This window comes from Streptomyces sp. NPDC001450, from assembly GCF_053597295.1.
In genome coordinates this window covers 112,853-169,942 of record NZ_JBSFHY010000007.1, presented here as the reverse complement: position 1 = coordinate 169,942, position 57,090 = coordinate 112,853, and the positions used below count along the sequence as shown (strand labels likewise).

Here is a 57,090-nt window from a genome sequence, read left to right as displayed (position 1 = left end):
CCGCTCGGTGCGCGGGTAGGACTCCAGCAGCCGCCAGAAGTCCGGCCCGTGACCGGGCACCAGCAGATGCGCCAGCTCATGGCACAACACGTAGTCGACGACGTACTCCGGCATCCCCTGCAGCCGGTGCGAGAGCCGGATGCTGCCCTCGGCCGGGGTGCACGAACCCCACCGGGTGTTCTGGTTGGTGACCCAGCGCACGGACGCGGGGCGCGCCCGGCCGCCGAAGTACTGGTCCGACAGCCGCTCGGCGCGCTCGGTCAGCTCTGCGTCGCCCAGCACCCGTTTGCTCTCCTGGGCGGCCAGTTTGTCGAGCATGACGGTCACCCAGCGCTGCTCCTCCGCCTCGGACATCCGGGCGGGGATCAGCACGACGGTGCGATCGCCCTCGCGGTACGCGGAGACCGTGCGGCGGCGCCGGGTACTCCTGCGGACCTCGATCGCGCTCGCCCCCGAGCCGCTCGGCGGCTGGCTCGTCGTGCTGCGCTGTGACTTTCCGGCGCGGTGCAGGGGGTCGGCGGGCACGCCCCGACGTTACCCGCTGGACAGCACCGAAGTCCCGGCTCCGGAACGGTTCGATGCCGATGCCCCACCATGCGTTTGATTTGTACGACCGATATGCCCGACTGGTACGACCCATTCGTACGACGATCATCCCCTGCCTGTGGACAACGCCCGCCACCCGTCAGCCCGACCCGGCATGCTGGCAGGCGTCGACGGAGCGTGACCGGCTTCACCGACAACACGGATGTCCATGAATGTCATGGACACTCACGGACTCAAGGAACATTTCAGGGCAACACACGGGATTCGGGGGACCTGTCATGCATCCGATGGTGAAACCCGCGCTGCGGCGCGGCTGGCGCGACCTCAACACCGTGCAGTTCGGCATGACTCCGGCGCACGCGATGACACTGGGACCGATGGACACGGCCACGGGCAGCTTCCTGGAACTCCTCAACGGCACCCGCGCCCTCCCCCTGCTGCGCGAGGAGGGCCGCCGCATGGACCTGCAGGACGACCACGTCGACGCACTCCTCGACCGGCTGACCCGGGCCGGCCTGCTCGACGACACACGCGGCGGCGGACCCGCCGCGGACACCCTGCGCGAGAAGACGGACGTCCTGGAGCGGCTGCGCCCCGACCTCGCCTCGCTCTCCCTGACCACCCCCGAACCCGGCGGCGCCCTCGGCCGGCTCGCCGCCCGTCGCTCACTTCGGGTGCAGGTACGAGGCGCCGGGCGGGTCGGCGCCGCACTGGCCTCGGTGCTGTCCGGGGCAGGCGTCGGCGACGTCGACGTGCGCGACGTCGGGCGCGTGGAACCATGGGACGTGGCGCCGGGCGGGCTGCCCGCCGACTCCCTCCGCGAGCGCCGGGACGAAGCGGCACGGGCAGCCGTCCGCCGCGCCGCACCCGACCGCCCACCACGCCGCACCCGCACCACCCCCCGCGGCGCGGAGGATCCCGGACTCTCCCTGGTGATCCTCGCCCCCAGGGACGACGTCGCCGTGCACACACCGGACCCGTTCGCCGCCGAACCCCTCATGGCCTCGGGCACACCCCACCTGTACGCAGGCGTCGTGGAAGGCACCGGGGTCGTCGGACCGCTCGTCCTGCCCGGCGAGACGAGCTGCGCCGGCTGTCTGCACCAGGACCGCACGGACCGGGACCCCGCCTGGCCCCGCCTCGTCGCCCAATGGCGCTCCGGAAAGGCCCGCCGCGTGGGCGCCTGCGACCTGGCGCTCGCCACCACGGTCGCGGGGCTGGCCGCCGCACACGCCCTCGCCTTCCTCGACGGGGCGCAGCCGTCCAGCGCGGGCTCCCGCTGGGAGACGTCCCTACCTGCTCTGAACTGGCGCTCCCGACCGGTGTGGCCACACCCGGCATGCGGATGCGGCGTCGCGGAGAGAGGAAAGAGGGAACACTCCTCAACCAACGGGGTGCCGCGCGAGACAATGGCGGTGCAACGGCCGTCGGCGGAGCGACGACGCGAGGCAGGCGCGGCGCGGCCGACTGGGACTTGGAGGGCGCATGTCTGATCTTCCCCGGAAGGCGGTCACCCGTACCGCCAAGCTCGCCGCGCTCCCGCTCGGCTTCGCAGGCCGGGCGACCTGGGGGCTGGGCAAGCGGATCGTGGGCGAGTCCGCGGAGATCGTCGGCCGGGAGCTGCAACAGCGCACCGCGGAGCAGCTGTTCAAAGTCCTCGGTGAGCTGAAAGGCGGGGCCATGAAGTTCGGGCAGGCCCTGTCCGTCTTCGAGTCCGCCCTGCCGGAGGAAGTCGCCGGTCCCTACCGCGCGGCACTGACCAAGCTCCAGGACGCGGCGCCGCCGATGCCGACCCGCACGGTGCACGCGGTGCTCGAGGAGCGGCTGGGAGCGGACTGGCGGGACCTGTTCCTGGAGTTCGAGGACAAACCGGCGGCCGCGGCCTCCATCGGGCAGGTGCACCGGGCGGTGTGGCACGACGGCCGTGAGGTGGCGGTCAAGGTGCAGTACCCGGGCGCGGGCGAGGCCCTGCTGTCCGACCTGAGCCAACTCAGCCGTTTCGCCCGGCTGTTGGGGCCGCTCATTCCCGGCATGGACATCAAGCCGCTGATCGCGGAGATGCGGGACCGCGTCTCCGAGGAGCTGGACTACGCGCTGGAGGCCCAGGCCCAGGACGCCCACGCGCAGGAGTTCGCGGACGACCCGGACGTGGTGGTCCCGGCCGTGGTGCACCAGTGCGAGCAGATCCTGGTATCGGAGTGGATCGACGGGATCCCGCTGTCGGAGATCATCACGGACGGCACCGAGGAGCAGCGCAACCGTGCCGGCCAGCTCCTGGCCCGCTTCCTCTTCTCCGGACCGGCCCGTACCGGCCTGCTGCACGCCGATCCGCATCCCGGCAACTTCCGTCTGCTGCCCGGCGGCCCGGACGGCGACGACGACTGGCGCCTGGGCGTCCTGGACTTCGGCACGGTCGACCGGCTCCCGGGCGGCCTGCCGACGCCGATCGGCATCTCGCTGCGGATGACCCTGGACGGCGAGGCGGAGACCGTCTACGAGCTGCTGTGCGTTGAGGGATTCGTCAAGGAGTCCATAGAGCTGGACCCCGACGCGGTCCTCGACTACCTGCTGCCGATCATCGAGCCGGCCCGGGTCGAGGCGTTCACCTTCACCCGCTCATGGATGCGCAGCCAGGCCGCCCGCATCGCCGACCCCCGCTCCCCCGCCTACCAGCTGGGCAAGCAGCTCAACCTGCCGCCGGCCTATCTGCTGATACACCGGGTGACGCTGAGCACCATCGGCGTGTTGTGCCAGTTGGGGGCCACGGTACGGCTGCGGGACGAACTGGAGGAGTGGCTGCCCGGGTTCGTACTCGAGGACGAAGCGATCGAGGAGGAACCGGCGGCCGAGGCGTGAGCGGGGCTGCCGGACAGGCATGACCGGGGCTGCCGGGCTGCCGGGCTGCCACGATGTTGGTGAGGGGCGGGGCGGGGTGGGGGGAGGGGGAGGGCCCCCGGAGAAGCGTTCTCACCACCACGACGAGTCCAGCCGCCCCTCGATCGCCCGCAGGTTCTCCCGGGAGCAGACGTCGCAGAAGTACTGGCGGATGCCGTTCTCCACGGAGCAGGTCCAGGTGACCGGCCGGGAGCCGCCGGCGGGGGTGCCGCAGCGGGCACACACGAGGGGGCGGGGCTCCGTGGTGGAGCCGCCCTGATCACTTCCTCCGGGAGGACTCGTCACCTGCCGACGATAACTCTCCAGCCGGTGGATCGCCGCGCACAACGCACCGCGGGGGCCGGTCCGTTCGGTCGGACCGGCCCCCGCGGGGAAGGCTTCACCTCCCTGGGCAGGGAGGCCACCGCTTCGAGTGGGCGGGGTTACTGCATGACGGCCAGTGCGAGCGCACGGCGGGCGCGCAGCGAGGCGCGCTCCGCCCGGCGCTGCATCCGTCGGGCGGTCGCCAGGCGCATGGCCTGGCGTTCCCGCTCGGCGTCGTGCAAGCGCTCGCGCATATGCGCACGGGCCAGGGCTTCTGGGATGAGTTGCATCTCTCGGGTCCTGTTCTGACGCGAGCCGGTCGCGCCGTTCATCGTGAAGTCTGGGGTCGCGGAGCCGGTGGGCTCGCTGGTGGACGGCTTCATCGGGGCCTGCTTCTTGGGGTCGTGCGTGAGAGGGCGGTCGATCGTTCCTGCGGTGTTCATGCCGTGACCGGGTTCTTGCGCGGGCGGCCACGGGGCCGCTTGCGGGCGACGACGACACCCTGGACGAACAGCTCGCCGCCCCAGACGCCCCAGGGCTCACGCCGCTCCTTGGCGCCGGCGAGGCAGGCCTCGATCAACGGGCAGGTGCGGCAGAGGGACTTGGCGTACTCGACGTCCGCCGGCGACTCGGCGAAGAAGACCTCCGGGTCGTAGGAGCGGCAGGGGACGGGTACGCCGAGGTTCTCGATGGCGTCGTCGAGCGCGGTGAGCGCGGTGAGGGGGGTCAAGGTGGAGTCCTCCGTGAGGCCGGGCGGGGGGATCGTTTGTGAAGGCGGTACGGACGGGGCGTGCGCTTCGAGTTGCACGGTTGGTCTTCCTCGTCTGGTCGTTCCGGCCGGTTGACCGGGTGTCGGCTTGGTACCGGGTTCTTTCCTTGTCCCGAGGCCCCTTCGCTCTGTCGTCCCCGTTCGGGGCAAACAGAAGGGCCGCGGATCCCGGATGGGGTTCCGCGGCCCTGAAGGCGCCGGCCTGATCGGCGATCAGGCTGGATCACTCCAGGGTTCTGGCCCACGGAAGGCCCACATCAGGTGGTGCTGCGTCGTCTGCTTCCGGAATCCGGCACCGGCTGCCGCAAAGGCATAGGCATGTGCCCGTGCCACTACCGCTTCCAGTGCCTTGGTCGGTCGCTCATTGCCCTCACGGACGGGAAGACCCGCGAGAGACAGGGAGGACGCCGGACGGTCGGCACGAATGCCGGACAGACCGGTGCCCTGGTTCGAGGCGCCGAGCATGCACGTGGAGACGGTCGAGCGATCGGTCAGTTTGGCCGTGCTGATGGAGCTGGTGTTGATGCTGATCACTGGACTCGCCTCCTCTCGGCGTCTTGGGGACTGGGGTGAGCCAGTCCGTTCGGATATGCAAGTACAACACGGAATCAGGGCCTTCGAGAAGGCCGCTGTTTCCGTGCCTAGAACCTATGGGGATCGCTGGGGCATGCGCAAACTATTTTTTCGACGAGTTCGTATCAGTCGTCCTCGTCGCCTTCTCCGCCATCTTGACCTGCGCAGATAGCCAGAACTTCGGTCCCGTAGCGCTGCAGCTTGCGGTTGAGGACGCCGGGGATGCGGGACAGCTCGGCCGGGCTGTCGGGCCGTGCCTCGGCGATGGCCATCAGAGTCCGGTCCGTGAAGACGCAGAAGTCGGGCTGGCCGCTGTGCCGGGCCTGGACCGCGCGCCATGCGCGCAGCCGCTCGTAGAGGCCTTCGTCCATGTCGGAGGGGCAGCCCTCGCAGCGCATCAGTTTCATCTCACCGGCGTCGGTGAGGGTGCGGCCGCAGACGCGGCAGCGGGCCGGGGTGCGCTGGGTGCGGCGGGGGATGGCCGCGATCGCTGTGAGGGTGCCGCGTTCGATGCCTCCGGTGGCTCCCGTGCCGGTGCGGCCGACGGTGGCGGTGGAGCCGGGGCGCAGGCCGTCGAGGAAGTGGCTGGGCCTGCGGTTGGGGCGGCCGCCGGGTGAGCGGGACAGGGACCAGGAGAGGTGGAGCCGTTCTCTGGCGCGGGTCACGCCGACGTAGAGGAGGCGGCGTTCTTCTTCGATCTGTTCGTCCGTCTTGGCGTAGGTGATGGGCACCATGCCCTCGGCGATGCCGACCAGGAAGACGGCGTCCCATTCCAGGCCCTTGGCCGCGTGCAGGGAGGCCAGGGTGACGCCCTGGACGGTGGGGGCGTGCTGGGCGTTCGCCCGTTCGTCGAGTTCCGCCACGAAGTCGCCGAGGGTGGCCCTGGGGCGGGCGGCGGCGAAGTCGTGGGCGAGGTTGACGAGGGCGGCGAGTGATTCCCAGCGTTCTCTGGCGGCGCCGGAGCCGGCGGGGGGTTCGCTGGTCCAGCCCTCTCCGGAGAGAACGGCGCGCACTTGAGAGGGCAGGTCCACGGCGTCGTCGAGCAGGGAGTCGTTGCCGCCGAAGCGGGCTGCGCCGCGCAGGGCGACGCCTGCCTTGCGTACCTCGGGGCGGTCGAAGAAGCGTTCGGCGCCGCGGAGCTGGTAGGGGACTCCGGCGTCGGCGAGGGCCTGTTCGTAGGTTTCGGACTGGGAGTTGGTGCGGAACAGGACGGCGATCTCGGCGGCGGGGACGCCGGCGTCGATGAGTTCGCGGATGCGGCGAGCGGCGCCTTCGGCCTCGGCGGGCTCGTCGGTGTATTCGGTGTAGACGGGGTCGGGGCCGGAGGGGCGCTGGGAGACGAGTTCCAGCCGGTGGTCTGCGGCGCGGCCGCTGGCCTGGGCGAGCAGTCCGTTGGCGAGGTGGACGACCTGGGGGGTGGAGCGGTAGTCGCGGACGAGCTTGACGACGGTGGCGCCGGGGTGGCGGGCGCGAAAGTCGAGGAGGTGGTCGGGTGTTGCTCCCGTGAACGAGTAGATCGTCTGGCTGGCGTCGCCGACGACGCACAGGCTGTCGCGGTTGCCGAGCCAGAGTTCCAGGAGTCGCTGCTGGAGGGGGCTGACGTCCTGGTACTCGTCGACGACGAAGTGCTGGTACTGGGCGCGGATCTGTTCGGCGATGTCGTGTCGGTCCTGGAGGATGGCGACGGTGAGCAGCAGGACGTCTTCGAAGTCGATGACCGCGCGGTCGCGTTTGAGGTCTTCGTAGGCCGCGTAGAGGTGGGAGATCTCGGCGGGGTCGCGTGGGGTCTCGCGGCCGGCCTTTGCTGCGGCGTACGGGTAGTCGGCGGGGACGGTCTGGGTGACCTTGGACCATTCGATCTCTGCGGTGGCGTCCCGCAGCTCGCCGCGGTCGAGGCGGAGCTTGCAGGCGGCGGCCGCGTCGGCGACGAGTTGGATCTTGCGGTCGACGAGCCGGGGCATGGAGCCACCGATCGCTTTCGGCCAGAAGTACTGGAGCTGGCGCAGCGCGGCGGAGTGGAAGGTGCGGGCCTGGACGCCGTGGGCGCCGAGCTGGCGGAGGCGGCCGCGCATCTCGCCCGCGGCGCGGTTGGTGAAGGTGACGGCGAGCACGCTGGACGGCTGGAGGATCCCGGCGCGGACCCCGTAGGCGATACGGTGGGTGATCGCCCGGGTCTTGCCCGTGCCCGCTCCGGCCAGGACGCACACCGGGCCGTGCAGGGCGGTGGCCACCTCGCGCTGCTCGGGGTCGAGCCCTTCGAGCACCGCGTCGGCCGTGTCCGGTGTCTGCGGGAAGAGGGTGGAGTGCGTTGCTGCTGTCACACGGCCATGCTGCCAGGTCGTCCGGGACTGCCGCGCCGGTTGTCCACAGGCGGGCCCTGGCGGTCGTACTAATGCGGCAGGTGTCACAGTCGGGGCCGGATACCCCGGGCGGGAATGCGGTACCGGTCGCTTACGTTGTCCCTGGACGACCTTCCCCGAGCTGCCTGAGGAGCGCGAGAGACATGCAGGGCACTGTGACGATGTACAGCACGACTTGGTGTGGTTACTGCCAGCGGCTGAAGAAGCAGCTGGAGCGCGAGGGCATCGCCTACACCGAGATCAACATCGAGCAGGACCCGGAGTCCGCCTCTTTCGTGGAGAAGGCGAATGGCGGAAACCAGACGGTGCCGACCGTGCTCTTCGCTGACGGCTCCACGCTGACGAACCCGTCGCTGGCGCAGGTGAAGCAGAAGCTCGCCGCGTAACAGGCCGGTCCGGGCTTGACGAAAAGGCGGCTCCCGAGGCTGTTGGTGCCTCGGGAGCCGCCTTCTTGTGTCCTGTCCCGCACGGGAGTGCCCGTGGCCTCAGATGAGGCTCCTGGTCGGCAGCGGCTTGCCGTACCACATCTCGATCAGGCGGGCGGCGATGGAGATGCCGTACGGGGGCAGCACCTCGCCCGACTCGAAGGCCGCGTGCAGTTCCTCGCGGGAGAACCAGCGGGCCTCGTGGATCTCGTCGCCGTCGACGTCGATGTCGGTGGAGGTGGCGCGGGCCATGAAGCCGAGCATGAGGCTGGACGGGAAGGGCCAGGGCTGGCTGGCCACGTACTCGACCTGGCCGACGGTGACCCCGACCTCTTCGAGGACCTCGCGGCGTACCGAGTGCTCGATGGACTCACCGGGCTCGACGAAGCCGGCGAGCGTGGAGAAGCGGCCCTCGGGCCAGTGGACCTGGCGGCCGAGCAGGATCCGGTCCTCCTCGTCGGTGACGGCCATGATCACGGCGGGGTCGGTGCGCGGGTAGTGCTCGGCGCCGCAGGCCTGGCAGCGGCGGATGTGGCCGGCCGCGGCGATGACCGTGCGCTCGCCGCAGCGGGAGCAGAAGCGGTGGGTGCGCTGCCAGTTCTCCAGGCCGACCGCGTGCACCATGAGGCCGGCGTCCCGCGGTGACAGCAGCAGTCCGGCCTCGCGCAGCCCTGCCGGGCGGGCGGACTGGTCGATGCGACCGGGCAGTGCGTCCTTCTGGAGGGCGAAGTAGCTGACGCCTTCCTCGTCGATGCCGAGGAAGTAGCGGTGGGCCTCGGTGAGGGGTGCCTCGAAGGAGGGGGTCATGACGAGTTCGGTCCGGCCGTCGGGTGTCTCGTCGATGAGTACCTGGCCGCCGGAGACCACGAAGCAGCGGGTGGTGGGGTGGCTCCATGCCGCTGCGAGCCAGGCCTCGTCGAGCCGGTGGTGGGCAGCGCGGTCGATGCCGCTCGGGGCGGTCAGCGAGATGGGTCGGTCGGCGGTGTGGTCGGTCCAGGTGGTCACGGGTGCTTCCAACTCCCCCAGTGGAAAGGTTCGTTTCGGCGGGCGGTTCGGGCGGGCGTGGGCCGGGAGGGCACCGGGGCGGGCTCGGGCGGGGCGTGGGGCGGTCCCTCCAGTGTGCCCCGTGCACGCCGCGGTCCCGTACGGCGCCTGTCGGTCAGGGTGCGTGACGCCAGTTCTCGGCGAGGTCGCCCCACAGATAGGCGCTGGTTTCGACGCCCTTGAGGAGGAGATCGAGTTCGACCTTCTCGTTGGGGGCGTGCCAGCCGTCGGAGGGGACGGAGATACCCAGGAAGAGGACGGGGGCGCGGAGTACCTCCTGGAGGTCGGCGGCGGGTCCGGAGCCGCCCTCGCGGGTGTAGCGGACCGGGCTCTGGAAGGCGCGGCCCATGGCGCGGACCACGGACTGCAGCGCGGGGTGGTCGAGCGGGGTCAGGCAGGGGCGCGTGGCGGGGCCGAAGCTGATCTCGAGCCTGATCCCGGCGGGTACCTGCTCGGGTGCCCAGGCGCGGACGGCCTTCTCGATGTGGTCGGGGTCCTGGCCGGCGACCAGGCGGAAGGACAGCTTCACCATGGCCGAGGAGGGGATGATCGTCTTGCTGCCGGGGCCCTGGTAGCCGCCGCCGATGCCGTTGACCTCGACGGTCGGGCGGGCCCAGATGCGCTCCAGGGTGGTGTGCCCGGCCTCGCCGTGGGTGGCGTACGACTTGGCGGTGCGCAGCCACTGCTCCTCGTCGAACGGCAGCTCTGCGAACAGCTCGCGTTCGCGGTCGGTCAGCTCGGCTATGCCGTCGTAGAAGCCGGGGACGGCCACGCGCGCGTGCTCGTCGTGCAGGGCGGCCACCAGGCGGGCGGCGGCGGTGGCCGGGTTGGGGACGGCGCCGCCGAAGGAACCGGAGTGGATGTCCTGGTCGGGGCCGTACAGCCGGATCTCGCACTCGGCGAGGCCGCGCATGCCGGTGCAGACGGTCGGGGTGTCCTCGGACCACATGCCGGTGTCGGAGACGATCACCGCGTCGGCGCCGAGCCGGTCGGCGTGCTCCTCGACGAGGGCCCGGAAGTGCTCGGAGCCGGACTCCTCCTCGCCCTCGATCAGCAGCTTCAGGTTGACCGCGGGGGCGGTGCGACCGGTGGCGGCGAGGTGGGCGCGGACGCCGAGTGTGTGGAAGAACACCTGGCCCTTGTCGTCGGCCGCCCCGCGCGCGTAGAGGCGGTTGTCCCTGATGACGGGCTCGAAGGGCTCGCTGTCCCAGCCGTCCTCGCGGGCGGCGGGCTGGACGTCGTGGTGGCCGTAGACGAGGACGGTGGGCGCCTGGGGGTCGCCCGAGGGCCACTCGGCGAAGACTGCCGGGGCGCCGGGGGTCGGCCAGACCTCCGCGGTCGGGAAGCCGGTCTCCTTGAGCTTGGCGGCGAGCCAGTCGGCGCTGTCCCGTACGTCGGGCGCGTGGTCGGGCTGGGCCGACACGGAGGGGATGCGCAGCCATGCGGCGAGGTCGTCGAGGAAGGCGGCGCGCTGCTGCTCGATGTACGTACGGACGGCGCTGTCCGGGGTCTGGCTCATGGTCACGAGCCTATCGGCCCGCACCGGCATCCTCGGCGGGCTGTTCGTCACACTCGGGATCCCTTACATGCCTCTTGCGTCACTCGGGGGGATCACCTGTGAGCAGCCGTTCCAGGGCGGCCCGGTCGGGCAGGTCCTCGGGACGTACGACCTCGCCGCTGCGCACGTAGAGGAAGGCGGCCGTGACCGACTCGGGCGGCACGCCCTGCTGCTCGGCCCAGGCCAGCCGGTAGACGGCGAGCTGGAGCGGGTCGGCGCTGCGGGTGCGGCTGGTCTTCCAGTCGACGATCTCGTAGGTCGTCGCGTCGCCGTCGCCGGTGCGGTAGACGGCGTCGATGCGGCCGCGTACGACGCGGCCGGCGAGGGTGAGCTGGAAGGGGGCCTCGATCCGGTACGGGGTGCGGTGGGCGTACTCGGTGCGTTCGAAGGCGTCCTTGAGGGCTTCGAGGTCGCGTTCGTCGGCGATCTCGGCCTCGCTGCCGGGCAGCTCGTCGGGCTCCAGCATGGGCAGCGTCAGTTCCTCGAAGCGTGCTTCGACCCAGGCGTGGAAGCGGGTGCCCCGGCGCGCGGCGGGTTGTGGGGGGCGCGGCATGGGGCGCGCGAGTTCCTGTGCCAGCCCGTCCGGGTCCTCGGCGAGAAGCAGCAGCTGGGATGCGGTCAGTGTGGCCGGCAGGGGGACGTCCGTGATGGTGTGCCGGGCGCGCAGCAGCTCGCCGGTGAGCGCGTCGAGGTCGCGGTCCCAGGAGGCGGTGGTGCGGGCTTCCTCGGGTGTGAGGGGCGCGGGGTGCCCGGGCTCGGTGGGGTGGGTGCGTTCGGTGGCGCGTTCGCCGGCCCGGGTGGGTTCGGCCGGGGCGGGCGCCTGGTGGGGGACGGTCGGCCGCTCGCCGGTCCAGGAGTCCCAGTCGGCGGGCTCCTCCGAGGACGCCGCACCCTCGTCGTACGGCGCCTCCCCGGCGAAGGGGTCCTCGTCGTACGGGAACGCTTCGCCGTACGGGTCCTCGTCGTCCGTCGGGGCGGGCCAGTCGGGGGCTTCCTCGTCCGGCGGTGCGGGCCAGTCCGGGTCGTCGAAGACGGCGGGGTCGTGGGTGGCGGGCCGGTGTCCGTCCTGCCGGGCGGCCAGGGCGTCCAGGTGGGTGAGGACGGTTTCGGCGGCCGCGCGGCGGCGGGCCAGGGCCGCGTCGTCCAGGGGCAGGGGCCACACCTGGTCGGCGGTGGCCGTGTGCAGGGCCGGGTTCTCCTCGTCCTCGGCGGGCTCGTCGGCCCATGCCTCGATCTCGCCGTGCCCGGCGGCGCAGTGGTCGTGGAGGGCCTGGAGGAAGTCGGAGGGTCCCCGTGGCTTCTTCTGGCTGGGCCCCCACCAGTGGCCGGAGCCGAGGAGGAGGGAGCGGGGGCGAGTGAAGGTGACGTAGCCGAGGCGGAGTTCCTCGGTGTGCTGGTGCTCCTTCATGGCCTCGTGGAAGGCCTTCATACCCCGGGAGTCCCAGGAGTCGACGTCGGGCAGGGTGTCGGTGTCGCCGCGCAGAGCGTGTGGCAGCACCTTGGGCTGCGCGGTCCACTTCTCACGGCCCTGGGCGCTGGGGAAGGTGCCGTTGACCAGTCCGGGGACGGCGACGACGTCCCACTCCAGTCCCTTGGACTTGTGCGCGGTGAGCACCTTGACGGTGTTCTCGCCGCCGGGCAGGGCGTTGTCGAGGCCCTTCTCGTACTGGGCGGCGGTGCGCAGGAAGCCGAGGAAGGCGAGCAGCGTGGCCTCGCCGTCGCCGGACGCGAAGGAGGCCGCGATGTCCAGGAAGTTGGACAGGGTCTCGCGGCGGCGGGCGGCGAGCGCGTGCGGGGACGCCGACAGCTCCACCTCCAGGCCGGTGACGGCGAGGACGCGGTGCAGTACGTCCATCAGCGGGTCGGACAGGGAGCGGCGCAGGTCGCGCAGCTCGGCGGCGAGGCGGGCGAAGCGCACGCGCGCGTCCGGGGAGAACGGCAGCCCGTCGTCGTCCCCTTCGCGCTCGTCGAGGGGCGCCTCCAGGAAGGTGTCCAGGGCGTCCGCGAGTGATATCACCTCGGACGGGTCGACGCCTTCGACGGCCTCGGCGAGCCTGCGGTCGGGGTCGTCGGTGTCGTCCACGCGCGCGTGGGCGACCAGCAGGCGGGCGCGGCGGCCGAGGAGGGCGAGGTCGCGGGGGCCGATGCGCCAGCGCGGGCCGCTCAGCAGGCGGACCAGGGAGGCGTTGGCTCCGGGGTCCTGGAGGACTTCGCAGACGGCGACGAGGTCGGCGATCTCGGGCAGGTGCAGCAGGCCGGAGAGGCCGACGACCTCCACGGGGATGTCGCGGGCGACGAGGGCGCCCTGGATCTCGGCGAAGTCGGTGGCCGTGCGGCACAGTACGGCGATCTCGCCGGGGGCCTTGTCGGTGCGTACGAGGTGGGCGATGGAGTCGGCGATCCAGTCGATCTCCTGCGCGTGTGTGGGCAGCAGGGCGCAGCGGACCGTGCCGTCGTGTTCGGCGCCGGGGGCCGGGCGGAGGGCCTCCACGCCCGCGTGCATGGCGCGCAGCGGTTCGGCGAGGCCGTTGGCGAGGTCGAGGAGGCGGCCGCCGCTGCGGCGGTTCTCGCTGAGCGCCTGGCGGGTGGCGGGGCTGCCGTCGGCGTCGGCGAAGTGCTCGGGGAAGTCGTCCAGGTTGGCCACGGAGGCGCCACGCCAGCCGTAGATGGCCTGGCAGGGGTCGCCGACGGCGGTCACCGGGTGGCCCGTGCCGCCGCCGAACAGGCCCGACAGCAGGACGCGCTGGGCCACGGAGGTGTCCTGGTACTCGTCCAGGAGCACCACGCGGAACTCCTCGCGCAGCAGCCGGCCCACCTCGGGGATGCCGGCGAGGCGGGCGGACAGGGCGATCTGGTCGCCGAAGTCGAGCAGGTCGCGTTCGCGCTTGGCGGCCCGGTAGCGCACGACGAGGTCGGCGAGTTCGCGGCGGGCGGCCGCCGTGTCGGGGACCTTGCGCAGGTCGGCGTTGGTGAGCTTGGCGCCCTGAAGGGTGCGCAGCAGGCCGGCGTCCCAGGCGCGCAGTTCGTCGGGGGCCACGAGGTGTTCGGCCAGCTCGGAGTCGAGGGTGAGCAGGTCGCTGACGAGGTCGGCGAAGGAGCGGGTCAGCGCCGGGTAGGGTCCGGGTGCCTCGCGCAGCACGCGCGCGGCGAGCTGGTAGCGGGTGGCGTCGGCCAGCAGCCGGGAGGTCGGCTCGAGGCCGATGCGCAGGCCGTGGTCGGTCAGCAGACGGCCGGCGAAGGCGTGGTACGTCGAGATGACCGGCTCACCGGGCGGATTGTCCGGGTCCGACCAGAAGGGGCCGGCGCGAAGCGCTGTCGTTGAGGGGTGGTGGTCGGGTGACGGGAGGGCGTCGGGGTCGTTGACGCCGGCCTTGATCAGTGCCTTGCGGACGCGCTCGGCGAGCTCGCCCGCCGCCTTGTTGGTGAAGGTCAGGCCGAGGACCTGCTCGGGGGCGACCTGGCCGGTGCCGACCAGCCAGACCACACGGGCCGCCATCACGGTCGTCTTGCCCGACCCGGCTCCGGCCACGATGACCTGCGGTGCGGGCGGCGCGGTGATGCAGGCCGTCTGCTCCGGGGTGAACGGGATGCCGAGGAGCTCCTTGAGCTGCTCGGGGTCGGTGATACGGGCGGGCATGTCGTCAGAGGCTAGCGGCGGGCACTGACATCCGAGGACGGATCTGCCGGCCGGAGAGGAAGAGACGCAGGTCAGCGCCTGTCGTGCCGTGCGTCACCCTCGCCCCTGGCACAGGTCACTCGACCACGTGCCGCCCCTCGGGCCGGGCGCTGCAGGAGGCGCGGAACGCGCAGTGCGTGCAGTGCTGGCCGGCGGTCGGGGTGAACCGCTCGTCGAGGACCTTGCCGGCCGCGGTGGCCAGCAGTTCGCCGACCCACTCCCCCGCCAGCGGCTCCTGGGCCTGCACCTTGGGCAGGCTCTCGCCGCCGTCCCGCTTGGCCGCGCCCTGCCTGAGGTGTACCAGTTCCGCACCGCCGGGCTCTGGGCGCACGCCGTCGAAGGCGGTGTCGACGGCTCCCTCACGGACGGCGAGCTGGTAGACGGCGAGCTGCGGATGGCGGGCCACCTCGGCGGCGCTGGGTGCCTGCTTGCCTGTCTTGAAGTCCACGACGTAGGCGCGGCCCTCGCCGTCCGCCTCGACGCGGTCCATCTGGCCACGGATGCGGACCTGGTAGTCGCCCGCCTCGAGGGTGACGTCGAAGTCCTGCTCGCTCGTCACCGGGGTACGGCCGGTGCGGTCCAGTACGTGCCAGTTCAGGAAGCGTTCGAGCGCCGCGCGCGCGTTGTCCTTCTCCTGCGCCGACTTCCAGGGCGCGTCGAAGGCGAGCCCGTTCCACACCGACTCCAGGCGTTCCATGAGCACGTCGAGGTCGGCGGGGGTGCGGCCGGAGGCGACCTCGTCGGCGAGGACGTGGACGACGTTGCCGAAGCCCTGGGCGGTGGTGGCGGGCGCGTCGGCCTTCACCTCGCGGCCCAGGAACCACTGCAGGGCGCACGTGTGGGCGAGCTGGTCGAGGGCGCTGCCGGAGAGCACGACGGGCTGGTCGTGGTGGCGCAGCGGCACCTTGCTCTCGGTCGGCTCGAACATGCCCCACCAGCGGTAGGGATGCGCGGACGGCACCAAGGGGCGGCCGTCCTCGTCGGCGAGCGCGGCGAGCCTCGCCAGACGGCGGGCGGCGGCCTCCCGCAGGGCGGCCGAGGCGCGCGGGTCGACGGTGGTGGCGCGCAGTTCGGCGACGAGCGCGGCCACGGACAGCGGGCGGCGCGGGCGGCCGGTGACGTCCTGGGGTTCGACGCCCAGTTCGGTCAGGAAACGGGAGGGCTGGTCGCCGTCGTCGGCCGGTGCCTTCACGGCGGTGACGACGAGACGCTCACGCGCGCGCGTGGCGGCCACGTAGAACAGGCGGCGCTCCTCGGCGAGCAGCGCGCCCGGAGTGAGCGGTTCGGCGAGTCCGTCGCGGCCGATGCGGTCGGCCTCCAGGAGGGAGCCGCGGCGGCGCAGATCGGGCCACAGCCCCTCCTGGACGCCGGCGACGACCACCAGCCGCCATTCCAGGCCCTTGGCGCGGTGGGCGGTCATCAGGCGTACGGCGTCGGGGCGCACGGCTCGGCGGGTGAGGGTGTCGGCGGCGATGTCCTCGGCGTCGATCTCCTCCAGGAAGTTCAGGGCGCCGCGGCCTCCGATGCGCTCCTCCGCGCGCGCGGCCGTGGCGAACAGCGCGCACACGGCGTCCAGGTCGCGGTCCGCGTTACGGCCCGCCGCGCCGCCGCGCCGGGCGGCCCGCTCCAGCCGCGTGGGCCAGGGCGTGCCCTCCCACAGGTCCCACAGCGCCTCCTCGGCCGTACCGCCGCCCGCGAGGCGCTCGCGGGCCCTGCGCAGCAGCGCGCCCAGGCGCTGCGCCCCCCGCGCGTACGCCGGGTCGTGCGCCACCAGGCGCTCGGGTTCGGCGAGCGCCCGCGCGAGCAGCTCGTCCGAGGGCGGCGGCAGCGCGTTCCCGGCGGCCCGCTCCTCCTCGCGCAGGGCGCGCCCGAGTCGCCGCAGATCGGCGGTGTCCATACCGGCGAGCGGGGAGGCGAGCAGGGTGAGGGCGGTCTCGGCGTCGAGCCAGTGCGTGTCGGCGGCCGGCTCGGGGGCGGGCGCACGGGAGTCGGCGTCGGCGGTGCCGTCCGTGTCGGCCTCGGCAAGCGCATCGGCGTAGGCGTAGGCGTCGGCAGAGCCGTCCGTGTCGGCCTCGGCAAGCGCATCCGCGTAGGCGTAGGCGGTGCCGTCCATATCGGCCTCGGCAAGCCCATCAGTGCCGGCTTGGGCAGAGCCCTCCGTGTCAGCCTCGGGTGACCCCAGCGTGTCGACTTCGGCGGACCCCACTGTGTCGGCCTCGGCGGGCGCCGACGCTTCGGCATCGGCAGAGCCCTCCATGTCGGCCTCGCCGGACGCCCGAGTCACGGCTTCGGCGGTCGACGCCCCCTCCGCTTCGCCGCGCGCCTCCTCACCGGGACGCCGCGCGGCCTCCGCCATGGCCACCGCTCTGAGTGCCGTCAGCAGGGGGGCGACCGCCGGTTCGTGGCGCAGGGGCAGGTCGTCGCCGTCGATGTCCAGGGGGACGCCGGCCGCGGTGAGGGCGCGGCGGAGTGTCGGGATGGTGCGGGAGCCGGCGCGTACGAGGACGGCCATGTCGCCCCAGGGGACGCCGTCCTCCAGGTGCGCGCGGCGCAGGATGTCGGCGATGTTGTCCAGTTCCGTACCTGCCGTCGGGTACGTGTAGACCTCGGCGCGGCCGCCGTCCCGTACGGCCGCCGGCTCGCGGTGGGCGCGTACCTTCTCGGCGGGCAGCCGGGGCAGCGGCATGCGCTGGGTGATCAGGCGGGTCGCGGCCAGCAGGTCGGCGCCGGAGCGGCGGGAGGTGCGCAGCACCTCGACGGGGGCCGGGCGGCCGTCCGGGCGCGGGAAAGCCGCCGGGAAGTCCAGGATGCCGTTCACGTCGGCGCCCCGGAACGTGTAGATCGACTGGTCGGGGTCGCCGAAGGCGACCAGGGAGCGTCCGCCGCCGGCGAGGGCCTGCAGGAGCCGTACCTGGGCGGGGTCGGTGTCCTGGTACTCGTCGACGTACACGGCGTCGTACCGGGCGGCGAGCTGTGCCGCGACCTGGGGACGGTGGGCGAGCAGCACCGCGCGGTGGACCAGTTCGGCGTAGTCGATGACGCCCTGCAGGTCGAGGACGTCGAGGTACTCGGCGAGGAAGGCGGCGGCCGCGCGCCAGTCGGGACGGCCGATGCGGCGGGCGAAGGCGTCCAGCGCGCCGGGGCCGAGGCCCAGCTCGCGGCTGCGGGCGAGGACGGCGCGGACCTCGTCGGCGAAGCCGCGCGTGGTCAGGCAGGCGCGCAGTTCGTCCGGCCAGCGCACGTGGTCGAGGCCGAGCCGCTGCAGCTCGGGCTGCCCGGCCAGCAGCCCGCGGACGGTGACGTCCTGCTCGGGGCCGGAGAGCAGACGCAGGGGCTCCACGAACAGGCCGCTGTCCTGGTGGGCGCGGACCAGGGCATAGCAGTACGAGTGGAAGGTGGTTGCCCGGGGTGCGCGGGCCGCGCCGATCCGCAGGGCCATGCGGTCGCGCAGTTCGACGGCTGCCTTGCGGCTGAACGTCAGCACCAGGATCCGCTCCGGGTCCCCGCCACGGGCGATTCGCGCGGCCACGGACTCCACCAGGGTGGTGGTCTTTCCGGTGCCCGGACCTGCGAGAACGAGGAGTGGTCCGGTCCGGTGGTCAACCACGGCGCGCTGTGCCGCGTCCAGACGAGGGGGATCCACTGCGGCAGGCGGGGTACGGACCAGCCGGTAAGCGCCACGGCTCCCCTGCCGCACCGGGGGGTGCGGCAGGCGCCTGGTGGAGGAAGAGGAGCTCACGTGGTTCGCCGGTCCTGGTGGTTGTGCTGGTGGGCAGGCGGTCACGCGTGCGAGGCGGTGGCCGCGGGGTGAGGGGGGCACGTGCAGTCGACGCTACGCCGCCGCCCCGGACGGAAGCAGGGCTTCCGATTCTTCCCTCGCGGCCCTCGTGGCCCTCGCGTCACGTGGGTCCCTCACCACACGAACGTACGTCATGCCACGGACGTCCCCCGTGTCCCTCGTACGGGCCACAGGTTCCCCTCGACGGCATCCGATGGCGGAAGCTGTCAGGTGTGACCCTCCGCAACCGTGCCGCCGTCCCATCGCGCCCGTCTCATGTCGAGCCGCGGCAGATGGCCCTCGGTGCTCCTGCCCGCCTCCTTCAGCGGCGTGCCCTCCGCGCGGTAGTGGTCGAGGGCACGCAGCTCGTGGCCGGGCAGCAGCACCCCGTCGGCGCGCACCACGCGCCACCAGGGGACGGCTCCCCCGTAGAGGGCCATCACCCGGCCGACCTGGCGCGGGCCGCCCTCCTCGAGCCACTCGGCGACATCGCCGTACGTCATGACCTGGCCCGGCGGAATCCGCTCGGCGACCTCCAGGACCCGCTCGGCGTACTGCGGCAAGGTGTCCGCGTACCCCTCTCGGGTGTCCTCGGCAGGGCTCTGCTCGCTCATTCGCCCCATCCTGCCGCACCCCACCGACAACGCGGCACGGAAGTCCGGGCCCGGGCCCCTCGCCCTCGGGCGGCGCTTCCGGCAGACTGTCCGACCGCCCATCCGCACCCGATGCCCGCGTGTGCCGGTGGGGCATGCCACCATCGTGCGGGCGGTGACTGGTGATACGAGACCAAGAAGAGACCATGATGCAGCAGGGCGTGCACCCCGAAGGCGCGGAGGGCACCCCTGACGCTTCCGCGCGTCCCGAGACCGCCCGCTCCGGCCAGGCCGGCACCGGTGCGAAGGGCCAGGCCGGCACCGGTGCGAAGGGCCCGGACGACACCCGTGCGAAAGGCCCGGACGACACCCGTGCCCCGCGCGAGGACGCGCGCGCGGGCGACGGTGCGCACGAGGACGGCACGCGTGCGCGTGGCGTCGTCACCGGCGCCGCCGAGGGGTCGCACGTCTCCGGGAACCCGCGCCCCGACGAGGGCCCGGGCACCGGTGACGAAGATCCTCATCCGGAGGAGGTCGAGGGCGACGAGCCGCTGCTCCCCGCGCGCGTGCACCGCCCCCCCGACCTCATGCGGTTCCTGGTGGGCGTGCTCGCCATCGTCGTGCTGCTCGCGATCGCCGCGTTCGCGCACGGCACCACCTCAGGCCTCGAACAGGACATCAACAAGGGCACCGGGCAGGCCCCGGACCTGCTGATCAAGATCGCGGGACTCGCGTCCAGCATCGCGATCCTCCTGGTGCCGGTCGCCTTCGCGATCGAACGGCTGATCAAACGGGACGGGCTGCGGATCGCCGACGGCGTCCTGGCGGCCGTCCTCGCACACGGAGTGACCCTCGCCACCGACCTGTGGGTCGCCCGAGCCGCCCCGGACTCCATCCAGGAAGCGCTCACCCAGCCCTCACCGGGCGACATCCACGCCCTGACCGACCCGGTGCACGGCTATCTCGCGCCCGTCATCGCCTATATGACGGCCGTCGGCATGTCCCGCAGACCCAGGTGGCGCGCGGTGCTGTGGATCGTGCTGCTGCTCGACGCGTTCTCGATGCTGGTCACCGGCTACACGACCCCGTTCTCGATCATCCTTACGGTGCTGATCGGCTGGACCGTCGCCTACGGCACGCTGTACGCGGTCGGCTCGCCCAATGTCCGCCCCACCGGCCGGACCCTGATGGCGGGCCTCAGGCACGTCGGCTTCCACCCCGTCAGCGCGGCCCGCGAGGAGTCCGTGGAGACGGAGAACGGCGACCGCGGACGGCGTTACTTCGTCACCCTGGAGGACGGCCCGCCGCTGGACGTCACGGTCGTCGACCGGGAGCAGCAGGCCCAGGGCTTCTTCTACCGCGCCTGGCGCAACCTGACCCTGCGCGGCTTCGCCACCCGTTCCAGCCTCCAGTCGCTGCGCCAGGCACTGGAGCAGGAGGCACTGCTCGCGTACGCGGCGATCGCGGCGGGCGCCAACGCGCCCAAGCTGATCGCCACCTCCGAACTCGGCCCGGACGCGGTGATGCTCGTCTACGAGCACACCGGCGGGCGCACGCTGGACTCGCTGCCGGACGAGGAGATCACCGACGAACTGCTGCGCCACACCTGGCACCAGGTGCAGGCGCTGCAGTCCCGGCGCATCGCGCACCGCAGGCTGGCCGGTGACGCGATACTGGTGGATCGTTCCGGCAAGGTGATCCTCGCCGAGCTGCGCGGCGGTGAGATCGCGGCCGGCGATCTGCTGCTGCGCATGGACGTCGCGCAACTGGTCACCACGCTCGGTCTGCGGGTGGGCGCCGAGCGGGCCGTGGCCTCGGCCGTCGGGGTGCTCGGCCCGGACGCGGTCGCCGACTGCCTGCCGATGCTGCAGCCCATCGCGCTGACACGCTCCACGCGCGCGACGCTGCGCAAGCTGGGCCGGGAGCGGGCCCAGCGCGAACGCGAGGCGGTGCTGGAGGCGTCCCGGCAGGCCAAGCAGGCTCGGTTGGCGGAGGCCTCCGAAACAGCCGGACCCGTGCTCGAAAAGCGCGACAAGAAGACGGTCCGGGCCGAGCAGCGGGCCGAGAAGCGGGCCCTGGACGAAGCACTCGACGAGGCCCGCGAGGAGGATCTGCTCACCCAGATCCGCCACGAAGTGCTGCGGATCAGGCCGCAGGCTCCCGTGGAGCCTGCCCGTCTGGAGCGGGTGCGGCCGCGCACACTGATCAGCTTCATCGCCGGTGCCATCGGTGCGTACTTCCTGCTGACCCAGCTCACCCACATCGAGTTCGGTCCGCTGATCGCCAACGCCCAGTGGGGCTGGGTGGCCGCCGCGGTGCTGTTCTCCGCGCTCAGTTACGTGGCCGCCGCGATGGCGCTGCTGGGGTTCGTGCCGGAGCGGGTGCCGTTCCTGCGGACGGTGGCGGCCCAGGTAGCCGGGTCCTTCGTGAAGATCGTCGCGCCGGCGGCGGTCGGCGGTGTCGCCCTCAACACTCGCTTCCTGCAGCGCCAGGGCGTGCGCCCGGGGCTCGCGGTGGCGAGCGTCGGTGCGTCGCAGCTGTTCGGGCTCGGCTGCCACATCCTGATGCTGCTGTCCTTCGGCTACCTGACCGGCACCGAGAAGACGCCGTCGCTGTCGCCGTCCCGGACGGTCATCGCGGGGCTGCTGACCGTGGCGGTACTGGTGCTCGTGGTGACTTCGGTGCCGTTCCTGCGGAAATTCGTCGCCACGCGGGTGAGGTCGCTGTTCGCCGGTGTCGTACCCCGCATGCTCGACGTGCTCCAGCGGCCGCAGAAGCTGGTCACCGGCATCGGCGGCATGCTGCTGCTGACCTTCTGCTTCGTGATGTGCCTGGACGCCTCCATCCGGGCCTTCGGCGACAACTCGGCCTCGCTGAGCATCGCCAGTGTCGCCGTGGTCTTCCTCGCCGGAAACGCGCTCGGCTCCGCGGCACCCACCCCGGGGGGCGTCGGCGCGGTCGAGGCGAGCCTGACGCTCGGCCTGATCGCCGTCGGCCTCCCCAAGGAGGTCGCCGCACCGGCCGTCCTGCTGTTCCGGCTGCTGACGCTGTGGCTGCCGGTGCTGCCCGGCTGGCTCGCGTTCAACCAGCTCACACGCAAGGGCGCCCTGTAGGAACGCCGTCGCGGAACAGGCCTGCACAGCAGGCCAGGGGGCGTACCTCGTACGGCTCGCGTCCCGCGCGCCCCGGCGTGCGCGCGCGCAGGATGGATGCATGGCGAACCCCATCCGGCTGCGTGCCGCCGCTCTGACCACCAGCGCCGTGGTGCTGGCCGCTCTGCTGGCCGGATGCAGCGAGGGCGCCAAGGACGGGGACCTGCCGGCACAGAAGCTGGACTGGAAGGACTGCCCGGTGCCGTCCGAGGCGGAGGGCGGCGGCGCCTCTCCGTCCCCGCTGCCCAGCGGCGCCAAGTGGCAGTGCGCCACCATGAAGGCGCCCCGGGACTGGAGCGACCCCAAGGGCGACACCATCGACATCGCCCTGATCCGCGCCAAGGCCACCGGCGACCCGAGCCGGCGGATCGGCTCGCTCGTGTTCAACTTCGGCGGCCCCGGCGGGAGCGGCGTCACCACGCTACCCGCCTTCGGCGCGGACTACGCCGCCCTGAACACCCGCTACGACCTGGTGAGCTTCGACCCGCGCGGGGTCGGCCGCAGCGCGCCCGTGAAGTGCGAGAGCGACGCCCAGCTCGACGATTTCTTCCAGCAGGACGCGACCCCCGACGACAGCGCCGAGCGCGCCCAGCTGCTGGACCGCACCAAACAGTTCAACTCGGCCTGCGAGAAGAACTCCAAGGAGATCCTGCCGCATGTGCGCACCACCGACGCGGCCCGCGACATGGACCTGATGCGCCAGGTCCTCGGCGACGACAAGCTGCACTACTTCGGCATCTCCTACGGCACCGAACTCGGCGGCGTCTACGCCCACCTGTTCCCCAAGAACGTCGGCCGGGCGGTCTTCGACGCGGTCGTCGACCCCACCCTGAACCCCGAACAGAGCGCGCTCGGACAGGCCAAGGGCTTCCAGCTCGCGCTCGACAACTTCGCCGAGGACTGCACCTCGAAGACGACCGAGTGTCCCATCGGCGACACCCCGCAGGAGGTCAAGGACCGCATCGCCAAACTGCTGGCGGACCTGGAGAAGAAGCCGATCCCCGGCATCTTCCCGCGGCAGCTGACCCAGACCGCGGCGACCAACGGCATCGCGCAGTCCCTGTACTCCAAGGACTTCTGGGAGTACCTCACCGAGGGGCTCGAGCGGGCGTACGAGGGCGACGGCAAGATCCTGATGCTGCTGTCCGACTCGATGAACGGGCGCAGCGAGAACGGCGAGTACAGCAACATCACCGCGGCCAACATCGCCATCAACTGCTCCGACGAGAAACCGCGGTACGCCGCGGACCACGTCCAGCAGGCGGTGCCCGAGTTCCGTGCCGCCTCCCCGGTGTTCGGGGACTACCTGGCCTGGGGCATGGTCAGCTGCACCGACTGGGCCGTGCCCGGGGCCGCCGACCACCCCGACGTCAGCGCGCCGGGGTCGGCGCCCATCCTCGTCGTCGGCAACACCGGCGACCCCGCCACGCCGTACGCGGGCGCGAAGAAGATGGTGGAGGCGCTCGGCAAGGGCGTCGCCGTCGAGCTGACGTACAAGGGCCAGGGGCACGGGGCGTACGACAGCAAGAACAAGTGCGTGCAGAGCGCGGTGAACGACTATCTGCTGGACGGGAAGGTGCCGAAGGACGGCACGGTCTGCTCCTAGAATCCGGGAATCCCCGAACAAAACCCGAGAACCTCTGAAAAGTGGCAGGTCAGAGGGTTATCCACAGGCTGCCGCAGGCGGATCCCGCTCCGCCTACCATGGCTTGAACGCCCGCCGCGGCACGACGCGGAGGGCCTGCGAGGGGGGTGCGCATGTCTCGATTCCTGCGGTGGACGGCTGCCGCGGCCGCGGTGCTGCTGGCGGCCGGATGCAGCGGTTCGTCGGACGGGAGCCATGACGAGGGCAAGGGGACCGGCTCGGCCAGGGAGACCGGCCAGGCTGCGGCATCGGCGCCGCCGGCCACGGCGGCCCTCCCCTCCTCGCTCACCTCGCAGAGGCTCGACTGGCACCGCTGCAAGGCCACCGGGGACTCCGGCGCGCCGAGCGACGACTGGCGGTGCGCCACGCTCAAGGTGCCGCTCGACTGGTCGAAGCCGGGCGGCAGGACGATCGACCTCGCCCTCATCCGCGCGCGAGCGACCGGAAGCGGCCGGATCGGCTCGCTGCTGTTCAACTTCGGCGGCCCCGGCGGCTCGGGTGTGTCGGTCATGCCCTACTACGGGGCCACCGTCTCCAAACTGCGCGAGCACTACGACCTGGTGAGCTGGGACCCGCGCGGGGTCGGCGCCAGCGAGGGCCTCCGCTGCCGCAGCGACCGGGACATCGAGGCCGCCGAGGGAGTGGACATCACCCCGGACTCCCCGGCCGAGGAGAAGGCGTACCTGCAGGACGCCACGGACTTCGGCAAGGGGTGCCAGAAGGCCGCCGGCCCGCTGATGGCGCACGTCTCGACGACCGACACCGCACGCGACATGGACCTGATGCGACAGGTGCTCGGCGACCGGACGATGCACTACTTCGGCATCTCCTACGGCACCGAACTGGGCGGCGTGTATGCCCACTTGTTCCCGAAGCGGGTCGGCAGACTGATCCTCGACGCGGTGGTCGACCCGACCGCGGACGCCGTGGGCCACGCCGAGAACCAGGCCCGCGGCTTCCAACGGGCCCTGGACGACTACCTGAAGTCCACCGGCCAGGACCCGAAGCAGGGTTCCCGGAAGATCGTGGACCTGCTCCGGCGGCTCGACGCGAAGCCGCTGCCCACGTCGTCCGGACGGAAGCTGAACCAGACACTCGCGGTCACCGGCATCATCGTTCCGCTGTACAGCGAGGCCGGGTGGCCTCGGCTGACCAGCGCGCTCAAGTCGGCCGAGCAGGGCGATGGTTCACAGCTGCTGGCCCTCGCGGACGACTACAACGAGCGGGACACCTCGGGGCACTACGGCACGAGGGGCCACGCCCAACGGGTCATATCGTGCCTGGACGACAGGCAGCGGCCCACGCCCGCACAGACGAAGAAGCTGCTCCCGGAGTTCGAGCGGATCTCACCCGTCTTCGGGGACTTCCTGGGCTGGGACACGGCCGGCTGGTGCCACGACTGGCCGGTGCCGGGCCAGTACGACACCCCCGAGGTCAGCGCACCGGGTGCGGCACCGATCCTGCTGGTCGGCAACACCGGGGACCCGGCGACGCCGTACGAGGGTGCCCGCAGGATGGCCGACGAGCTGGGCAAGGGAGTCGGCGTGGAGCTCACCTGGAAGGGCGAGGGACACGGGGCGTACGGCAACGGGAGCGACTGCGTCGACTCGGCCGTGAACGCCTACCTGCTGCGGGGGACGGTACCGAAGGACGGCACGGTCTGCTCGTGACGACGGCTGGCGAGCACCGGCGCCGAAACGCACCCCCTCGATCTCAAGTAGGTTCGGCCTCCGACACGCGGTTGCCGGCCGACAACGACAGAAGCCCACGGCGTCTGAACCGGTCAGCGCCGTTGGCCTGTTCTGACCCGCTGCTCAACGGGCCGGCGATCAGGAGACATCTATCAGGTGGAGTTAGCGTTTCCCGTTCGGCTGATTTGACCACCTGTTAGCGTGCGCGGATGGAAGATCTGGGACCCGTGGCTTGGCCGCCTGAGCCGATCAGGACCGAAAGGCTCGTGCTCCGTGAGCCCGAGACCCGGGACCGTGCGGCGTTCATCGAGCTGCTCGCCTCGCCAGACGTGCACACCTACCTCGGCGGCCCCCGGCCGCGTGACGAGCTTGAGCGCGAGATGTCCGGGGCGCCCGAGCGGTGGCCCGGGAGCTTCGTCGTTGATCTCGACGGGTCGATGATCGGCCAGATCCTGCTCCGGAGAGCAACGGGACACCGTCGCCCGGCTGCCGCGGGGAAGGCCGATCTCGGCTACCTGTTCCTGCCGCGGGCGTGGGGATTCGGGTACGCCGCCGAGGCGTGCGCGGCGGCGCTCGGCTGGCTCGCCGGCGCGCTTCCCGGCGAGCCGGTGGTGCTCACCACCCAGACCGCCAACGTCGGCTCGATGCGTCTCGCGGCGAAGCTGGGGTTCACTGAGGTAGAGCGGTTCGAGGCCTGGGGCGCCGAGCAGTGGCTCGGCATGAGGTCCCCGGTCACGCCGTCCAGTTGAGTTTGCGACGGAACCGCCGGGGAGTACCCGCCCATCCACGCGCGAGCGGCCTGCAACCGCGACTTGCCCGCGCGCGTGCCGGGCGTCGCCTCTAGTACTCCAGCAGCACTTTGACGTTTTCCCTGTTCAGGGGCGGTTTGGGTGAGTGTAGTGGGCTGGTGGCCTGCCCGTGTTCTCTTTCCCAGCGCGAACGGTCCACGGCTGCGGGGAACCACGGGGAACTGCGGAGACACGCCAGCATTGACCCAGGGCCCCTACGCCACTCCATCGCAGGTCAGTGCAGGAGCCGCCGCGTGAAGACCCAAGATTCCCAAGCTGATGGCCCCGGGCTGACGTAATCGCTGCACAGTCGCAAGGAGGGACGGTTCTAATCTGCTGTCCCATTCCCTTGGGCCCAGACAGACTCCACGCCGTGCCAGGCTGATGGTCCGCCCAAGGCCTGGACAAGGTGTTCCTGAGTCGGATCGAGCGAGCGACGGGCCGCGTTGACGAACCTCACGTGCGCCTCGTACAGCCCGCCATGAATTGGCCGGAGTTCTTCCAGATCTGACGGCTGCCGACCATGGAACAGGATCGTGAACTCCTCGATGAAGTAGCAGATCCGCTCGGCCGCCGCCATGGCCTCCTGACTTGCCACCAGGGACATCGACTGCAAAGCGGCATTGAACGGCCCCCAGGCGACGGCGGGTGCGCGTCTGTCGACGAATGCCTCGCGAAGCTCCATCTCTACAGCGCCGAACGCTTGGAGGAACTTCTCATAGGCAGCGGTCCGCGACTCCTGGAGCCACTGGCGGTTCTGGCTGCGCCGCCCCACGACGCCACCCGCGATGACACCGACCACGGTGGCGGCAACGCCTCCGACGGTGGATATCAGGAGTCCCCATGGGACAGCCACGCCAAGTCTCCCTCCAGCTCGTTCGGGTCAGAATCCCGCATCCGGACCGGCACGATCAACGAGTGGAGCGAGGACCACGCGACGGGATCGCCCCGTGCCACAGTCGTGCCAGATCCAAGGGTCAGCCGCGGGGGGTGATTGGCACGCACACTGACCCCCGACAGCTCGGCCGTGGAAGCCGCAGGTCACACGCGAGGCACCCCGCCTCTCTCCTAAAGCGGGTGTCGCATGTCTCGCGATCATCGCTGAGCACGTGCCGGTGGTCAGCGCGGCGCGAGGAGTGCTGCGCTGAGTCACCCCTCAACGGATCGGAGATCGTGACTCTGAAAGAAGTGAACGTGCAGGCGGCTTGTGGGGAACCCGTACATGCGGTCCGTGAGCATGCGGACGAGGAACTCACCCAAACCGCAGTCGAATCGCTTCCAGTCGCCGAACTGGCCCACGAGGACGGGCCAGTCGTCCACATTATCCGTCCCGGTCGCCAGACGAAGTCGAACTCTTGCTCCGACGATCCCCATCTCAGGAGCCCCTCCGGTGCCGGGTAGCCCTCGCTCTTGGCCCAGTCCACCTCGTCGAAGCCGCCCGGACCGAAGAGGTCGACGATGTCCTTGTAATCGCTCGGCAGCGGGGTGCCCAGTTCGGTCTCGACGGCAGGCCAGTCGACGGCCGCCTGCGGCATCGGTTCCCAACCGGTGAGAACGCGCAGCTTCTCGGCCCATGAGGTTCCCTCGGGGAACCCGGTGACCGCAGGGTCCTCACGATGGGCGATCACCACGATGACGCGCTCCCGTTGTGGTCCCCGAACGGCTCGACGAGCGGCAGACCGGTGCGCTCAGTGAGTGACGGATCGGTGAAGCCGTCCGCGGCAAGGTTGCAAGGCCTGCCTGTCCACCGGCCTACTTCGGCAAGCAGTCCTCTCAGACTTCTGCCCTCTGGCGCCTCAAGAACGACCGGCGCGCCGCTCTCAACGGATGAGTCGATGACCTTCCAGATGGCGGCAACCACTTCCGAGTCCTCCATGGGACTCAGTGAACATCACGCCGCGCCCACTCAACCGCGCACACCTGGTGTCGGCCACCGTGCGCACCGATGGAGCGAGCAACCGCGGTGCAACAGGTAGTTTCACCATGGCCGTTCGGAGCACAGTGGCTGACTTGGGGGACACTCGGTGGACGAAGAGGAGATCAGGCGCGCGGTGGCACGAGGGATGCAGGACTACGAGAGGTCCCGTCCGAAGCCCAAGGGGATTGTCGCGGAGACGGAGAGCGCCGTAGGCGGCTGCGTAGCGATGTTCTTCGTGGCCCTGGTGATTCTGGGCATCGTTGCCGCCTGCGGCAGGTGACACCTCCCTGACGCGCGCCACTGGCGGGAGTCCTGGGCCGTCCCTGGGCCGTCCAAGGTCACCCGACGCCGACCGGCAACGACAGAAGCCCACGGCATCCGACCTGCTCAGAGCCGTGGGCTTCGTCAGTCCCGCTGTCAGCGAGAACGTTGATCAGTAGACCGGCTTCTGCGGCTCGATCTGGTTGACCCAGCCGATCACGCCGCCGCCGACGTGGACGGCGTCCGCGAAGCCCGCGGACTTCAGGACGGCGAGGACTTCCGCACTGCGGACACCCGTCTTGCAGTGCAGGACGATCTTCTTGTCCTGCGGGAGGCCTTCGAGGGCGGCACCCAGGAGGAACTCGTTCTTCGGGATCAGCTTGGCGCCCGGGATGGAGACGATCTCGTACTCGTTCGGCTCACGGACGTCGATGATCTCGATGTTCTCGCCGTCGTCGATCCACTCCTTGAGCTGCTTGGGAGTGATCGTCGAACCGAGCGCCGCCTCCTGGGCCTCCTCGGAGACGACGCCGCAGAAGGCCTCGTAGTCGATGAGCTCGGTGACGGTCGGGTTCTCGCCGCAGACCGCGCAGTCGGGGTCCTTGCGGACCTTGACCTGGCGGTACTGCATCTCCAGGGCGTCGTAGATCATCAGGCGGCCGACCAGCGGCTCACCGGTGCCGGTGAGGACCTTGATCGCCTCGGTGACCTGGATGGAGCCGATGGACGCGCACAGCACGCCCAGCACGCCGCCCTCGGCGCAGGAGGGGACCATGCCCGGCGGCGGGGGCTCCGGGTAGAGGCAGCGGTAGCAGGGGCCGTGCTCGGACCAGAAGACCGAGGCCTGGCCGTCGAAGCGGTAGATCGAGCCCCACACGTACGGCTTGTTCAGCAGCACACAGGCGTCGTTGACCAGGTAGCGGGTCGCGAAGTTGTCCGTACCGTCGACGATCAGGTCGTACTGGCTGAAGATCTCCATCACGTTGTCGGCTTCCAGCCGCTCCTCGTGAAGGATCACGTTCACGTACGGGTTGATGCCCTTGACGCTGTCACGCGCGGACTCGGCCTTGGAGCGGCCGATGTCGGCCTGGCTGTGGATGATCTGGCGCTGCAGGTTCGACTCGTCGACCTCGTCGAACTCCACGATGCCGAGGGTGCCCACGCCCGCGGCGGCCAGGTACATCAGCGCCGGCGAGCCCAGGCCGCCGGCGCCCACACAGAGCACCTTGGCGTTCTTCAGCCGCTTCTGCCCGTCCATCCCGACGTCGGGGATGATCAGGTGGCGGGAGTACCGGCGGACCTCGTCTACGGTGAGCTCAGCAGCTGGCTCGACCAGGGGTGGCAGCGACACGGGGACTCCGTTGGTCGGTCAATCACTACGGTTGTTCTCCCCGTAACACTGCCACGGCCTTCTTCATTCCGAGACACCCGTTCCGACCCGCGAGACGATTTCGTCCCAGTAGCCGGGCATGGTCTCCCACGGGTCGGTGCGGCCACCGCGATCGGTGCGGTCCGTGAAGTAGATCGTCGCCGCGCCCTGCCACCGCGCGATGCGCAGCGCCTCCTCCAGGTGACCGAGGGGCACACCGTGCACGAAGTGGCAGAAGCGGTCGGGCGGGTAGTCGGCGGTCCACTCGGCGACCTGCGAGAAGCGGTAGTCGGACCAGGGGCCGGAGAAGGTCACCAACTGGTCGGCGTTCTCCGCGTACCCCGGGTGCGGGTGGCTGCCGTGGCCGAGGACGATGTGGGCCATGTCACTGATCGCCCGGAGCGCGGTGATCGCGCGGCGGACCTCGGGGAGCGCGGTGCGGTCCGAGGGGGTGCGGTCCAGCAGGAAGCCGTCGACGCGGTACCAGTCGAGGTGGCGGTGCGCGTCCGCGAGCAGGTCGGCGAGGGGTCGGGCGCCGCGGGTGAGGTCCAGGTGGCCGAGGACGCGGACGCCCGCGTTGCGCAGCCGGCCCGCGGCTTCCAGGCAGTGCGGGTCGGGGCGGGTACCGGGCCCCGCGGCGACGTCGAGCACGACCCAGTCCAGGGGGGTGCCGGGGCGGGCGAGTTCGGCCCACTGGGCCGGGGCGACGAGCGGATGCGCGTAGCCGGGGATGCCGAGGGCGGTACGGACGCCGGTGCTGGTGGTGCCCGCTGTGGTGCTGGTCAGATGCGGCATGCCGCCTCCATCCAGATGTCGGCCAGGGATTCTTCGAGGTTGATCCGGGGACGCCAGCCGAGCCGGTCGCGGGCGGTGCGCACATCGGCCTGCTGCCAGCTGCCGCAGCCGTCCGGGTACGGGTATGCGACCGGGGCCGCGTGGTCGGCGTCGCCGCGAGGGTGCCCGATGGTGCTGCGCAACGGTCCGGGAGGGGCGTCGAGTTCGTGGAGGGCGCCGCCGTATCCGGCGACCCGGGCGAGGACGGCGGCGGCGTCGCGGAGTCGGACGGCGCGGCCGGAGCCGATGTTGATGACGCCCTGCGCGGCGGAGAGCGAGGCTGCGTGCACGGCGCGGGCGACGTCACGGACGTCGACGAAGTCGCGCTGGACGCCGAGGCCGCCGAGTTTGAGTTCGCCGTCGCCGGACTGCATGGCGCGGCGCATGGCCTCGGCGAGCCGGCCGAGCGGGGAGCCGGCCGGGGTGCCGGGTCCGGCGGGTGAGAAGACCCGGAGGACGACGGCGTCGAGACCGGAGCCGAGGACCAGTTCGGTGGCGGCGAGTTTGCTGACGCCGTACGGGCCGCCGGGGCGGGGCACGGCGTCCTCGGCGGTGGAGGAGCCGGGCTGACTGGGGCCGTACTCGGAGCCGCACCCGATCTGCACCAGGCGGGCGCTGCAGCTGCTGCGGCGCAAGGCTTCGCAGACGGTGGCGACGGCGACGGTGTTGTGCCGGGTGAGTTCGCGGGCCCCGCCGCGGGTGGCGCCGGCGCAGTTGACGACGACTCCGGGGTGGACCGCGTCCAGGAAGCGGGTGAGCGCTCCGGGGCTGCCGGTGGCGAGGTCGAAGCGGACGTCGGCGTCGTCGCCGCGGCCTAGGGCGGTGAGCTGGACGGCCGGGTCGGCGAGCAGGCGGTCGGCGACGAAGCGGCCGATGTATCCGCCCGCTCCGATCAGCAGGACCCTCATCGGGCGCCTCCCGGGGTGTGCGCTCCGGCTGCTCCCAAGGCTCCGGACGCTCCGGGCGCTCCGTGTCGGGAGGTGGTCATCTGGTCTTCTCCTTCGAAGGGGTGATGCGGTTGCCTCCGGCGGTGGGCCGGGCGCCCGCGGCCTCGGCCGAGGCCAGGTGCTGCCACGCGCTCGGGGCGGGTGGCGGCGGGCTCGGTCGGGCCGGTGGCGGAAGGTTCACCCGGGTGCTCCCGTCGGCGCGTGGGCCGAGGCCCGGGTGAGGGTGCGCAGGGCGTGGACCAGCAGGGTGAGGGCCGTGGTGCCGCAGGCGAGCGCCGGGACGGCGGCCGGGCCCCAGGCGTCCAGCAGGGTCTGGACGGGGATCGCCAGGAAGGCGCAGCCGGGCAGCCGGCCGGCCAGGAGCAGGGCGGGGGCCGCCGCCTCGACGGCCGCCGCCGCGCCCAGGGTCAGGGCGGGGGCGTGCCGGTGGTGGTGCACGGTGAGGAGGCGGGCGAGCAGGAGGAGGGCGCCCAGGGTGAGGGCCTGCGGGTAGGCCGCGCCTTCGTCGAGGACGGCACCGCACAGGGTGAGCAGGGCGGTGAGGGCGGCCAGGAACACGGCGAACGCGCCGAGCAGCAGGGGCCGGGCGGCGGCCGTGAAGTCCTCCAGACCGCGGCTGCCGGCGAGCCTGCGGCGGGCACCGGCGGTGAGGAGGTGGGCGCACCAGGCGGCCGGGGCACAGGCCAGGGTGAGCGCCAGGACGGGGGCGGTGGCCACCGGCCAGGGGCCGTCCGGGGTGCCGGTGGGCAGGGCGTCGGGGCCGCCTGCCACGACCGCGTGCAGGAGTCCGTCGCCGAGCAGGGCGTACCCGAGCAGCCAGAGGGTGCACGTGCGCGTGCCGGATGCCGTCCGCCATGGGGGTGTGCCGGGTTCGGTGGCGAGGGGGCCGCGGCGCAGGGCCGCACGGACGGCGAGGCCGATGGCGAGGAGGCCGCCGAGGGCCACCAGCAGGCGGGGCCGGCCCTGGGTGAGGTGCAGCCCGGTCACGACGGCCGCGCCGAGCGCTCCGGGCAGGAGGGTGAGCAGGGCCCAGTCGGCGCGGACACGGGGTGCGCGCAGAGCCTCGGGCTGGGGGCGCGGGGTGCCGTCGCGGGGCACGCGCGCGTACAGCTCCTCGGCGAGCGAGAAGACGTCGCGGTGACGGAAGCGGGCGGCGGTGCGGTCGGTGACCCCGTGCGCCTCCAGCCCGGCGGCGATCTCCAGCGGGTCGACGGCCCGCTCGCACAGCTCCCGGTGGCGGTGCAAAAGGGCTTTCACGGGGTCGGCGGCACCGCGTCGGGCGGTGGGTCTACGGCTCCTGCCGGGCCCGGAATCCGCTCCGGCCCTCACCGGCGCCGAGGGCACCCGCGGGCGAGCCGCTCCGGAGGACGTCTCCGCTGCCGAGGGCGGCTTGGCCCCCGGCCCGGCGGAAGCCCCCGCATACAGGGCCCCCTCCCCGCTCGCCCCGCCGTGCGTCGCCGCACCGGCCAGCCACTCCCCCGACCGCTCGTCCCACGCGTCGGCGCCGCTCGGCATCGCGGGACGGTCCTGTGGGCTCAGCGGCCTGTCGTCGCGGGTGTCGTCCACCCCGCCGGAGCCGTTCACCGTGCCCCCTCCGGAGCCGCCAGCGGGGTCGCACGGACCGGGCCACCCGCCGCCCAGCCAGGGACACCCCGGGTCGGTACGCGGGCCGTGGGGCCGGTCCAGCGGACGGGGACGTGGGCCTCGGCCGGCGCGGCGAACGGCAGGGGTGCGCCCGCCTCGTCGAGGACGACGCGGCGTACCGGGCAGCGCGAGACGATCTCCAGGTAAATGCTGTGAAATGACGTGATGTTCTGTTCGACGGTGAACAGTTCGAGCGCGCGGGCGCGGGCGGCGGCGCCGAGGCGCTCACGGCGCTCGGGGTCGTGCAGCAGCGCCACGCAGGCTTCGGCGAGCGCCCGCGGGTTGCGCGGGGGCACGACGAGGCCGGTGCCGCCGATGGCCTCCACCACCGCGCCGACGTCGGTGGACACGGTGGCGCGTCCGCAGAACATGGCCTCGACCAGGCTGATCGGGAAGCCCTCGACGACGCTGGAGAGGACGACGACGGCGCCGCCGGCGTACGCGTCGGGCAGCGTCGGGGCCTCGGGGCCGCCGATCTCCTCGAAGGAGACCGGGTTGTCGCCGACCGCGTGCACGCCCTCCGCCTCGTCCGGGAAGAGCTGGGCGGCGAGGGCCCGGCAGTGGCGCAGGTAGGCCGGGCCCTCGGGGCCCGCGGGCGCGCCGACGATCCTCAGGCGTGCCTTCGGCGCCTGTCTGCGGACCTCGGCGAAGGCGTGCAGCAGGGAGAACAGGTCCTTGGCGGGTTCCACGCGCCCGACCCAGACGAGCGTGTCCGCGTCGGCACGGTCCGGGGACTCGCCGACCTCCGCGAAGCGGGAGGCGTCCATGCCCGGGTGGACGGTGCGGATCCTGGTGCGGTCGGCGCCGCACCGTTCCTGCCAGCGGCGGGCGTGGGCGTTGCCGGGTGTGAGGATCGCGGCCCGCCGGTAGACCTCGGTGGCCAGCCGGCCGTGGAAGGCGGCGAGCAGGGCGCGTACGGCGGGGGCGGCGGCGTCGGGGCCGAGGGCCAGGTAGTGCGAGCGCAGTTGCACGCCGTACTCGGTGACCAGCAGCGGTACGTCGGCGAAGTGCCGGGCGAGCAGTCCGGACAGGGCGGCCGGGCCGCCGGCGGTGGCGTGACAGAGGTCGGCCGCGCCGAGGCCGTCGTCGCCGTACCAGTCGAGGGAGAGGGGGCGCAGGGCGCGTTCGAGGTGCGCGGTGACCGTGAGCAGGTCGGGTACGCGCGCCTCGCGGGCCGTGCGCAGCGCGCCGGGTGCGCGGCAGGCGCGCTCCAGGGTGCGGACGGCGGTGTCGGAGCGGAGCGCGCCGACCAGTCCGCCCTCGTCGCGGGCGAGTTCGGCGAGGCCGTACAGCGCGCTGCCGAAACGGTCCGCCTGATGAGCGGACGCATCACCGGAAGCGGTGTCGGACCCGGCGCACAACGCCCCGACCAGTTCCCCGTAGCACTCGGTGAAGCGCCGGCGCGCGCGCCGCCCGTATGCGACCTCGTCGTCCTCGGCCGTCCACAGCGGGGCCGTGCGGACCCGGCTGACCTGCTCGGGGAGCGGGACCCAGCCCGCGTCCTCCTGTTGCCGGCTGCGGCTGAGCGCGTAGAGGTCGAACTCGTGCTGTGCGAGCCCGCGCACGAGCCGCTCGCACCAGAGCCCGGCGTCACCGCTCACATGCGGATAGCCACCCTCCGTAAGCAGTCCGATGCGCACGTGTGCACCCCCGATCTCCCGTGAGTGGGAGCCGCCCTGGTCCTGGCGGCTCGCAGCGGGACGAACGTATGCGGACAAGGCGGTGGCGCGACGGACGGTTGTCCATCACGCCACCAAAAGGGGTGAACGGTCGTAACTTTCGCGTGCGGGTCGCGTTCCGCCGCGCTAGGAGGTCAGACAGTGATCGACCACGTACGAAACGTCACGCCGCGGCCAGTTCCCGCCGGGCCGCCCGCCGCTCCGCCGCCAGCTCGGGGTCGAGCGCGGGTACGGCTGCCAGGAGCTGCTTGGTGTACGGCTCGCGCGGGGCGTCGTACACGTCGTCGACGGGGCCGGACTCGACGACCCGCCCGCGACGCATCACCGCGACCCGGTCGCTGACCTGGCGGACGACGGCGAGGTCGTGCGCGATGAACACCAGCGCGAGGCCGAGTTCGCGCTGCAGCTCGCCGAGCAGTTGGACCACCTGGGCCTGCGTCGTGACGTCGAGCGCCGAGACGGGCTCGTCGCAGACGATGACGCGCGGGTCGGCGGCGAGCGCCCGGGCGATGCCGACGCGCTGGCGTTGTCCGCCGCTGAACTCGTGCGGGTAGCGGTCGTAGTGGGCCGCTTCGAGCCCCACGCGCTCCAGCAGTTCGACCACGCGCCCACGGATGTGTCGCTCGTCCCTCCCCGACTCTCGGCTTCGCTCGTGCCGGGGGACCCCCATCCTGCGTGCGCGGAGCGGGTCGGCAATGGACTCGCCCACGCTGCGGCGGGGGTTGAGGGAGGAGACGGGGTCCTGGAAGACCAACTGGACGGCCGGGTTCACACCGGTGTGCGGGCGCCCCGCGTAGAGGATCTCGCCGGCGGTCGGCTCGAGCAGCCCCACCAGCATGCGGCCCAGCGTCGTCTTGCCGCTGCCGCTCTCCCCCACGACGCCCAGGGTCTCGCCCCGGCGGACGGTCAGCGAGACGTCGTCCACGGCGTGAACTCCCGCTTGCCTCGCCCGAACTCGCGCCGGAGCCCGGTGGCCTCCAGCACGATCTCGTCGGACGCCTCGGAGGGGGCGCGCTGTGCGTCCACGCGCGTGACGGCGTCGAGGAGTTCGCGGGTGTACGCCTGCGCGGGCGCCCTCAGGACCGCGCCGACCGGGCCGTGTTCGACGGCTCGGCCGTGCCTCATGACCAGCACCTCGTCGACGCTCTCGGCGGCGACGCCCACGTCGTGGGTGACGAGCAGCAGGCCCATGCCGGTCTCCTCGCGCAGCGTGTGCAGCAGGTCGAGGATCTGGGCCTGGACGGTGACGTCGAGGGCCGTCGTCGGCTCGTCGGCGATCAGCAGGTCCGGCCGGCAGGCGAGCGCCATGGCGATGAGGGCGCGCTGGCGCATGCCGCCGCTGAACTCGTGCGGGCGGGACCTAGACCGGCGCTGTGCGTCCGGAATTCCCACCCTCTCCAGCACCTGGACGGCACGCGCGCGTGCGGCGCGGCGCGAGGCGCGCGTGTGCATGACCTGCTGGTCACTCTGGTACGACAGCCCCAGGCAGGGTGCGGAGCAGTGCGCCACGGAGGTGCCCGTGGAGTAGTCCTGGCCGGCGAAGAGGCCTTCCAGGAAGTGCCAGTAGCGCAGGTGGAGCGGGTCACCGAGCTTGAGCTGCTCGGCGACCTGGTGCACCTGCTGCGGCGAACAGCGCGGACTTTTCGCTCGTTTGTGTGACGGCCGGCTCGCAAGCTTGCGAGCCACTGGGCCGATCGGGGTACCGTCGCTCTTCGATCTGGGACGCCGGGTGTGGCGCCAGCGTGCGGGGCCCTTCCCCACCGGAGTGATGGGTCAGGGCCTCCCCGTCGCCTCTGGCTGCGCCCATGGCCAGGTCGTGAGGGACTCCGCCCGCCCGGCTCGGACCACGGACGCGATCCGTGTCGCCGCCTGGGATGCGAAAGCGGACGACCAGTGCGCCCAAGACCGTTCGGGGCGTGCCAGTGCGTGGGCTCGCTCCCGCTCACCGCTTAGGAACGGTGGCGTAGAAGACGACGTAGGTCGTCACCGCCCCGGGACGGCGTCGGCGGTTCTACGCAGTGCCGAGGATGGATGGCCGCCTCTACCGTGATGTTCTGCGGCACCAGCAGCGCCGCGTACGTGATGACGGGCGCGGCCAGCCCCGGGAGCAGCTCGCGGCGGGCGATCCGCCAGGTGCTCCAGCCGCTCAGCCGGGCGGCGGAGACGTGGTCGAGACCCTTGAGGGTGAGGGTCTGGGCGCGCACGATCTTCGCGATGTTGCCCCAGGCGATGAGGCCGATGACGAGGGTGACGAGGACGGGCCGCGGAAAGCTCGAGGGCACGATCGCCAGCAGCGCCAGTGACATGATCACCAGCGGCATGGCGACGATGATGTCCGTGGTACGGCTCAACAGTTGATCAACCCATCGGCTGCCGAGCGCGGAGGCCACGCCGACCACGACCCCGATGGCGACCTGCGCCACGGTCGCCGCGAGCGCGACGCCCAGCGACACCCGGGCCCCGTAGACCAGCCGCGCGAACAGGTCGAGCCCGGTCTGCGGTTCGACCCCCAGCCAGTGGTCGGCGCCGAGGCCGCCGAAGGAGCCGATGGGCACGCCCCCGCGCGCGGAGTCGATCAGGGAGGGGTGGTAGGTGGTCGGGTCCTGGCCCTCCAGGGCGGTGAGCAGCGGCGCGGCGAGCGCGACCAGGACGAGCAGCGCGACGACGACCGCCGCGACGAGGGCGGCGCGCCGCGCCCGCAGCCGCCGCCAGAACGAACGGGCCCCCGAGGCCCCCGGGACGGGCGTGTCCGTCCCGGGGGCCCGGGAGGCGACAAGTGCCTCACTCACGGCGCTACTTGACCGCGACCTGGGAGATGTCCAGAACACCGGTCCAGTCGCTGATCACGATGTTCTTGACGTCCTTGCCGTACAGGCGCTTGTAGACGGGGTGGAACAGCGGCACGGTCAGGGCCTGCGCGCCGATCTTCTTGTCCAGTGCACCCCACCGCTCGGCGGCCGCGTCAAGGTCGGTCAACTTGTTGATCGCGTCAATCTCGTCATTGACCGACTTGTCGTTGAGCAGGCCCGTGTTGAAGTTCGCTCCATCCTTGACGATCTGCCGGCCGTCGAAGATCGGGGCGAGGAAGGGAGCGCCGGAGGGCCAGTCGACACCCCAGCGGGCGAGGAAGAAGCCGGGCTCGGTCTTCACGCTGTGGATCTTGTCCCGGTAGTCGTTGTCCTCCAGCCCCTGGAGCCTGACCGTGATGCCGGCCTTCTTCAGGGCGTCCTGGACGGCGGTGGCGATCTCCGGACCGGTCTCGAAGTTCTTGTCGTTGGAGTGCGTGAGCGTGATCGTGAGCCCGTTCTTGTAGCCGGCCTCCTTCAGCAGCTCCTTGGCCTTGGCCGGGTTGCCGGCCTTGCCCGCCGGGAAGAGGTCGTACGGCTCGTAGCCGAAGGACTTCTGGTCGGGCAGGTAGGTGGTCGCAGGCTCGGCGAGCGCGGAACCACCGGCCGCGTTGATCACGGACGAGCGGTCGATGGCGTACGAGATCGCCTGCCGCACCTTGATGTCGTCGAACGGCTTCGCCGTCGGGTTGAACGCGATGTGGTTCGTGTAGCCGAAGTGGCCGGTGCCCACGCGTGCGGCGAGCTCCTTGTCACCGGTCACCTTGGCGAGCTCGGCCGGGCCGAGGTTGGTGTCCGTGGTGACCGCGGCCGCGTCCGCCCCCTGAGACGCGGACAGCCGCTGGTTGATCACGGAGGAGTCGAGGCCGGAGCGGACGTCGATGGTGTCCGGGTAGGCCTTGCGCTCGGCGTCGACGGCGGTGGACCAGTACGTGTTGCGCTCGAGCAGCAGGTGCTCGCCGTCGTCCTCGTTCTTCACGACCTTGTACGGGCCGGACGAGATCGGGTGCTCCTCGTACTTGGTGCCCGTGTCCTTGCCCTTCGGGACGGGCGTGAACTGCGTCTGCGTGGCCAGGAACGGGAACTCGCCCTCGGGCTTGTTCAGATGGAAGACGATGGTCCGCGCGTCCGGCGTCTCGATCGCCGAGAGGCCCTTCTTGTCCTTGTACGGGCCCTGGTAGTCGGCCGCGCCGACCAGCCAGTCCCTCAGGTACGGTGCGCCGCCGGAGAGTTCGGGGGCGAAGGAGCGCTCGATGCCGTACTTGATGTCGGCCGAGGTGATCGGGGTGCCGCCCTCGTACTTGAGGCCCTTCTTCAGGGTGTACGTCCACACGGTCGCGTCCTTGCTGGGGCGCCCGGTGTCGGTGGCCAGGTCCGGGACGACCTTGGCGCCGGCCGCGCCGTTCTCCCGGTTGCGCGTGGTGAGCGTGCGGAACACGAGCGAGGGGATGTTGCCGCCGCCGGAGGTGTAGAGGCGGGCGGGGTCGAAGTCCTGCTGCGGTTCGGAGTTCAGAACGGTCAGCGTGCCGCCCTTGTGCGGCGCGGAGTCGCCACCGGAACCCTTGGCATCGTTGTCCTTCGGGCCGCAGGCGGCGACGCCCGTTGCCACGACCAGGCTGACGGATGCCGCTGCCACACGGGCGCTGTGACGGACGGTTGACGCATCGGAATGACGACCTCTCGGGAAACGGATCGAGGGAATCTCGAAAAGTGAGACATGTGGACGAGGAGTGAGACGGCTGCGAGCAGACGTCGGCCCCGGCGTCGGGTCGTCGAAGAATCCGTGAACGGTCACGGACGGAACAAGGGAGGGTGGTCGCGACGCGAACGCCAGGGAGGCGGCGTCAGTGACAGTGGATGTCGGCCACGCAGAGCGCGGTCACGCCGAGCAGCGCCAGCTCGATGGCGGCGCTGTTGGAGACGGCATGACTAGACCACATGCACGAAAATATGAACAAACTTGCTGCTCATGTCAATGCGACGCCGACGGCGCCTGTCAACTCCGGGGATAGGGCCAGGAGTTGGGCAGGCAGTGGATCCCGTCGTGGTCGAGGAACTTGGTCTGCTGCTGCATGACCGGTGCCAGCTCGCCGTCCTTCTGGCACGACACATGGCCGTGGCCGAGCCGGTGGCCGACCTCGTGATTGATGAGCATCTGCCGGTATGCGTGGATCTTGTCCCCGTATGTCTTGCTGCCCTGTGCCCACCGGTAGGCGTTGATCATCACGCGTTCGGTGGACGCCGAGTCGCAGGAGACGTTGTCCTCCGTGGTGTCCAGGCCGGACTTGGCGCACCACTTGGCGGTGGTGCCGGGGCTGGCGAGCGTGATCACGAAGTCGGGTTTGCCGGAGGAGACGCGCTCGAAGGTACGGGCACCGCCGTGGGCCCAGCTGCGGTCGTCGTTGAGCGTCTTCTGCACGGCCGCGGCGAACAGTTCGCCGTCCAGGCCGAGTCCCTGCTCGATGTCGACGCGGTAGGTGTACTTCTGTCCCTTGCCGGGCGCCTTGTCGAAACCCGGGACGGCGTCGAACTTCCCGGAGCCCTTCATCGTGGCGCTGAGCGGGTACTTCCGGTCCATCTTCTGCTCGTACGTCAGCGTCGCCACGCTCGGCGAGGCGGACGGGGTGCTCTGTCCGGGGACCCGGGTGCCGCGCGCCTGGTCGGTGGCGGACTGCGACCGTACGTCGGCGTCGTCGTGGCGGTCGGTGACCTGCCCGGCGACGACGACCGCGAGCACGGTGGTCACGGCCGCGGCCGCGATGCCCGTGAAGGCCCGCCCCTTGCCTCCGCCGCGCTGCGCGGGCACACCGGTGGGCGGCGCATCGCCCCCGTCGGCCGCCGGCTCGGCACCGGCGTCGTACGACTCCTGATCCTGAGCGGACTCCGTACGGCCGGACCGGGGCGCGAAGACGTCGGCGTCCTCCTCGAAGGCCTCGAGGTAATCCTGCCGGGGCCCACCACCGGAACGGCCGGGCCCACCCTGTCGCTGCCGCGGAAAGGCGACACCGGGCCCGCCCGCGCCCTGCCGCACCCCGGGAGCAATCCCGGCGCCGGCACCGGCCGCTCCCGCGAACTCCCCCCAGCCACCGCCGACTTCACGCTGCTCGGGATGCGCACCTCGGGCCTGCGCGGCACCCCCACCGAAACGCTGCACGCCGTGGGCAGGGGTGCCATCGGGGAACCGTGGAGCACCGTGAGCAGGCGTGCCGTCGGGCAGACGCGGGGCCCCCTGCGCCGGAGTGCCCCCGGGAGAGCGCCGGCCGCCCTGCGCCCCCGGCCCACCGGAGAACCGAGGGACACCCTGAGCGGGCGTGCCATCCGGAAACCGAGGCACACCACGGGCAGGCGTGCCGTCGGGCAGACGCGAAGTCCCGTGAGCAGGCGTGCCGTCAGGAAAGCGCGGCGCCCCCTGAGCCGGAGTGCCGTCAGGGAAACGCGGTACGCCTCCCGTCGGCACCCCCGGCGGGAAACCGGGGGTGCCCTGGGCGGTGCGCGGTGTGCCGTACCCCTGGGGAGCGTTCTCGGGTGCCTGGCGCTGGCCGGGCAGAGTGGGCTGTCGGGTCTCGCGCGGAGTGCCGGAGGCCGACCCCCGCCCCCCTCGCCGGGCGGCTATGTCGGCGGAGTCGTCCTTGGGGGCCGGTCCGCGGCGGCTGTGACGTCCCACCTCGGCCCTCAGCTCCCCGCGCCCGTGGCGGCGACGTCGCCGCCGGCTGTCTCAGTGAATCCGTCACCGGGCGCCGCGGCGTGCGCGCCCCCGGTCGCGGCGGCAGTCACGGACCGACCCGCGCTTCCGAACTCCCGCTTCTCCGCGAGGAGTTCCCGGAACGCTCCGGCCACCACGTCCGGGTACTCCATCATCGCCACGTGACCCGCCTCCGGCAGGGACAGGAGGCGGGAGTCGGGGAAGGAGCGCGCGGCCTTCCGGGCCATGCGGTAGCCGACCAGCTGGTCACGGCCGCCGTAGATCAGCAGGGTCGGGGCGAGCACGCGCTCGGCCTGGCGCCACAGCCCGTGCTGGCCGCCGAGGGTGTAGGCATTGACCACCCCGCGCGCGGAGCGTGCCATCGCGTCCCAGAAGTAAGGCAGTTGCAGCCGCCGCTCCAGCTCCTGCACGGCCTGCTGGAACGCCTCCGACGACACGCGCCCGGGGTCGCCGTAGCACAGCCCCAACACGCCGCGCACGCGCTGCTCGGCCGTCCATTCCCTGGTGAGCCGGGTGAAGAGCCCGGCCACCCCGGGCACGCCCAGCAGAGCCGTGGGCACCGCGGTGCGCTGCACGTACAGCTCCGGCAGGGCCGGCGAGACCAGCGTCAGGGTGCGCACGAGATCGGGACGTACCGCGGAGACGCGTGTGGCGACCGCTCCGCCGAGGGAGTTGCCGAAGAGGTGGACGGGGCCGCGCTCGACGGCGTCCAGATAACGGATGACCGCGCGCGCGTGCCCCGTGACGGAGTAGTTGCCGTCGTCCGGGGGCGGCGAGTCGCCGAAGCCGGGCAGGTCGACCGCCTCGCTGTCGACGACGCCGTCCAGCTCCTTCATCAGCGTGGACCAGTTCTGCGAGGAACCGCCGAGCCCGTGGACGTACAGCGCGGGCGGCAGCCCCTCGCGCGCGGGGCGCCGCGAACGGACCGACAGCGTGACCCCCGACAGCCCCACCGACCTCAGCCGCTCGCCCTCGCCGACCCGGACGGGCGCCACCTTCGGGAGGACACTGGCGGCCGTTACGGACTGCGACTCGGTCGAAGACATGCGGCAATGTTACGAGACGATCACGCCGTAGCTCATGTGTTCGCCGTCACAGGTTGGCCGCTGTCGCGGCGGAAACCCGGACCGGGCAACCGACGGCGACCGGGAACCGCACGGCGAACGGGCGTGCATGGCGTGGCGTCCGGATCAGGTGTCTCCTAGGCTCGTAGCGAGGGCACCCGTATGTGGCCCCTGCCGCTTCCAGGGACGTTCGTAGGAAGGGAGCCCACCATGACCTATGACCCCAACGAGCCCGACGTGGCCGAGGACCTGGAGGCCGACGACACCGCGTCGATCGACGTCGAGGCCCCTGAGGGTGACGCCGTCGAGCAGCGCGCCGACATCGCACCGGAGGGCGACGACCCGCTCACGGGAGTGGATCCGGCCCGCGGGAACGAGGCCGATCTCATCGAACAGGCGCGCGTGGTGTCGACCGACGAAGAGGACTACCGCTGACCGCGCAGGACGATTCGGCACCCCTCCGGCCGTGTAAGCCTGGCTTTGTGGCTTTCGTCGCCGTCCGGTACGTGAAATTCTGCGCTCGCACCGCGCACACCACGGTTACCGAAAAGTACGATGGCCGCGCGGCTGACACCGCATGTGGACGACTTTGGGAGGCGGCGTGACAGCCATCGAGCAAACTGAGGCGGTACGCCCACGGGGCACCCGTCTGCCGCGCCGAGCCCGACGGAACCAGCTGCTGGGCGCCGCCCAGGAGGTCTTCGTCGCACAGGGCTACCACGCGGCCGCGATGGACGACATCGCCGAGCGGGCGGGCGTCAGCAAGCCGGTGCTCTACCAGCACTTCCCCGGCAAGCTCGACCTCTACCTCGCCCTGCTGGACCAGCACTGCGAGTCGCTGATCCAGGCCGTGCGCGGCGCGCTCGCGTCGACGACCGACAACAAGCAGCGCGTGCGGGCGACCATGGACGCCTACTTCGCGTACGTCGAGGACGACGGCGGCGCCTTCCGCCTGGTCTTCGAGTCGGACCTGACGAACGAGCCCGCGGTGCGCGAGCGGGTCGACAAGGTCACCAACGACTGCGCCGAGGCGATCTGCGAAGTCATCGCCGAGGACACGGGCCTGTCGCGCGCGGAGTCGATGCTGCTCGCCTCCGGCCTCGGCGGCCTCGCCCAGGTGGTGGCGCGTTCCTGGCTGCACAGCGACCGCAGCGTGCCGCGCGAACAGGCGGTGCAGCTGCTGACCTCGCTGGCCTGGCGAGGCATCGCCGGCTTCCCGCTGCACGGCACCGAGAACCACTGACGCGCGTTTGTTCCCGCCCGGTGTTCGCTGTTGGCGTTCCGACCCGCAGCGTGGACATCCGCTCACCGGGCTAATGTGTGCTGGGTACGGCGCGGAAGATCGCGCACTTCACTGACCGTCGGAGGGACATAGCCGTGGAGGTCAAGATCGGCGTGCAGCACGCGCCCCGCGAGATCGTTCTGGAGAGCGGTCAGAGCGCCGAGGACATCGAGCGCGTGGTGGCCGAGGCGCTGGCCGGAAAGTCGCAGCTGCTGAGCCTCGTGGACGAGCGCGGCCGCAGGGTCCTGGTCCCGGCGGACCGCCTGGCGTACGTGGAGATCGGCGAGCCGACCGTCCGCAAGGTGGGCTTCGGCACGCTCTAGACCCGAGTTCGAGCGGGGCCCGGCGGCACTGTGCCGCCGGGCCCTTCCGCGTGTGCGGCCTGTGCACAGATGGAGCACAAGTCGCCCACAGAGGAGGATTGCAATCCGCAGGTCACGGGTATGACCGGCTACGACCGTGAAGCACAGGCCGGCCGTGGGAGGGACCCCCGAGATGATCCTGGAAGCAATCGGATCCGCCGTGCTCGGTCTGGTCCTCGCCTGGGCGGCGGCCCACCGGCTGTCGCACCGCCTGCCCACCCGGCCCCTGGTGCTCTCGACAGGCGTCGCCGGAGCCCTTTTCGGCGACTTCGTCACTCACAGCGCCCTCGGCTCGGGCAGCGTCCTGCTGAACCTCCTCGGCGCAGCGATCGTCTCGGCAGCCTCCCTGTCCCTCCTCCTCCGCCCGTCAGCCCGCCTCCGCCGACGATCAGCAACGGCGTAGCGGCCAGGGCCGGGTGGGAGGGGGCGGCGGCGCAGCCGCCCGCCCCGAGGGGCGCGGGGAACTGCGCGACCAGCCGCGACGCACCAGCCGCAGCCGCGAGATAGCCGAAACCACCCCCACGGAGCGCGACGGCTCTCAGGCCGCGAGGCCCAGCGCAGCCATTCGCTTGGTGTGCGCCTCAGTGATCCGCGAGAACATCCGGCCGACCTCCGCGAGATCGAACCCGTCGGCAACGCCACCCACGAGCATGGTCGACAGGGCGTCCCGGTCGGCGACCACCCGCTGCGACTGCGACAGCGCCTCCCCCATCAGCCGCCGTGCCCACAGTGCCAGCCGGCCGCCCACGCGCGGGTCGGCGTCGATCGCCGCGCGCACCTTCTCCACCGCGAACCCGGCGTGCCCGGTGTCGTCGAGGACGGCGAGGACCAGCTCACGCGTGTCGGAGTCGAGGCGGGCCGCGACCTCCCGGTAGAAGTCGCTCGCGATCGAGTCGCCGACGTACGCCTTGACCAGGCCCTCCAGCCAGTCCGAGGGCGCCGTCTGCTTGTGGAAGCCGTCCAGGGCCGCCACGAAGGGCTCCATCGCCGCGGTCGGCTCCTCGCCGATCTCGGTCAGCCGGTCCCGCAGCCTCTCGAAGTGGTGGAACTCGGCCGAGGCCATCTTCGCCAGCTCCGCCTTGTCCGCGAGCGTCGGCGCCAGCTTGGCGTCCTCCGCGAGCCGCTCGAACGCCGCAAGCTCCCCGTACGCGAGCGCGCCGAGCAGGTCCACGACCGCCGCACGGTACTGCGGGTCGGCGGAGGCCTGCGCCCAGTCCTGGGCGGCTACACCGGTGTGTTCGGCGGGCGCGGCGAACTCGTTCTCAGGCTTGTCAGAGCTAGTCATGAGGCGCACAATAGCCCGCTTGCCGTGCCTCGGAAGCCCCTGGCCAACCACTGTGACCACGACTACGTGACCAAATCGGCCATCGCATGTGCGCCGATCCGGGGTATGGTGGTAATGCGCCTGCTGAGAGTGCGTCGATACTGTTCGACGTCTTACGACAGGCTGCACGCATGAGGATGCCCGGTCGGTGGCCCGATCGGCTCCGACCCGACAGCCCTCCCTGGCCGTACGGCTCATTACGTACGACGACCGGAGGGACACCCTCAGCGGTACGAGCGCTAGAGCGTCGGCAGTGGTCCCGTGTCTTACGGCTTGCCCGAGTGGTTCGTCCGTACGGCAGCCGACGTCCCCGACACGGTCAGTCATGACCCCCGCGCTCGCCTCGCACCGCGTACACAGAAGAGGCATAACCCTGACTACCACGTTCCGAGAACTTGGGATCCTGCCCGAGACCGCCGAGGCCCTGGAAGCCGTCGGCATCATCACTCCCTTCCCCATCCAGGAGATGACGCTCCCCGTCGCCCTCTCGGGCACGGACGTCATCGGCCAGGCCAAGACCGGCACCGGCAAGACGCTGGGCTTCGGTCTTCCGCTCCTCGAGCGCGTGACCGTCCCCGCCGACGTCGAGGCGGGCCGCGCGCGGCCCGAGGCCCTCACCGACGCCCCGCAGGCGCTCGTCGTCGTCCCCACGCGCGAGCTGTGCACCCAGGTCACCAACGACCTGCTGACGGCCGGCAAGGTCCGTAACGTGCGCGTGACGGCGATCTACGGCGGCCGGGCGTACGAACCCCAGGTCGAGGCTCTGAAGAAGGGCGTCGACGTGGTCGTCGGCACCCCGGGCCGGCTGCTGGACCTGGCCGGGCAGAAGAAGCTGGACCTGAGCCACATCAAGAGCCTGGTCCTCGACGAGGCCGACGAGATGCTCGACCTGGGCTTCCTGCCCGACGTCGAGAAGATCATCAACCTGCTGCCGGTCAGGCGCCAGACCATGCTGTTCTCCGCGACCATGCCGGGCGCGGTCATCGGTCTCGCACGCCGCTACATGTCCCGGCCCACGCACATCCGCGCCACCGCGCCGGACGACGAGGGTGCGACGGTCGCGAACATCAAGCAGTTCGTCTACCGCGCGCACAACATGGACAAGCCGGAGATGGTCGCCCGCATCCTGCAGGCCGAGGGCCGTGGGCTGGCGATGATCTTCTGCCGGACCAAGCGCACGGCGGCCGACATCGCCGAGCAGCTGGAGCGCCGCGGCTTCGCCTCCGGCGCGGTCCACGGCGACCTGGGCCAGGGCGCCCGTGAGCAGGCCCTGCGGGCCTTCCGCAACGGCAAGGTCGACGTCCTCGTCTGCACCGACGTCGCCGCGCGCGGCATCGACGTCGAGGGCGTGACCCACGTCATCAACTACCAGTCCCCCGAGGACGAGAAGACGTACCTGCACCGCGTCGGCCGTACGGGCCGCGCGGGCGCGAAGGGTACGGCCATCACGTTCGTCGACTGGGACGACATCCCGCGCTGGCAGCTGATCAACAAGGCGCTGGAGCTGGACTTCAACGACCCGGTGGAGACGTACTCGAGCTCCCCGCACCTGTTCTCGGACCTCGGCATCCCCGAGGGCACCAAGGGCACTCTGCCACGCTCGGAGCGCACCCGCGCCGGGCTCGACGCGGAGGAGCTGGAGGACCTGGGCGAGACCGGTGGCCGCGGTGCGCGCGGTCGCGGTGGCCGCGACGGCCGTGCCGAGTCCGCCACGACCGAGCGTGAGCGCCCGGCGCGCACGCCGCGCCGTCGCCGCCGCACGCGGGGCGGTACTCCGCTGGACGCCTCCGCCGCTACGACCGCCTCGGCGCCGGCCGCCGAGACCGGCACCGCGGAGGAGCCCTCGGAGACCCGCACCCCGCGGCGCCGTCGCCGCACACGCGGCGGAGCCGCGGCGGAGGCGGTGCCGGCGACTGCCGCGACCGTGGCCCCAGAGGCCGCTGTGGACACCGCCGAGGGCCCGGCCACGCTGGAGACCCCGGAGAAGCCGCGCCGACGCCGCACCCGGAAGTCGGCCGAGCCGGCCGAGGTCCAGGCGACCGAGGCTCCGGTGACCGAGGCCGCAGCACCTGTGACCGAGGCCGCCACCGAGGCCACCGAGGCCAAGCCGCGTCGCCGCACCCGCAGGACGGCCGAGCCGGCCGAGGTCCAGGCGACCGAGGCTCCGGTGACCGAGGCCGCAGCACCTGTGACCGAGGCCGCCACCGAGGCCACCGGGGCCAAGCCGCGTCGCCGCACCCGCAAGACGGCCGAGCCGGCCGCCGAAGCGGCAGTCGCGACAGCCGAGGGCACGGAGGAAGCCGCCCCGGCGACCAAGCCCCGCCGCACCCGCAAGGCTGCGGCTGCCGCCCAGGAAACGGCGGAGGCCGAGGTCACCGAGGCCAAGCCCCGCCGCACCCGCAAGACGGCCGCTGCCGCAGCCGAGGCTGCCGTGGACACGGCCGAGGCTGCTGAGGCCAAACCGCGCCGCACCCGCAAGACGGCCGAGCCGGCCGCCGAAGCGGCAGTCGCGACAGCCGAGGGCACGGACGAGGCCGCCCCGGCGACCAAGCCCCGCCGCACCCGCAAGACCGCGGCCACCGCCCCGGTAACGGCGGAGGCCGAGGTCACCGAGGCCAAGCCGCGCCGCACCCGCAAGGCTGCGGCTGCCGCCCCGGAAACGGCGGAGGCCGAGGTCACCGAGGCCAAGCCCCGCCGCACCCGCAAGACGGCCGCTGCCGCAGCCGAGGCTGCCGTGGACACGGCCGAGGCTGCTGAGGCCAAACCGCGCCGCACCCGCAAGACCGCGGCTGCCACCCCGGAAGCAGCGGAGGCCGAGGTCAAGCCCCGCCGTACCCGCAAGACGGCCGTTGCCGCCGCCGAAGCCACGGTGGACGAAGTAGAGGTCGCCGCCGCTCCCAAGGCACGGCGGACCCGTAAGGCCGTTGCCGCGGCGGCTGCTCCGGAGATTCCGGCGCAGGCCACCGAGGAGCCGGAAGTGAAGCCGCGCCGCCGGACCCGCAAGGCCGCGGAGCCCACGGTCGAGGCCACGGAGGCGGCGCCGAAGCCGCGCCGGACGCGGAAGGCGACGGCGGCCGTGGAGGCCACCGAGGCCTGACCGGCCCAACGGCACAACAAGCACAACCGCCTCACCCGACGGCCCGGCCCACGTCTGTGGGACCGGGCCGTCGGTCTTTCCCCCTCTTCCCTCTCCCCCCTGCGCCCTCTCCCTCCACCTGCTCCCCCTCCCTCCACCCCGCCCGCGCGCCGCCCGATAGCCTCTCCCCATGAGCAGGCCTGCCACCTTCGTCCCGCCCCCCGGTGCCCGTGCGTACTCGCTGCGGACCGCGCGCGGTGAGTTCGCCGTCGTCGACGCGCCCGTGGCCGACGGGGTCGAGCCGAAGGGCGTCGCGCTGCTGCTGCCGGGGTTCACCGGGAGCAAGGAGGACTTCAATCCGCTGCATGTGCCGCTGGCCGAGCGCGGGTACCGGACGGTGGCCGTGGACGGCCGCGGGCAGTACGAGTCGGACGGGCCCGAGCACGACGAATCCGCCTACGCGCAGGAGGAGTTGGCGCGGGACGTACTGGCGCAGGCGGCGGCGATCGGAACGCAGGTGCATCTGGTGGGGCACTCGCTCGGCGGGCAGATCTCGCGTGCGGCCGTGCTGCTCGACCACGCGCTGTTTCTCTCCCTCACGCTGATGGCCTCGGGCCCGGCGCAGATCTCGGTCTCCCAGCAGCAGCGCGTGAAGCTGCTGCGGGACGCGCTCGGCGTCATGACGATGGCGGAGGTGTGGGACGCGATGCAGGCGATGGAGGAGCCCGAGGAGCCCGACACCGGCGGGCTCGACGGCGGCCTGGTCGGCCGGGACGATCTGCGGCGCCGCTGGCTGGGCAACAAGCCCGCCCAGCTCCTCGCCACCGGACGCCAGTTGTGCACCGAGCCGCACCGTGTCGTCGAGCTGGCCGCCGTACCGCTGCCGTTCCACGTGCTGTCGGGCTCGCTGGACGACACCTGGCCACTGGCGCTGCTCGACGAGATGGCCGTGCGGCTTCAGGCGCGGCGGTCCGTCATCGACGGGGCGGAGCACTCGCCCAACACCGACCGCCCGCTCGCCACGGCCCGGGCGATCGCCGACTTCTGGGACGAGCACCCGGGCTGAGGCGGGCGGCGGGCACCCGCGGCGCTGTCAGTACAGCGTCTGCAGGTGTTCCCAGAAGCCGTCCCTGAGGGCGCGGCGCAGGTCCGCCTGGCCGCGCAGGGAGTACTGGAGCAGCCCTTCGGCCTCGACCAGCAGGTCCTGGTCGACGGAGCCGGGCAGGTAGGGGTGGCCGGGGAGCAGCTCGACCAGGGCCTCACGGCCGCGCGCGGACAGCCACTTCGCGGCGATCTGAGCGCCGACGAAGCGGACGTCCTCACGGGTGGGCCGGGTGCCGGCGGCGGCCTCGTAGGCGGCGGCCGTGCGGCGGGAGACGTACGGCTTGAAGAACTCCAGGTCGAGGGTGCGCTGGCTGTCGACCTCCCAGAGCAGTGGCTCGGCCTGGTTGCGGCCTTCGGGCGCCTCGATGCCCCACAGGTGGACGCGGGCGCCGTAACCCTGGGCCGCCTCCACCGCCGAGACCAGGTCCTCGTCGCCGCCGAGCAGGGCCGCGTCGCTGATCGCACGATGGCGGGCGAGGGACTCCAGGTCGGAGCGGATGAGGGAGTCGACGCCCTTCTGCTGGTTGTTGGCGTTGAGGTTGCCGAGGCGGACCTTGACGTCGGGCAGTTCGGCGATGGACTGCTGCTCGGCGGTGTGGATGCGGCGACGGGCGCCGTCGTACCAGTAGACGCGCAGCAGCCGGCTGTCCGCGAAGATCGTGCGGGCCTTGTCGATGAGGGCGTCGATCAGGCCCTCGGCGTCCAGGTCGAAGGCCCGCCGGTCCTCCGTCCCGGCGACCAGCCGGCCGGCCGCCGCGTAGAGGTATCCCGCGTCGACGAAGATCGCGTGGGTCGAGGGCGTCTTCGCCACCTCGGCGAGCATGCGCTGCAGCAGCTCGTTGGTGTGGTCGATGCGGGCGGCGAGGGCCGCCAGGTCGTCGTTCATCGCTTCCATTGTCCCGGCGGTCACGCTACGAACACAACCGGTCCCGGTCAGTCCCGTGAACAGCACCTACCGGTCGGTAATTAGCCGTTCGAAAAATTTCTTTAGCGTAGGGAATGTTTGTAACACGCAGCCCGTTGACTACCTACGACAGCAGGACACATCAGTAGTTCTCCTCAGGAGGATGACCAGACGAAGGGAGAAGCCATGCGCTTCGAAATCAGGCGACTCGACGAGGTCAACGGCACCACCGTGGACAGCACCGTCGTGGACGCCGCCTCCGTCAACCGGATCGTTCAGCAGGCCGCCGCCGTCGGACAGCGCCTGTGGATCCGCCCGGCCGAGACCCCGGCCTCGTAACGCGGACCGCCACTCAAGCTTTCCGGGGGAGCCGAGCTCACGTCTCAGCTCCCCCGGATCACTTGAGTGACACCGTTGATGATCTGCTGCACCGCGATCGCGGAGAGCATCATGCCCGCGAGCCGCGTCACCAGGACCACGCCGCCGTCCTTGATGACCCGGATGATCAGCAGCGAGTAACGCATCACCAGCCACAGCACGACGTGGATCGCGAGGATCGCGGACCACACCGAGACCTGCGTGGCCACACTGCCGGCCTTCTGCACGGCCAGGATCACGGACACGATGGCACCGGGCCCCGCCAGCAGCGGCATGCCCAGCGGTACGAGGGCGACGTTCACGTCCTTGGTCTGCTTCGGCTCGTCGGTCTTGCCGGTGAGCAGGTCGAGCGCGATCAGCAGAAGCAGCAGACCGCCCGCGATCATCAGCGCGGGAACGGAGACGTGCAGATAGTTCAGGATCTGGTGGCCCAGGACGCCGAACGTGGCGATGACCCCGAAGGCCACACAGACGGCCTGGAAGGCCATCCGCTTCTGCACCTTGGCGGGGCGCCCCGCGGTCAGCGCGAGGAAGATCGGGGTGATCCCGGGGGGATCCATGATGACAAAAAGGGTCAGGAACAGAGAACCGAAGACAGCGACGTCGAACATGGCGGAAGTACAGGCCTTGCAGGAGAGAGAGAAACGGGCGTGAGGTGGCGCGGGGTCGACCCCTGAGGGGTCTCAGGCCCCGCCGGTACCCGGCACCGGGAACGCGCCGGTGGCCCGTCGGATGATCTCCCCGTACACCTCGGGGTCCGTCGTGTACTCGCCCAGCGACACGGTCTTGCGGCTGCCGTGGTAGTCCGAGGACCCCGTGACCAGCAGCCCCAGCTCCTTCGCGAGGCCCCGCAGGCGCTCCCGGGCTTCGAGGTCGTGGTCCATGTGGTCGACCTCGATGCCGTCCAGACCGGCCGCGGCCATCTCGGCGATCGCGGACTCCGGCACCGTGCGGCCGCGCTTGGCGGCGGCCGGGTGCGCGAAGACGGCCACGCCGCCCGCGCCCTTGATCAGCCGGATCGCCTCGAAGGGGTCGGTCTCGTGCTTCTCGACGAAGGCCCGACCGCCGTCGGCCAGCCACTCCTCGGTGAACGCGTCGCTCACCGTGGGCACCACGCCCAGCTCGACGAGCGCGGTCGCGACATGCGGACGCCCCACGGAACCGCCGGCGGCGATCCGCTCGACCTGCTCCCAGGTGACCGGCACACCCAGCGCGTTCAGCTTGGCGACCATGCCCTGAGCCCGCGGCACCCGGTCGTCCCGGACCAGCTCCCGCTCGGCGAGCAGGGCGGGCTCCTCGGGGTCGAAGAGGTAGGCCAGCATGTGCATGGAGATGCCGTCGATACGGCAGGACAGCTCGGCACCGGTCACCAGGGTGAGCCCTTCGGGCACCGCGGCGATCGCCTCGGCGTACCCACGGGTGGTGTCGTGGTCGGTCAGCGCGACGACGTCCAGCCCGGCGGCAGCGGCATTGCGCACCAGCTCGGCCGGGGTGTCCGTACCGTCGGAGGCCGTGGAGTGGCAGTGCAGATCGATACGCACGACACGAACTCCAGGCGGTGACGGGACGGAAGGGGACACCTAAGGATAGCGGGCGCGAAGGGATGCCCTGTCACACCCGAACCCCACACGCACCCCCTACACCTCCCCAGCCAGGCGGCGCAGCCGCCGAAGGGGCGCGGGCAACTGCGCGATCAGCCACAACGCCCCCGCAGCTGCCAACCGCCAGCCCCGCACCTCAGCGGGCGCTACGACTGAAGCAGGCGCGGCGACAACGCCCCACAGGGCACCAGATCCAACTCCGCCCCCGCGTCCCGCAGATCCGTCAGCACCAGCTCGTCGTACATGAGCAGGCCGGCCTGCTCGGGCCACATCACCGCCCACAGCCACATCCCGAGCGCCTCACCGGCGAAGACGGCACGGTCGTCGGGGGTGCGGTAGACGTGCCAGAGCGGGGTCGGGCGGCCGCCGGCCAGAACCTTGGCCTGGGGCGGCTTCTCGACATTCATGAACGACCCGGGGTCGGGACCGTCGATGCCCGCGTACCGCGCGCCGAGGCCGACGCCGAGTTCCTCGGCGACGAGGATCAGCTCACCCATGCCGCCGAGCGGTCCGGGGCCGGAGCACGCCACCGCCGTGGCACGGCCACCACTGCGGTCGTCCCCCGCGTAGGCCACGCCCGTGAACAGCCAACCCACCGGCAGCGGCCACGGCATCCACACCGGGACCTGCGCGCGGTGCACCACGACACCGAGGGCCTCGACGCTGGGCGGGATCACGGGCTGCAGCGGATACACCGTCCCGTGCACATCACACTGCCAGGAATCGGCGAAGAGACCGGGAGCCCTGACCCGGCCACCACACTTCGGGCAACTGGGTTCGCCCCTCATAGGGCTCCACGGTCCTACCCCTGTCCCGTTACGTCAAGGACGATCACCCGACCGGCGCACGCACCTCGCGAAGGACAGGCATCCGCGCGTCACCTCTCGCTCCGGTGGGTGCTGGCCGTTATAGGCAGGCACAACAGTTCTCACACCGAAATATCGTTCGCTCGCAGGGAGGGTTCATGGAGTTGCACGACAGCTTCCGCCTGTTCCCGGACCCTCATGCCTCCAGCGCTCCGGCCCGGGTCTTCGGGCGTAGGACGGGGTCACCGTTTTGCCAACTGGCCTATTCCAGCCTTGTGTTGGTGAGATCGGTCACTCCGGATCAGTCGAGCGGGACGGACCTGCGGGCGGGGTCCCTGAGGTCGGTGCCGCTCGCCAGCCAGCGCTCCTGGAGGGCCTGGGCGCCGTGCACCCGCTTCCAGGCGGCCTCGTTCGGAGTCATGGGCAGCAGCGGCAGGAACCGTACGGGATCCATCGGATCGTCCAGCTCCAGATCCTCGACGAGCCCGCCGGGTTCGCCCACCAGGACCGAGGTGAAGGGGGCGCCGGGCCACAGCGGATCCCCCACGTCCAGGGAGGCGCCGGGGGCCACCACCAGACCCTCCACCTGCGGGGACGCGGCGAGTACGGCAAGCGGGCGGAGTACCTTGTCGGTCTCCGCGAGGCCCGCGCGGACCGACAGGACCAGCTCGGCGCGGGGGCCCTTGACGGGGTCGGCGAGCACCGCCGTGGGGTCCGTCATGGGGTGCGCGGACATGCCGAGCGTGGCGTAGCGGACCACGTCCCCCTCCTGGAAACGGAGCACCTCGATGCGGTCCGTACCGAGGAAGGTGACCGCGGCGCGCGCGTCCGGAGCGCCCAGCGCGGTGGTCAACCGGGCCTCGACGAGAGGAAGAACATCAACCATGCGGCGAGCATAGAACTCGTCAGCAGCGGGCAAAGCGGCGCCTTGACACTATGGGCTGCTGCTACGCTGAGCCGGTGGTTCGGGGCAGCACGCAGAAGCGTCGCTATCAAGTCCCGACGCCGATGAGACTCCCTTACGAGGGACCGGCCGGAGGAGGTGGGGCTGTCATGGATCGAAGTCGACCTGGTAGTACCACTCGCTCTTCCGGCTGCTGATGTGGTTCCTGGCTGGCTGCCACCTTCCCGTTCGCGTCTTCGTACGGAAGAGCACTTCGTTTCGCTTTGCCTGATCTGTCTGACCTGAATCAGTTCTGCATCAGTAGCGAAGCCGCCACCGCAACGGTGCGGTGCTCCCCGCTTTGTGGACGTGCCAAACATCCGCAGTCAGGACGTCCCCATTCCGGGTAGTTCCACCCGTTGCCGTGCGCTTTCGCTGCCCGCCTGCGAAGGAGCCTGCCCATGTCGATGATCCGCGACCTGCGTGCCGTGGTCCGTCCGTCGTCCCGTGACTCGCTGCGCAAGACGACGAGCACGAGCGCCTCGTACGACACCACGCGTGACCCGGCCACGCCCTCGGCCGTCGTCGACTGCGCGGTCTACCGCGACGGCGCCCGGGTGCCGAGCGCGGGGCCGCTGACCCCGCAGGAGGCGATGCGGCAGGTGCGCCGCGACGGCGGGTTCGTGTGGATCGGCCTGCACGAGCCGACCGAGGCGGAATTCGCCGGTATCGCCCGCGAGTTCGGGCTGCACCCGCTGGCCGTCGAGGACGCGGTCCAGGCCCACCAGCGGCCCAAGCTGGAGCGGTACGACGACTCGCTCTTCACCGTCTTCAAGACCATCCACTACGTCGAGCACGACCGGCTCACCGCCACCAGCGAGGTGGTCGAGACCGGCGAGGTCATGTGCTTCACCGGCCGGGACTTCTTCATCACCGTCCGGCACGGCGGGCAGGGCTCCCTGCGGGCGCTGCGCCACCGGCTGCAGGACGACCCCGAGCTGCTCGCGAAGGGCCCCTCGGCCGTGCTGCACGCCATCGCCGACCATGTCGTGGACGGCTACATCGCGGTCGCCGACGCGGTGCAGGACGACATCGACGAGGTGGAGACCGAGGTCTTCTCGCCGGGCCGTCGGGGCGGGGTCTCGCGTGGTGTGGACTCGGCGCGGATCTACCAACTCAAGCGTGAGGTGCTGGAGTTCAAGCGGGCGGTGGCTCCGCTGCTGCGGCCGATGCAGCTGCTGAGCGAGCGGCCGATGCGGCTGGTCGACCCGGACATCCAGAAGTACTTCCGGGACGTCGCCGACCACCTCGCCCGGGTCCAGGAGCAGGTGCTGGGCTTCGACGAGCTCCTCAACTCGATCCTCCAGGCCAACCTCGCGCAGGCGTCCGTGGCGCAGAACGAGGACATGCGGAAGATCACGGCCTGGGCCGCGATCATCGCCGTACCGACGATGGTGTGCGGTGTGTACGGCATGAACTTCAAGTACATGCCCGAGCTGCACTGGAAGTACGGCTACCCGGTGATCATGGGCATCACGGTCGCGCTCTGCGTGGGCATCCACCGCACCCTGAAGCGCAACGGCTGGCTGTGAGCGGTCCTGGTTAGGCTGGGCGCATGACAAGCGAGCTGCTCGACCTGGCCCTCATCGAGGAGGCCAGCAAGAAGTCCGGCCTCATCTGGGTCAGGGGCACCGACGCCCCGGCCGCGCGTGCACTGTGGCACGTGTGGCACGAGGGTGCCGTGTGCCTGGTCGGCGACGGGCCCGGAGAGCAGCCGCTGCCCGGTCTCACCGACGGCGGCGCGGCCGAGGTGACCGTGCGCAGCAAGGACAAGGGGGGCCGCCTGGTGAGCTGGCCGGCGACCGTGTCCGAGCTGGCCTGCGGCTCACCGGAGTGGGAGGCGGCGGTGGCCGAGCTGAAGGGGAAGCGGCTGAACGCCCCCGACGGCGAGGAGATGCCGGGGCGCTGGGCGCGCGAGTGCAGGGTGCTCCGCCTGGTGCCGACGGGGGCTTCGATGCCGTTGCCGGCCGGCAGCTTGGCGGAACGACCGTTGCCGACTCCGGCGACTACGCGTCAGCCGATCCCGGCGGGTCTGCCGCGGCTGCTGGCCAAGCGCCGGAAGAAATAGCGCCGGGGCCGAGCAGGGTTCGGCGCCGCCCGGAACGTACGTCGTGGCTGATCACCGTTGCGGCGCAGAAGAGGAGCCGGCCGCAGCCGGTTACGACGTCGGCAGCTGCTTGCCGTAGTCCACCGTCTCCGACTTCGCGGGCTCGGTCACGGTGAAGTCCTTGCCCCAGTCCGAGAAGCTGAGCGTTCCTGCGCTGCCGGCGCGGACCAGGCGGAGGGGATACGGCTTGCCCTGGAGGGAGACGTCGAGGGTGCCGCCGGAGCCGGCGTCGCCGGTGATGCGGATGGTGCGGGTGCCGGACTGGTCGTGGTGGCCGTCCGCCGCCAGCTTGCCGTGCAGGGTCAGCAGACCGTCGAGGAGGACAGCCTTGTCCGTGAAGCCGCTGAACTTCTTGTACGCGGGATCGCCCTGCGGCACCTTGACGTACTTGCCGTTGAGCTTGCCGGCCGCACCGGTGTCCCCGCCGTGGCTCCAGAAGTCCGCGTCGGCCTTCAGATACAGCTGCGCACCGATCCGCAGCAGCCCGAACGTCGCCCCCTGGGACGTGACCGAGCCGGTGCCGCCGTCGGCCTTCAGCCGCATGTCCAGCTTGTACGTACGGCCGCTGGTGACCACGGTCCCGGACAGCCGTACCGTGGGCGCCGCCTCCGCGGCGGCCCGGGTCTTCGCCTGGATCTGGCCGGCGGGCAGCTTGCCGACCCCGTTGGTCCCCGCGTCCGGGTCCTCGCTGCTGCACCCCGTCAGCACCATCGCTCCCGTCACGGCCAGTGCGCATGCCGCGCTCACCAGCGTGGCCCGGCGGGTACGGCCCTGGGGAATCGCAGTCACAGGTGACGCTGCCTTTCTGACGAGTCCTGAGCGGCGTACCGCAGCGTACCGGGGCCCCACCCACCGGGCGGAGCCAGTCCGTCCGGACCGCCCACCAGGGCGTATCCGATCGGTACGGGCTAGCCTGAAGCGCACGCGAGCGGGCAGAGAACAGCAATTCCCACGCAATGCGAGTAAAGGAAGCACAGTCATGGCAGCCGGCGCCCCCCGGATCTTCGTCTCGCACCTCGCCGGGGTCCCCGTCTTCGATCCGACCGGCGACCAGGTCGGTCGCGTACGCGAACTGGTCGTCATGCTGCGCGTCGGGCGACGGCCCCCGCGCGTCCTCGGGCTGGTAGTCGAACTGTCCACCC

General features: G+C 71.6%; 46 protein-coding genes and 4 pseudogenes (2 of these 50 only partly in view). 18 read left to right on the top strand and 32 right to left on the bottom strand.

Features of this window, described 5'->3' with window-relative positions; genetic code table 11:
- On the bottom strand, positions 1 to 525 hold the 5' portion of the coding sequence (locus ACWC5O_RS09950; protein WP_450580961.1) for a M48 metallopeptidase family protein. It extends 72 nt beyond the left edge of the window; the window shows 525 of its 597 coding nt (coding positions 1-525); its start codon is at positions 523 to 525; the stop codon falls past the left edge of the window.
- A gap of 299 nt (positions 526 to 824) precedes the next feature.
- Between ACWC5O_RS09950 and ACWC5O_RS09945 the strand changes: the two genes are divergently transcribed.
- Both ACWC5O_RS09945 and ACWC5O_RS09940 read left to right on the top strand, forming a co-directional pair.
- Positions 825 to 2,039 (top strand): TOMM precursor leader peptide-binding protein, encoded by a 1,215-nt coding sequence (locus tag ACWC5O_RS09945; RefSeq protein WP_450580962.1) that lies wholly within the window; start codon positions 825 to 827, stop codon positions 2,037 to 2,039.
- Complete coding sequence (locus ACWC5O_RS09940) at positions 2,032 to 3,402, top strand: ABC1 kinase family protein (RefSeq protein ID WP_450580963.1); 1,371 nt, start codon at positions 2,032 to 2,034, stop codon at positions 3,400 to 3,402. Before ACWC5O_RS09945 ends, ACWC5O_RS09940 begins: the two co-directional genes overlap by 8 nt.
- A gap of 111 nt (positions 3,403 to 3,513) precedes the next feature.
- On the opposite strand, the gene ACWC5O_RS09935 is transcribed toward ACWC5O_RS09940, so the two are convergent.
- From ACWC5O_RS09935 to ACWC5O_RS09915, 5 genes are all read right to left on the bottom strand, one after another.
- Complete coding sequence (locus ACWC5O_RS09935; RefSeq protein WP_450580964.1) at positions 3,514 to 3,726, bottom strand: hypothetical protein; 213 nt, start codon at positions 3,724 to 3,726, stop codon at positions 3,514 to 3,516.
- Between the two features lie 137 nt (positions 3,727 to 3,863).
- Positions 3,864 to 4,187, bottom strand: coding sequence for a hypothetical protein (locus ACWC5O_RS09930; protein WP_450580965.1), 324 nt, complete (start codon positions 4,185 to 4,187; stop codon positions 3,864 to 3,866).
- Positions 4,184 to 4,552 (bottom strand): WhiB family transcriptional regulator, encoded by a 369-nt coding sequence (locus ACWC5O_RS09925; RefSeq protein WP_023546912.1) that lies wholly within the window; start codon positions 4,550 to 4,552, stop codon positions 4,184 to 4,186. Before ACWC5O_RS09925 ends, ACWC5O_RS09930 begins: the two co-directional genes overlap by 4 nt.
- Positions 4,553 to 4,726: 174 nt before the next feature.
- A complete protein-coding gene (locus ACWC5O_RS09920; RefSeq protein ID WP_450580966.1) occupies positions 4,727 to 5,047 on the bottom strand; it encodes a hypothetical protein in 321 nt (106 codons plus the stop codon).
- A gap of 164 nt (positions 5,048 to 5,211) precedes the next feature.
- Entirely contained in the window at positions 5,212 to 7,407 is a 2,196-nt protein-coding gene (locus ACWC5O_RS09915; RefSeq protein ID WP_450580967.1) for an ATP-dependent DNA helicase UvrD2, read from the bottom strand.
- A gap of 182 nt (positions 7,408 to 7,589) precedes the next feature.
- On the opposite strand from ACWC5O_RS09915, the gene ACWC5O_RS09910 reads away from it, so the two are divergent.
- Positions 7,590 to 7,832, top strand: coding sequence for a mycoredoxin (locus ACWC5O_RS09910; protein WP_450580968.1), 243 nt, complete (start codon positions 7,590 to 7,592; stop codon positions 7,830 to 7,832).
- A gap of 99 nt (positions 7,833 to 7,931) precedes the next feature.
- Here the strand turns inward: ACWC5O_RS09910 and nudC are convergent, their stop codons facing one another.
- The 5 genes from nudC to ACWC5O_RS09885 form a co-directional block, all read right to left on the bottom strand.
- The gene (nudC, locus tag ACWC5O_RS09905; RefSeq protein ID WP_450580969.1) at positions 7,932 to 8,876 is read right to left on the bottom strand and encodes an NAD(+) diphosphatase; all 945 of its coding nucleotides are present in this window, start codon (positions 8,874 to 8,876) and stop codon (positions 7,932 to 7,934) included.
- A gap of 154 nt (positions 8,877 to 9,030) precedes the next feature.
- A complete protein-coding gene (locus ACWC5O_RS09900; RefSeq protein WP_450580970.1) occupies positions 9,031 to 10,434 on the bottom strand; it encodes a dipeptidase in 1,404 nt (467 codons plus the stop codon).
- 79 nt (positions 10,435 to 10,513) lie between these two features.
- Positions 10,514 to 14,110 carry a UvrD-helicase domain-containing protein gene (locus tag ACWC5O_RS09895; RefSeq protein WP_450580971.1) on the bottom strand — a complete coding sequence of 1,199 codons (3,597 nt, stop codon included), beginning with the start codon at positions 14,108 to 14,110 and terminating at the stop codon, positions 10,514 to 10,516.
- Between the two features lie 115 nt (positions 14,111 to 14,225).
- On the bottom strand, positions 14,226 to 17,888 hold the full coding sequence (locus ACWC5O_RS09890; protein ID WP_450580972.1) for a UvrD-helicase domain-containing protein: 3,663 nt from the start codon (positions 17,886 to 17,888) through the stop codon (positions 14,226 to 14,228).
- 266 nt (positions 17,889 to 18,154) lie between these two features.
- Positions 18,155 to 18,541: an MGMT family protein gene (locus ACWC5O_RS09885; RefSeq protein ID WP_450580973.1), complete on the bottom strand. Its 387-nt coding sequence runs from the start codon at positions 18,539 to 18,541 to the stop codon at positions 18,155 to 18,157.
- Positions 18,542 to 18,726: 185 nt separating this feature from the next.
- On the opposite strand from ACWC5O_RS09885, the gene ACWC5O_RS09880 reads away from it, so the two are divergent.
- The 4 genes from ACWC5O_RS09880 (at position 18,727) to ACWC5O_RS09865 (ending at position 25,757) form a co-directional block, all read left to right on the top strand.
- Positions 18,727 to 21,633 carry a lysylphosphatidylglycerol synthase domain-containing protein gene (locus ACWC5O_RS09880; RefSeq protein ID WP_450580974.1) on the top strand — a complete coding sequence of 969 codons (2,907 nt, stop codon included), beginning with the start codon at positions 18,727 to 18,729 and terminating at the stop codon, positions 21,631 to 21,633.
- Positions 21,634 to 21,733: 100 nt separating this feature from the next.
- On the top strand, positions 21,734 to 23,278 hold the full coding sequence (locus tag ACWC5O_RS09875) for an alpha/beta hydrolase (protein ID WP_450580975.1): 1,545 nt from the start codon (positions 21,734 to 21,736) through the stop codon (positions 23,276 to 23,278).
- Between the two features lie 152 nt (positions 23,279 to 23,430).
- On the top strand, positions 23,431 to 24,987 hold the full coding sequence (locus ACWC5O_RS09870; protein ID WP_450580976.1) for an alpha/beta hydrolase: 1,557 nt from the start codon (positions 23,431 to 23,433) through the stop codon (positions 24,985 to 24,987).
- Positions 24,988 to 25,217: 230 nt separating this feature from the next.
- Positions 25,218 to 25,757, top strand: coding sequence for a GNAT family N-acetyltransferase (locus ACWC5O_RS09865; RefSeq protein WP_450580977.1), 540 nt, complete (start codon positions 25,218 to 25,220; stop codon positions 25,755 to 25,757).
- Positions 25,758 to 26,124: 367 nt separating this feature from the next.
- On the opposite strand, the gene ACWC5O_RS09860 is transcribed toward ACWC5O_RS09865, so the two are convergent.
- Positions 26,125 to 26,652: a hypothetical protein gene (locus tag ACWC5O_RS09860; RefSeq protein WP_450580978.1), complete on the bottom strand. Its 528-nt coding sequence runs from the start codon at positions 26,650 to 26,652 to the stop codon at positions 26,125 to 26,127.
- A gap of 768 nt (positions 26,653 to 27,420) precedes the next feature.
- A complete protein-coding gene (locus tag ACWC5O_RS09855) occupies positions 27,421 to 27,672 on the bottom strand; it encodes a hypothetical protein (RefSeq protein ID WP_450580979.1) in 252 nt (83 codons plus the stop codon).
- 148 nt (positions 27,673 to 27,820) lie between these two features.
- Between ACWC5O_RS09855 and ACWC5O_RS09850 the strand changes: the two genes are divergently transcribed.
- On the top strand, positions 27,821 to 27,994 hold the full coding sequence (locus tag ACWC5O_RS09850; protein ID WP_450580980.1) for a hypothetical protein: 174 nt from the start codon (positions 27,821 to 27,823) through the stop codon (positions 27,992 to 27,994).
- Between the two features lie 153 nt (positions 27,995 to 28,147).
- Here ACWC5O_RS09850 and moeZ read toward each other — a convergent pair whose 3' ends face one another.
- The 12 genes and pseudogenes from moeZ to ACWC5O_RS09790 form a co-directional block, all read right to left on the bottom strand.
- Positions 28,148 to 29,326, bottom strand: a complete 1,179-nt coding sequence (gene moeZ, locus ACWC5O_RS09845; protein WP_450580981.1) for an adenylyltransferase/sulfurtransferase MoeZ — start codon at positions 29,324 to 29,326, stop codon at positions 28,148 to 28,150.
- A gap of 63 nt (positions 29,327 to 29,389) precedes the next feature.
- Entirely contained in the window at positions 29,390 to 30,139 is a 750-nt protein-coding gene (locus tag ACWC5O_RS09840) for a spherulation-specific family 4 protein (RefSeq protein ID WP_450580982.1), read from the bottom strand.
- Positions 30,127 to 31,086 carry an NAD-dependent epimerase/dehydratase family protein gene (locus ACWC5O_RS09835; protein WP_450580983.1) on the bottom strand — a complete coding sequence of 320 codons (960 nt, stop codon included), beginning with the start codon at positions 31,084 to 31,086 and terminating at the stop codon, positions 30,127 to 30,129. Before ACWC5O_RS09835 ends, ACWC5O_RS09840 begins: the two co-directional genes overlap by 13 nt.
- 216 nt (positions 31,087 to 31,302) lie before the next feature.
- Positions 31,303 to 32,640, bottom strand: coding sequence for a hypothetical protein (locus ACWC5O_RS09830; RefSeq protein WP_450581104.1), 1,338 nt, complete (start codon positions 32,638 to 32,640; stop codon positions 31,303 to 31,305).
- A gap of 65 nt (positions 32,641 to 32,705) precedes the next feature.
- Complete coding sequence (locus ACWC5O_RS09825; RefSeq protein ID WP_450580984.1) at positions 32,706 to 34,409, bottom strand: DUF3492 domain-containing protein; 1,704 nt, start codon at positions 34,407 to 34,409, stop codon at positions 32,706 to 32,708.
- Positions 34,410 to 34,611: 202 nt separating this feature from the next.
- A pseudogene (locus ACWC5O_RS09820) lies at positions 34,612 to 35,900 on the bottom strand (ATP-binding cassette domain-containing protein); the annotation flags it as partial.
- 39 nt (positions 35,901 to 35,939) lie between these two features.
- Positions 35,940 to 36,065, bottom strand: a pseudogene (locus ACWC5O_RS09815) (ABC transporter permease); the annotation flags it as partial.
- Between the two features lie 371 nt (positions 36,066 to 36,436).
- Positions 36,437 to 37,237, bottom strand: a pseudogene (locus ACWC5O_RS09810) (ABC transporter permease); the annotation flags it as partial.
- A gap of 4 nt (positions 37,238 to 37,241) precedes the next feature.
- Positions 37,242 to 38,959: pseudogene (locus ACWC5O_RS09805) on the bottom strand (ABC transporter substrate-binding protein).
- A 179-nt stretch (positions 38,960 to 39,138) separates the two neighbouring features.
- Positions 39,139 to 39,234 carry an Ms4533A family Cys-rich leader peptide gene (locus ACWC5O_RS09800; RefSeq protein WP_450580985.1) on the bottom strand — a complete coding sequence of 32 codons (96 nt, stop codon included), beginning with the start codon at positions 39,232 to 39,234 and terminating at the stop codon, positions 39,139 to 39,141.
- A gap of 56 nt (positions 39,235 to 39,290) precedes the next feature.
- Positions 39,291 to 40,958 (bottom strand): DUF3152 domain-containing protein, encoded by a 1,668-nt coding sequence (locus ACWC5O_RS09795; RefSeq protein ID WP_450580986.1) that lies wholly within the window; start codon positions 40,956 to 40,958, stop codon positions 39,291 to 39,293.
- A gap of 8 nt (positions 40,959 to 40,966) precedes the next feature.
- Entirely contained in the window at positions 40,967 to 42,043 is a 1,077-nt protein-coding gene (locus tag ACWC5O_RS09790; RefSeq protein ID WP_450580987.1) for an alpha/beta fold hydrolase, read from the bottom strand.
- A gap of 228 nt (positions 42,044 to 42,271) precedes the next feature.
- Between ACWC5O_RS09790 and ACWC5O_RS09785 the strand changes: the two genes are divergently transcribed.
- From ACWC5O_RS09785 to ACWC5O_RS09770, 4 genes are all read left to right on the top strand, one after another.
- Entirely contained in the window at positions 42,272 to 42,496 is a 225-nt protein-coding gene (locus ACWC5O_RS09785) for a hypothetical protein (protein WP_450580988.1), read from the top strand.
- Positions 42,497 to 42,662: 166 nt separating this feature from the next.
- A complete protein-coding gene (locus ACWC5O_RS09780) occupies positions 42,663 to 43,304 on the top strand; it encodes a TetR/AcrR family transcriptional regulator (protein WP_450580989.1) in 642 nt (213 codons plus the stop codon).
- 134 nt (positions 43,305 to 43,438) lie between these two features.
- Positions 43,439 to 43,666, top strand: coding sequence for a DUF3107 domain-containing protein (locus tag ACWC5O_RS09775; RefSeq protein WP_403950694.1), 228 nt, complete (start codon positions 43,439 to 43,441; stop codon positions 43,664 to 43,666).
- 172 nt (positions 43,667 to 43,838) lie between these two features.
- Entirely contained in the window at positions 43,839 to 44,108 is a 270-nt protein-coding gene (locus ACWC5O_RS09770; RefSeq protein ID WP_450580990.1) for a hypothetical protein, read from the top strand.
- 135 nt (positions 44,109 to 44,243) lie between these two features.
- On the opposite strand, the gene ACWC5O_RS09765 is transcribed toward ACWC5O_RS09770, so the two are convergent.
- Positions 44,244 to 44,990 (bottom strand): ferritin-like fold-containing protein, encoded by a 747-nt coding sequence (locus ACWC5O_RS09765; RefSeq protein ID WP_450580991.1) that lies wholly within the window; start codon positions 44,988 to 44,990, stop codon positions 44,244 to 44,246.
- Positions 44,991 to 45,495: 505 nt separating this feature from the next.
- Between ACWC5O_RS09765 and ACWC5O_RS09760 the strand changes: the two genes are divergently transcribed.
- Together ACWC5O_RS09760 and ACWC5O_RS09755 are read left to right on the top strand one after the other, a co-directional pair.
- Positions 45,496 to 48,126: a DEAD/DEAH box helicase gene (locus ACWC5O_RS09760; RefSeq protein ID WP_450780949.1), complete on the top strand. Its 2,631-nt coding sequence runs from the start codon at positions 45,496 to 45,498 to the stop codon at positions 48,124 to 48,126.
- Between the two features lie 169 nt (positions 48,127 to 48,295).
- The gene (locus ACWC5O_RS09755; RefSeq protein ID WP_450580993.1) at positions 48,296 to 49,171 is read left to right on the top strand and encodes an alpha/beta fold hydrolase; all 876 of its coding nucleotides are present in this window, start codon (positions 48,296 to 48,298) and stop codon (positions 49,169 to 49,171) included.
- Between the two features lie 27 nt (positions 49,172 to 49,198).
- Here the strand turns inward: ACWC5O_RS09755 and ACWC5O_RS09750 are convergent, their stop codons facing one another.
- Positions 49,199 to 50,095, bottom strand: a complete 897-nt coding sequence (locus ACWC5O_RS09750) for an NYN domain-containing protein (RefSeq protein ID WP_450580994.1) — start codon at positions 50,093 to 50,095, stop codon at positions 49,199 to 49,201.
- A gap of 204 nt (positions 50,096 to 50,299) precedes the next feature.
- Here ACWC5O_RS09750 and ACWC5O_RS09745 point away from each other — a divergent pair, with 204 nt between their 5' ends.
- The gene (locus tag ACWC5O_RS09745) at positions 50,300 to 50,452 is read left to right on the top strand and encodes a hypothetical protein (protein ID WP_450580995.1); all 153 of its coding nucleotides are present in this window, start codon (positions 50,300 to 50,302) and stop codon (positions 50,450 to 50,452) included.
- A gap of 44 nt (positions 50,453 to 50,496) precedes the next feature.
- Here ACWC5O_RS09745 and ACWC5O_RS09740 read toward each other — a convergent pair whose 3' ends face one another.
- The 4 genes from ACWC5O_RS09740 to ACWC5O_RS09725 form a co-directional block, all read right to left on the bottom strand.
- Positions 50,497 to 51,102 carry a MarC family protein gene (locus tag ACWC5O_RS09740; protein WP_336111566.1) on the bottom strand — a complete coding sequence of 202 codons (606 nt, stop codon included), beginning with the start codon at positions 51,100 to 51,102 and terminating at the stop codon, positions 50,497 to 50,499.
- A 72-nt stretch (positions 51,103 to 51,174) separates the two neighbouring features.
- Positions 51,175 to 52,032 (bottom strand): PHP domain-containing protein, encoded by an 858-nt coding sequence (locus tag ACWC5O_RS09735; RefSeq protein ID WP_450580996.1) that lies wholly within the window; start codon positions 52,030 to 52,032, stop codon positions 51,175 to 51,177.
- Positions 52,033 to 52,238: 206 nt separating this feature from the next.
- A complete protein-coding gene (locus ACWC5O_RS09730; protein ID WP_450580997.1) occupies positions 52,239 to 52,880 on the bottom strand; it encodes a DUF6758 family protein in 642 nt (213 codons plus the stop codon).
- A gap of 319 nt (positions 52,881 to 53,199) precedes the next feature.
- Positions 53,200 to 53,784, bottom strand: coding sequence for a suppressor of fused domain protein (locus ACWC5O_RS09725; protein WP_450580998.1), 585 nt, complete (start codon positions 53,782 to 53,784; stop codon positions 53,200 to 53,202).
- A gap of 458 nt (positions 53,785 to 54,242) precedes the next feature.
- Here ACWC5O_RS09725 and ACWC5O_RS09720 point away from each other — a divergent pair, with 458 nt between their 5' ends.
- Complete coding sequence (locus tag ACWC5O_RS09720) at positions 54,243 to 55,373, top strand: magnesium and cobalt transport protein CorA (RefSeq protein WP_450580999.1); 1,131 nt, start codon at positions 54,243 to 54,245, stop codon at positions 55,371 to 55,373.
- A 23-nt stretch (positions 55,374 to 55,396) separates the two neighbouring features.
- Positions 55,397 to 55,909: a hypothetical protein gene (locus ACWC5O_RS09715; RefSeq protein WP_450581000.1), complete on the top strand. Its 513-nt coding sequence runs from the start codon at positions 55,397 to 55,399 to the stop codon at positions 55,907 to 55,909.
- 90 nt (positions 55,910 to 55,999) lie between these two features.
- Here the strand turns inward: ACWC5O_RS09715 and ACWC5O_RS09710 are convergent, their stop codons facing one another.
- Positions 56,000 to 56,737 (bottom strand): hypothetical protein, encoded by a 738-nt coding sequence (locus ACWC5O_RS09710; protein WP_450581001.1) that lies wholly within the window; start codon positions 56,735 to 56,737, stop codon positions 56,000 to 56,002.
- Between the two features lie 190 nt (positions 56,738 to 56,927).
- Here ACWC5O_RS09710 and ACWC5O_RS09705 point away from each other — a divergent pair, with 190 nt between their 5' ends.
- Positions 56,928 to 57,090 carry the beginning of a magnesium transporter MgtE N-terminal domain-containing protein gene (locus ACWC5O_RS09705; protein ID WP_450581002.1) on the top strand. It continues 1,142 nt past the right edge of the window, so the window shows 163 of its 1,305 coding nt (coding positions 1-163); it begins with the start codon at positions 56,928 to 56,930; its stop codon lies beyond the right edge, outside the window.

Excerpts from the sequence above, each read along its gene's own strand:
- ACWC5O_RS09945 (WP_450580962.1), top strand. The coding sequence starts at position 825 with ATGCATCCGATGGTGAAACCCGCGCTGCGGCGCGGCTGGCGCGACCTC.
- ACWC5O_RS09940 (WP_450580963.1), top strand. The coding sequence starts at position 2,032 with ATGTCTGATCTTCCCCGGAAGGCGGTCACCCGTACCGCCAAGCTCGCC.
- ACWC5O_RS09930 (WP_450580965.1), bottom strand. The coding sequence starts at position 4,187 with ATGAACACCGCAGGAACGATCGACCGCCCTCTCACGCACGACCCCAAG.
- ACWC5O_RS09910 (WP_450580968.1), top strand. The coding sequence starts at position 7,590 with ATGCAGGGCACTGTGACGATGTACAGCACGACTTGGTGTGGTTACTGC.
- ACWC5O_RS09900 (WP_450580970.1), bottom strand. The coding sequence starts at position 10,434 with ATGAGCCAGACCCCGGACAGCGCCGTCCGTACGTACATCGAGCAGCAG.
- ACWC5O_RS09895 (WP_450580971.1), bottom strand. The coding sequence starts at position 14,110 with ATGCCCGCCCGTATCACCGACCCCGAGCAGCTCAAGGAGCTCCTCGGC.
- ACWC5O_RS09885 (WP_450580973.1), bottom strand. The coding sequence starts at position 18,541 with ATGAGCGAGCAGAGCCCTGCCGAGGACACCCGAGAGGGGTACGCGGAC.
- ACWC5O_RS09880 (WP_450580974.1), top strand. The coding sequence starts at position 18,727 with ATGATGCAGCAGGGCGTGCACCCCGAAGGCGCGGAGGGCACCCCTGAC.
- ACWC5O_RS09875 (WP_450580975.1), top strand. The coding sequence starts at position 21,734 with ATGGCGAACCCCATCCGGCTGCGTGCCGCCGCTCTGACCACCAGCGCC.
- ACWC5O_RS09870 (WP_450580976.1), top strand. The coding sequence starts at position 23,431 with ATGTCTCGATTCCTGCGGTGGACGGCTGCCGCGGCCGCGGTGCTGCTG.
- ACWC5O_RS09865 (WP_450580977.1), top strand. The coding sequence starts at position 25,218 with ATGGAAGATCTGGGACCCGTGGCTTGGCCGCCTGAGCCGATCAGGACC.
- ACWC5O_RS09855 (WP_450580979.1), bottom strand. The coding sequence starts at position 27,672 with ATGGAGGACTCGGAAGTGGTTGCCGCCATCTGGAAGGTCATCGACTCA.
- ACWC5O_RS09840 (WP_450580982.1), bottom strand. The coding sequence starts at position 30,139 with ATGCCGCATCTGACCAGCACCACAGCGGGCACCACCAGCACCGGCGTC.
- ACWC5O_RS09835 (WP_450580983.1), bottom strand. The coding sequence starts at position 31,086 with ATGAGGGTCCTGCTGATCGGAGCGGGCGGATACATCGGCCGCTTCGTC.
- ACWC5O_RS09830 (WP_450581104.1), bottom strand. The coding sequence starts at position 32,640 with ATGCCGAGCGGCGCCGACGCGTGGGACGAGCGGTCGGGGGAGTGGCTG.
- ACWC5O_RS09800 (WP_450580985.1), bottom strand. The coding sequence starts at position 39,234 with ATGTGGTCTAGTCATGCCGTCTCCAACAGCGCCGCCATCGAGCTGGCG.
- ACWC5O_RS09790 (WP_450580987.1), bottom strand. The coding sequence starts at position 42,043 with ATGTCTTCGACCGAGTCGCAGTCCGTAACGGCCGCCAGTGTCCTCCCG.
- ACWC5O_RS09785 (WP_450580988.1), top strand. The coding sequence starts at position 42,272 with ATGACCTATGACCCCAACGAGCCCGACGTGGCCGAGGACCTGGAGGCC.
- ACWC5O_RS09770 (WP_450580990.1), top strand. The coding sequence starts at position 43,839 with ATGATCCTGGAAGCAATCGGATCCGCCGTGCTCGGTCTGGTCCTCGCC.
- ACWC5O_RS09765 (WP_450580991.1), bottom strand. The coding sequence starts at position 44,990 with ATGACTAGCTCTGACAAGCCTGAGAACGAGTTCGCCGCGCCCGCCGAA.
- ACWC5O_RS09760 (WP_450780949.1), top strand. The coding sequence starts at position 45,496 with ATGACGCTCCCCGTCGCCCTCTCGGGCACGGACGTCATCGGCCAGGCC.
- ACWC5O_RS09755 (WP_450580993.1), top strand. The coding sequence starts at position 48,296 with ATGAGCAGGCCTGCCACCTTCGTCCCGCCCCCCGGTGCCCGTGCGTAC.
- ACWC5O_RS09750 (WP_450580994.1), bottom strand. The coding sequence starts at position 50,095 with ATGAACGACGACCTGGCGGCCCTCGCCGCCCGCATCGACCACACCAAC.
- ACWC5O_RS09745 (WP_450580995.1), top strand. The coding sequence starts at position 50,300 with ATGCGCTTCGAAATCAGGCGACTCGACGAGGTCAACGGCACCACCGTG.
- ACWC5O_RS09740 (WP_336111566.1), bottom strand. The coding sequence starts at position 51,102 with ATGTTCGACGTCGCTGTCTTCGGTTCTCTGTTCCTGACCCTTTTTGTC.
- ACWC5O_RS09730 (WP_450580997.1), bottom strand. The coding sequence starts at position 52,880 with ATGAGGGGCGAACCCAGTTGCCCGAAGTGTGGTGGCCGGGTCAGGGCT.
- ACWC5O_RS09725 (WP_450580998.1), bottom strand. The coding sequence starts at position 53,784 with ATGGTTGATGTTCTTCCTCTCGTCGAGGCCCGGTTGACCACCGCGCTG.
- ACWC5O_RS09720 (WP_450580999.1), top strand. The coding sequence starts at position 54,243 with ATGTCGATGATCCGCGACCTGCGTGCCGTGGTCCGTCCGTCGTCCCGT.
- ACWC5O_RS09715 (WP_450581000.1), top strand. The coding sequence starts at position 55,397 with ATGACAAGCGAGCTGCTCGACCTGGCCCTCATCGAGGAGGCCAGCAAG.